This is a genomic window from Streptomyces luteolus, assembly GCF_029968015.1.
Lineage (GTDB): Bacteria > Actinomycetota > Actinomycetes > Streptomycetales > Streptomycetaceae > Streptomyces > Streptomyces luteolus.
This window is the reverse complement of record NZ_JASCIS010000003.1, coordinates 224,242-281,031: the sequence shown is the minus strand read 5'-3', so window position 1 is coordinate 281,031 and position 56,790 is coordinate 224,242. Positions and strand designations below refer to the sequence as shown.

Here is a 56,790-nt window from a genome sequence, read left to right as displayed (position 1 = left end):
CGCGCCTGCTCCAGCGCGGCGTCCGCGTCCTGTACGTCGGCGCGCTGCCGCTCAAGCGCCTGATCGGCCTCCGCGGCGGCATCCTCGGCTGCCTTACGGGCGGCCGCGAGCTGCTCCTGCTCCCGCCGTCGGCGCCGCTCGGCGAGTTCGTCCCGCACGGGCGCGGCCCCTGGAGTCGACCGTGCGGACTTCCGAGTCCGTTGCTCCCGCCGCGCGGCAGCGCCCGAAGTGCCCGAAGGGCCCGTAGCGCCGCTCGACGAGAAGTCCGAGGGCGGCGTGAGTGCGCTCTCCAGGCGACCCGCCGCCCACCGGTCCGCCGACTCCTGGTCGGCGAGCACCGCCCGCAGCGTGGATACGACGTCCTGCTGCGCCCCGTCCGACAAGGGGTGGCCGGCCTCCCGGGCGAGCGAGACGGCCTGCCGGGGCATGGCCGCGACGACGCTGTTCCGCCGGCCGGACAGCTGTTTGATCTCGTCGGCGTCCAGGGAGCGATACGCCTCGCGCAACGCCTGCCCGAGGGCCAGGAACCGCTCGCAGTCGGCCGGCTCCGAGCGCAGCAGGAGGTTGGCCGCCCAGGCCGCGAGCGTCGGACGGCGGGCGGCGCGGATCCCGCGGGCGCCCTCCGGGCGGCCGTCCGCCTTCGCCTCCGCGGCCAGCTCGCCTCTACGGGCCACGAAGTCGGGCGGCGGGGTGACATAGAGCTCGTCAAGGAGCTCCTCCACGTCCCGCTCTCCGCTCTCCGCCCGGCCTCCTCGCTTCCCCTTGCTTCGGCTGTTGCGCATGCTTCCCACACTCCGTCGAGCCGGAGCATCACGCACCTCGCGGCCCGGCCGCCGATACGGCCACGCCCACAGGCGCGGTCCGGCCGCTCCGGCACCCGGTACGACCAGACCGCCACCACCAGCGAAACGTGGGGCCTAGCTCAGCGTCTTCAGCGCGGCGGCGTCGTACGGCCTCAGGTCCTCGGACCGGTCCCCGAGGACCTTCGCCGCCCACTCAGGGTCCTGGAGCAGCGCGCGGCCCACGGCGACCAGGTCGAACTCGTCGCGCTCCAGGCGGTCGAGGAGGTTGTCGATGCCCTGGAGCGGGGCGCCCTGGCCGGCGAACGCGCGGATGAAGTCGCCGTCGAGGCCGACCGAGCCGACGGTGATGGTGGGCTTGCCGGTGAGCTTCTTCGTCCAGCCCGCCAGGTTGAGGTCCGAGTCCTCGAACTCCGGCAGCCAGTAGCGCCGGGTGGAGGCGTGGAAGGCGTCGACGCCGGCCGCGGCGAGCGGGGTCAGGATCGCCTCCAGCTCCTGCGGGGTCTCGGCGAGCCGGGCGTCGTACGCCTCCTGCTTCCACTGCGAGTAGCGGAAGAGCACCGGGAACTCGGGCGAGACGGCCGCGCGGACCGCGGCCACGATCTCGGCCGCGAACTTGGTGCGGGCCACGGCGTCGCCGCCGTAGGCGTCGGTACGGCGGTTCGTGCCCGCCCACAGGAACTGGTCGAGCAGGTAGCCGTGTGCGCCGTGCAGTTCGACGCCGTCGAAGCCGATGCGTTCGGCGTCCGCGGCGGCTGCGGCGAAGGCGCCGATCACGTCGTCCACGTCCTGCCGCGTCATCGCCTTGCCGCCGCCCTCGGTGCCGTCGACGCGGATGCCGGAGGGGCCGACGGCGGGGGCGTCGGGGTAGGGCGCGTCGCCCTGGTTGCGGACCATGCCGATGTGCCACAGCTGCGGCACGATCGTGCCGCCCGCCGCGTGCACGTCCGCCGCGACCTTCGCCCATCCCGCGAGCTGTTCCTCGCCGTGAAACCGCGGCACCCGGTCGCTCTGCCCGGCCGACTCGTGGCCGACGTACGTCCCCTCGGTGACGATCAGGCCGACACCGGCGGCGGCGCGGCGGGCGTAGTACGACCGGACGTCCTCGCCGGGGACGCCGCCCGGGGAGAACATGCGGGTCATCGGCGCCATCACGATGCGGTTCGGGACGGTCAGGCCGTTCAGCGCGAGGGGCCGGGACAGGATCTCGGCCGCGCGGGACACAGGGGACGAGGCGGTGGAGTCGGTGACGGTCACGGGTGCTCCTCGCAGGTACTTGACTACCTTGATACTTGAGAACTTCAGGTAATGGTGCCGAGAGGAGACGGTAGATACGAATACTTGAGATCGTCAAGTTTCCTGGGTAGGTTGGCTGCCATGACAGGATCCGCGCGCGTCGACACCGCCCAGCTGATGGAGCTGCTCTCGGTGTCGCTCGGCGTCTACTACGGCGACTTCACGGTCGCCGCGGCGAGCGAGAACCTCACCGCGAGCCAGGGCAAGGCGCTGACCGTGCTGCGCCGGGGCCCCGCCGCGATGCGCGCCCTGGCCACCACCCTGACCTGCGACGCCTCCAACATGACCGGAATCATCGACCGGCTGGAGAAGCGCGGCCTGGTGCGCCGCGAGCCGGCGCCGGACGACCGGCGCGTGAAGACCGTCGTCCTCACCGCCGAGGGCGAGCGGGTCACCGACGCGATCCGGGCGAAGATGCACGCCACCCAGGAGGGCCTGGGCCGCCTGGACGACCAGGAGCGGGACAGGCTGTACGCCCTCCTTGAACGGGTCTTCGCCGCCCGCACCGACGCCTGAACCCGGCCCTCTTGCACGCCGGATGCCGGATGCCGGATGCCGGATGCCGGAAGGGCTGAGGACTCGCCCTTCCGGCATCCGGCGGAGACGCACGCGGTGTTCGGTCGTATCAGGCGTCAGCCGACAGGGGTTGGCGTGCGACGTCGGGCATCTGAGCCGGGACGCGCCGCCGGGAGTACACCCGCAGGCGCAGCGTGCACCAGATGCCGATGGCGGAGATCAGCATGAGGGCGGCGGCGGGCGGCCAGTACGCGCCACCGGCGAGCGACGAGAGCCAGACGGCGGTGACCGGCGCGAAGCCCGCGAAGATCAGGTTGCAGATCTGGTACGTCAGGGAGATCCCGGTGTAGCGGACGTGCGGGGCGAACCCCTCGGCGAGGATCGCCGCCATCGGCCCGTAGAGCGCGGACATGACGAACCGCATGGCGAGCATCATCGCGTAGATCAGCAGGACGCTGCCGGTGTCCAGGGCCATGAACTGCGGTATCGAGAGCAGCACGACGCCGGCGAGGCCGCCGACGACCACCTTGTGCGCGCCGATCCTGTCGCCGAGGAGTGAGAGGAACGGGGTGACGACCAGTTCCAGGAACGCCGCGAGCGTCAGGCCGTTGAGCAGCATGGACTCCGACAGACGCTGGTCGTCGGTGCCGTACGAGAGCAGATAGCTGGTCACGACGTAGTAGCCGCCGGTCGCGGTCGCCAGCGAGAAGACACCGACCAGGACCGTCTTCCAGTCCTTGCGCAGCACTTCGGTGACGGGAAGCCTGTTGATCTTGCCCTGGCCCTGCTTCCTGTCCTGCTCGGCGTGGATCTCGTCCATGACCGGCGAGTCCTCGAGGCGGGTGCGGATCACCAGGCCGATGACCACGAGCACGGCGGAGGCGAGGAACGGCACGCGCCAGCCCCAGGAGTTGAAGGACTCCTCGCCGAAGAGGTTCATGAGGCTGAACATGCCGGTCGACAGCAAGGCGCCTACGGAGGAGCCGAGTTGGGCGAACGAGCCGAAGAAGGTGGCTCTGCCCTGGGGGGCGTTCTCGACGGCGATGAGTACGGCGCCGCCCCACTCGCCGCCGATCGCGATGCCCTGGATCAGGCGGAGCACGATCAGCAGGATCGGCGCGAGCACACCGATCTGGTCGTAGGTGGGGAGCAGGCCGATGGCGAACGAGGCGATGCCCATCATCAGCAACGTGATGACGAGGGTCTTCTTGCGGCCGACGCGGTCGCCGATGTGACCGAAGACGATGCCGCCGAGCGGGCGCAGCAGGAAGCCGATGGCGAAGGTCGCGAAGGATGCCATGGTCTTGACGGCCGTCGGCATGTCGGCGGGGAAGAAGACGTCGTTGAACACGATCGCCGCGGCCGTGGCGAAGGCGTAGAAGTCGTACCACTCGATGGATGTTCCGGACAGTGCGGCGAGGGCCGGCTTGTACGGGCTCTGCGCGGTGCGCGGGGTGGTGCGGTCCGGCATGGGGAACTCCGGCGGAAGAGTGCTGTCGGGGGCGGGCACTGCTGAGGTGGGGACGAAGGGGTGGCGTGGTGACCGGAGTTGGCGGGGCGGCGGTCAGCGGTCGGCGGTTGGCTATCAGTGCTCAGCGATCAGCGATCAGCGATCAGCGCTCAGCGGTCGGCGGCCGCCCAGGCGCGGTGGCCGCCGACCCAGGTCTCCCGCACGCGGATGCCGGTGAGCTCCTCGACCGGCACGGTGAGCGGGTCGGCGTCCAGGACGCAGAAGTCGGCGAGCATGCCCGGCGCGAGGGCGCCGACCGCGTGCTCACGGTGCAGGGCGGCCGCCGCAGCACCGGTGTGGGCGTGCAGTCCGGCCTCGACGGGCAGGCGCAGGGACGCGTCGCCGAGGACGGTGCCGAGCACGGTGCGGCGGGTCGCGGCGGCGGCGACGGCCTCCAGCGGGGCGGGCGGGGCGACCGGCGCGTCCGAGGAGAAGACGACCGGGACCCCGGCCGCGGGGCAGCGGCCCGCCGGGTTGTAGCGGTGCCCCTGCTCGCCGACGGCGGTCAGCGTGCCGTCGCCGGTGCGCAGATGGTGCTGCGGCTGCATGACCGGGACGACGCCGAGCCGCCCCATGCGGTCGATCTGCTCGTCGGTCGGCAGGCCGGAGTGCTCGATGCGGTGGCGCATGTCGTCGCGCTCCCGGTCGGCTTGTGCCTTCTCGATCGCGTCGAGCACCATGCCGATCGCGTACGGGGACTGCGCGTGCGTCGCCGTCTGCAGACCGGCGGCGTGGGCGCGGCGCACGATCTCCGCGTACTCCTCGACCGAGTGGTACAGCTGGCCGTGGTGGCAGCAGTCGGCGGCGTAGCCCTCGGGGAAGTACGCGGTCCAGCCGCCGAGGGTGCCGTCGGCGTAGAACTTCACGCCCTGGATGCGGAAGTGGTCGTCGCCGAAGCCGCGTACCGCACCGAGTTCGAGGGCGGTGTCAAGGAGCGCGGACGTCAGGTACGCGGAGACGCGCAGGCGCAGACTGCCGTCGGCGTGGGCCCGCAGGTACGTCTCCATCTCGCGCCGCGAGACCTGGGCGTCGCCGATCGTGGTGACACCGGCGGCGAGGAACACCTCCTGGGCGCGCAGCAGATGGTCGGCCATGATCGCGTCGGGCTCGGTGAGGTGGAAGTTCGGGCCGTGGTTGCCGATCTTCACGCCGGCCGGGCCGGTGAGCAGGTCGCAGGCCGCGTCCCAGAGCTGCCCGTCGGGCTCCCCGTTCGCGAAGTGACCGATGCTGCCGCCCTCGGGGGAGGGGGTGCCCGCGGTGATGCCGCAGGTGCGCAGGGTGTGGGAGTTGACGACGCCGCCGTGCCCGGAGGCGTTCATGACGTACACCTCGCGGTCGTCCGCGACCCGGTCCAGGTCGTGGCAGCTGGGGTGGCGGCCCTCGGCGAGGCGCCGGTGCTCGTACCCGAAGCCGCGGACCGGGACGCCGGCCGGCAGGTCGCGCCCGGCCTCGCGCAGCACCTCGACCATGGTGTCGATGTCGCCGACGCGCTCGGGTCGCAGGTCGACCCAGGCGAGGGCCTGCCCGTACATCACCGGGTGGCAGTGGGCGTCGATGAAACCGGGGTGGACCAGGCCGCCGTCCAGGGCGAGTTCCTCGTCGACGCGGCCGCCGAGCGCCGCACGGGCGTCGTCAGCGGTGCCGACGTGCACGACGCGGTCGCCGCGGACGGCGAGCGCCTCGGCGCGGGACGTGGTGCCCGCGACGGCGACGGCGGCACCGGTGACGAGCAGAGTGCGGTCGGGGGACGGGGTGGGGCGGGGCATGGCAGGCCTGCTTTCGACCGGGAGGATGCGGAGTGCGTCGACAGACGATTCGACTCGCTGGACCATAGATGGCGAACGACTGATTGACCAGAGGGTCCGGCCAAGAATGTTTGTAATGTCGAATCGCCAGTTTGATTACGGATCGATTGCGCAGGCCTGCGGTTCGCCCTCCGGCCGGTCGCGGATCGCACGCCGGCCGGTCGTTCAGGCCGTGCGCGGCCCCATGTCGTAGCGCTCCTTGACCAGCTCCAGGTGGAGCCAGCTCTCCACCTCGCGCACCTGGGCCAGCTCCCGCATCTCCTCCAACGTGCCGCGCACGGCGGCGAACGACTCCGCCGTGATCGTGCCGACCATCTCCGCGCGGCCCAGGCAGGTCGACAGGAACGTCACCCGCGAGAGTGCGGCCACCCGCTCCGCGACCTGCTCCGCCGCGCCGGCCACCCGCAGGCTGAACCCGCACAGGTAGCCCATCCCGAGGACCTCGGGCCGCACCAGCGCGACCACCTTCGCCACGCCGCCGTCGAGCAGTCGCAGCGTCCGCGCGCGAGTGGCGCCCGCCGAGAGGCCGACCCGCCCCGCGAGCTCGGCGAACGGCAACCGCCCGTCCTCCTCCAGCTCGGCCAGGATCCGCTCGTCCACCGCGTCCTGCGGCGCCACGGTCGGCTCCTCGGCCAGCAGGTACGGGTCCTTGACGTGCCGCGTCGCGATCAGCGGGTCCACGGTGCGTACGCCGTCCATCGCCCGGATCCGCTCGATCGTGCGCTCCAGCTCCTCGAACCCCGATGTGCGCAACTCCGTCATGATCGACCGCCGCCCGCTGGTCAAGGTCACGAACGGGGCCTGGGGGAGTGTGGCGATCGCGCGCGCGACCGGAGTGGAGGCGCCCTCGGTGTCGATGGCCAGATGCGCGGAGGCGGTCAGCCGGCGCACGGCCGGATGCGCGATCGCCACGACGCGAACGGCCCCCGACTCCTGCAGTCGCTGCACCCGCATGCGCGTCGCGGGGCGGGAGAGTCCCACGCCCTGGGCCAGTGTCTCGTAGGTCAGCCGGCCGTCGGTCTGCAGCTCGCGCACGATCGCCAGGTCGGTCTCGTCGAGATCCACAGGTGTCCCCCTCGGTGTGTGGCTGGTCGTCCCGGCCGTGGTCCGGCCGGGGTCGGTGCTCATTCTCGGCCAGGGCGCCGAGTGCCCTGACGGCGACTTCGCCGATCCGGCGGATGGCGTCCACTCAAGGCGGCGATGCTGACCGTGGCTTGCGCACGATCATCTCATCTGGCCTGGACAAATTCAGGGCTCGAAACGTAAGTTCCATGCCCGTACGGCGATCGAATCGTTCATGGAGGGTGATGTGGTGCGACCCGTGGTCGTGATGACCGACACGGAGGAACTGGACCCCGGGCCCGGCTTGCGGCTGCTGTCCGAGGCGGGCTTCGACGCGCGCGTGGCCGGCAGCCGTGACCCCGACGCCATCGTCGCGGCCGCGCGGGACGCGGACGCTCTCATCGTCGGCTACGCGCGCGTCGACGCCGCCCTGCTCGACCGGCTGCCCAAGGTGCGCATGCTCGCCACCATGTCCGCCGGCCACGACATGATCGACACCGCCGAAGCGGCCCGTCGCGGCCTGTGGGTGGCCAACCTGCCGGACTCGGCCACCGAGGACGTCGCCGTGCACGCCCTCGCCCAGGGCCTCGCGCTCATCCGCCGCCTGCCGCAGGCCGACGCGCTGGTCCGGGGCGGCGGCTGGAGCGAGGACTTCGTCGAACTCCCGCGCCGTGCGAGCGAGTTGACCCTCGGTCTGGTCGGCTTCGGCCGCATCGCCCGTACCCTCGCCCGGATCGCCGCACCCCTCTTCGGCCGCGTCCTGACCTACGACCCGCACGCCACCGAGGGGACCGCGGGCGTCGAGCACGTCGACCTGCCCACGCTGACCGCCGAGGCCGACGTCCTCTCCCTGCACACGCCCTCCACCCCGCAGACCAAGGGCATGGTGAACGGACCGTTCCTCGCTCGTATGCGCCCCGGCAGCATCCTCGTGAACGTCTCCCGAGGCGACCTCATCGACCCCGACGCCCTGCTCGCGGCCCTCGACAGCGGCCACCTCGCCGGTGCCGCCCTCGATGTCTTCCCCACCGAACCGCCCGCCGCCGACGACCGGCTGCGCAACCATCCGCGCCTGCTGCTCTCCCCGCACAGCGCCTTCCTCACGGACGCCTCACTGCGCGCCTACGCCACCGAACCCGCGCGCAACGTCATCGCCTGGTGGACCACCGGGCGCCCGCACACCCCCGTCGTGACCCCCAAAACCACGGCCACCGCATAAGGAGCCCTCGCGTGACCGAGACCCTCACCGCCCCAATCGACGCCGACGCCGCAGCCGCCGAGGAACTGCGCCTGCGCCGCGAACTCGCCGCCGTCTACCGGCTCGTCGCGCACTTCCGCATGACCGACCTGATCTTCACGCACATCTCGCAGCGGCTGCCGGGCCCGGACAACCACTTCCTGATCAACCCGTACGGGCTGCTCTTCGAGGAGATCACCGCCTCGAACCTGGTCAAGATCGACCTGGACGGCAACCCCGTCGAGCCGACGCCCCACCCGGTCAACCCGGCCGGATTCGTGATCCACAGCGCGATCCACAAGGCGCGTACCGATGCCCACTGCGTCCTGCACACCCACACCAAGGCGGGCTGCGCCGTCGCCGCGCAACAGGGTGGCCTGCTGCCCGTGAACCAGATGTCCATGGAGTTCCACAACCGGGTCGGATACCACGACTACGAGGGCGTCGCCCTGAACCTGGACGAGCAGCAGCGCCTCGTCGCCGACCTCGGGGGCCACCCCGCGCTCATCCTGCGCAACCACGGTCTGCTGACGGTCGGCGACAGCGCCAAGCAGGCGTTCCTGCGCATGTACTACCTGGAGAAGGCCTGCGAGATCCAGGTCACCGCCCAGGCCGGAGGGACCCCGCTGATCATTCCCTCGGACCAGGTGGCGGAGTACACCGCCCGGCAACTCACCGGGGAGGGCGACGCGAGCTCCGACTTCGAGGACCACGACGCGCACGACCTCGCCTGGGCGGCGCTGCTGCGTCTCGTGGAGCGGATCGCGCCCGAGTACACGGACTGAATCGCCCCGAGCTGCTCGACCGGACCGGCCGCCCGCGGGTGTCAGCCGAAGTGACCGTCAAGGGCCTCCGCCAGACGCACGACATCGCGGCGGCCCTTGCGGGACCTGCCCTGACGCATGGCCTCCAGGGCCGAGCCGTGCACCACGGGGCAGTGGTCGCCGCGGTACCCCATCTCGTCGAGCAGCTCGCGAACCTCCAGTTCGACGATGGTCTCGATATCCACGTCGTCGACCAGGTCACGCATTCCGAGGAACACGGCGATCCGCGCCACACCCGCCGCCCGCGCCGCCGCCAGGTACTCACGGGTCTCGGGCAGCGGACCGTCCTGCGCGGAGACGACAAGGAGCGATCCGCTCAACTGCCCGGCACCGACGGCGAGTCGGGACCGGAAGTCGTCGGGGTCGAGGCAGTCGTACAGCTGGTACGGGCCGCGTGCGGTGACGAACTGCCCCAGCGGCTGCGGCGGTTGGCGGTACTCCCGCGGCAGCACCTCGCTCAACGCCCGGACCAGGGTGCTCTTGCCGTGCCCCTGGGAGCCGATGACCGCCGCCCGCCTCTGCGGCCCTGTACCGCCCTTGCGGCGCCCACCCCACATGTCATCCCCTTCGACTGCCGCCAACTGCCGGGTCAGGCTACGGGCCCACCCGGCGGGGGCGGGCGGTGGGGGCAGGTCGTACCGGTGCCGTTGGTGACGCCGGCCGGGCAGTTCGGTCGAGGCGAGGTTCAACTCCGCTGCTGCGGGCGCCACTTGGCCGGTCGGACGCGAAGCTTGCCCGGATGCGGTGCGCGTTCGCGGTGAGCGCGCTGAACCGTCAGGAGAAGGTGCCTACACCTCACCGCCGAGGAAGGCCGAAACCAGCGGGCTCGCCTCGGCGCGGCATTCCTCGAAGTACGCGTGCCGGGCGCCCGGGAAGAGGTGGGTGCGTGCGTCCGGGATGCGCTCGGCGAGCAGCGGAACGTTGTCGGCGGGGGTGAGCCGGTCCTCGTCGCCGTGCAGGATCAGCGTCGGGGCTGCGATGGCGGGCAGCGCGTCCCACGCGTCGTGCCCGTTGCCGGCGAGCAGATGGCCACGGCGCGCGTGCGGCGGCATGGCCGGGTCGCCGAGGGTGCCGTAGGGGCCGCGATGGGCGGTGCGCCAGGCGGGCGAGTACATCAGGTCGATCAGCGTCTCCCGTACGGCTTCCTGGTCCGGGCGGGCCAGCGCGCGCCGCACCGAGGTGTCCCGCTCCACGGCGCGCGGGCCGCCGGGCGAGGTGCAACCGAGGACGAGCCGACGCACCCGGTGCGGATGGTCGGCGGCGAGCCACTGGGCGACCCGGCTGCCCATGGACGTGCCCGTACACATCGGCGCGCTCGATCCCGAGGGCGTCAAGCACGGCTGTCGCATCGGCGGCGAACTCCCTGGTGGAGTAGCCGACTTGGGGCTTGTCGCTGGCCCCGGTGCCCCGGGCGTCCAGGGTGATCGTGCGGTGCGTGGCGTGGAAGTCGGCGCGCACGGCGTCCCACCAGCGGTGGTGGTTCGCCTGCCCGGCGAGCAGGAGGAGCGGCTGCCCCTGGCCCTGTGTCTGGTACGCGATCACCGTGCCGTCCTGGGCGTGGGCGAAGCCGGTGTGCCGCTCAGGCGTGTCCGTCATGGGTCATCCCTCCCGTGCCGGTACGGACGGCGAACGAACAGCGGCACGCTCAACTCCTGTTCCATTCCTGCTCCATGAGTGGACATGATGCCAGTCAGTACAGAACCCTGGGAGCACCCCACCATGGGGACAGGGACGTCAAACCCGTCGTCCAGGAGCTGGACCACGGCGACACCTGTCCCGAGGACCTCATCGAGCAGATGAAGCAGCTCGGCGTCTTCGGCCTCGCCGTCCCCGAGGCGGCTACCTCCCGCGCATGGCAACCGGTGAGGTCCGCGCGACGATGGCCCTGACCGAGCCCGGCGGCGGCTCCGACCTCCAGGCGATGCGCACCGTCGCCCGCAAGGACGCCGAGGGGTACGTGATCAGCGGAGCCAAGTCGTGGATCACCAACTCCCGCCGCTCGCAGCTGATCGCGCTGCTCTGCAAGACCGACCCGGAGGCAAGCCCCGCCCACCGGGGCATCTCCGTCCTCCTCGTCGAACACGGCCCGGGCCTGACCGTCTCCCGGGTTGGAGACCGGCCGTCTCCAGGTCGCCGCCCGCGCGCTCGGCGTCGGCCGCGCCGCCCTGGAGGACTCCCTCGCCTACGCGCGGGAGCGCGAATCCTTCGGCAAGCCGATCTGAGCACCAGTCGGTCGGCAACTACCTGGCGGACATGGCGACTTCACTGACCGCAGCCCGCCAGCTCCCCCTGTACGCGGCCCACGAGGCCGAGGCGGGCCGCCGCGTGGACATGGAGTCCGGCATGGCCAAGCTGTTCGCCTCCGAGACGGCCATGCAGATCGCCCTCAACGCCGTCCGGATCCATGGGGGTTACGGCTACTCCACCGAGTTCGACGTGGAGCGCTACTTCCGGGACGCGCCGCTGATGATCGTCGGCGAGGGTACGAACGAGATCCAACGGAACGTGATCGCCGAGCAGTTGGTCAGGCGGGCAGGGCTCGACGTCTGACGAGACGTCCCGCCTCCGCACGCCTCTGGGAACCTCGGCCTCGCGCCGCTACCCTCCGCGCATGATTGCGACGGTGGTGTGGGGAACCGGCAACGTCGGACGCGCCGCGATCCGGGCCGTGGCCGCGCATCCGGGGCTCGACCTCGCGGCGGTGCTCGTGCACGACCCGGGCAAGGCGGGGCGGGACGCCGGTGAACTCGGCGACGTGGGACGGCGGCTCGGGGTCGCCGCCACCACCGACGTGGACGCGGTGCTCGCGGCCCGGCCGCGTGCCGTGGTGTACGCGGCCTCCGGCGATCTGCGCCCGGACGAGGCGCTCGCCGACGTGGTGCGGGCGGTGCGCGCCGGGGCGGTCGTCGTGACCCCGGCCCTGTACCCGCTGTACGACTGGCGCGGGGCGCCGCCCGAGTTCCGGGACCCGGTGCTCGCGGCGGTCGCCGAGGGCGGCGGCTCGCTGTTCGCCTCCGGCGTGGACCCGGGCTGGGGCAACGACGTGCTCCCGCTGCTCGTGAGCGGGCTCGGCACGACCGTCGACGCGGTGCGCTGCCAGGAGGTCTTCGACTACTCGACGTACGACCAGGAGGAGTCGGTGCGGCACCTGGTCGGCATGGGGCACCCCATGGAGTACGCGCCGCTGATGCTGGCCCCCGGCGTACCGACGATGGTGTGGGGCGGGCAGCTGCGGCTGCTCGCGCGGGCGCTCGGCGTCCGACTCGACGAGATCCGCGAGACGTCGGAGCGCCGCCCGCTGGACGCGACGGTCACGACCCGCACCATGGGCGAGTTCGCTGCCGGCACGCAGGGCGCGGTGCGGTTCGAGGTGCAGGGGCTGGTCGGCGGTGAGCCGCTGCTCGTCATCGAGCACGTCACCCGTATCCACGCCGACTGCGCGCCGGACTGGCCCACCGTGCCGGGCGGCGGGGACGGCGCGCACCGCGTGATCCTGGAGGGCCGCCCCCGGATCGAGGTGACGGTGGAGGCGAGCGACGAGGGCGAGAACCGCTCGGCGGGCGGAAACGCCACGGCGGTGGGCCGGCTCGTGAACGCCGTGGACTGGCTGGTGGAGGCCGAGCCGGGACTGTACGACGCCCTGGACGTTCCGCTGCGTCCCGCAGCCGGCCGGATCGGAAGGAAGCAGCGATGATGATCGACATCCCCGAGGTGCAGCGATGAGGATCGACATCCCCGAGGGCAAGGAACCCATCTCCTACGTCTGGGGCGAGATGGTGCCCGGCATCGGCACCGCCGCCGCGGACTTCTCGCTCGCGGTGTACGCCCACACCACGCTCGGGCTGCGCGAGTTCGAGGCCGCGCGGCTGCGGGTGGCGCAGGTGAACGGCTGCCTGTTCTGCCTCGACTGGCGCACGGACCGGAACGGCGAGAAGGTCGAGGAGGGCTTCCTCGACGCGGTCACGCAGTGGCGCACCACGGACGCCTTCGACGCCCGCACCCGGCTCGCGGCCGAGTACGCGGAGCGGTACGCGCTCGATCACCACGGCCTGGACGAGGAGTTCTGGTCCCGGATGACGGCGCACTACAGCCAGGCGGAGATCGTGGAGTTGAGCATGTGCGTCGGCTCGTGGCTGGCGTTCGGGCGGCTCAACCACGTACTCGGCATCGACGCGGTGTGCGTACTGCCGGGCCACTGAAGAGAGTTGGCGCCCGGCAGCACAAGCACGAAAGAGGACGGCCGGATCACGAAAGAGGACGGCCGGATCAGGTGCGCAGATCCGCCGCGATGATCCGCTCGATGTTGCGCTCGGCGAGCGCCGTGATCGTGACGAACGGGTTGACGGTGGCGCAGCCGGGGATCAGCGCCCCGTCGATGACGTACAGGCCCGAATGCCCGTGCAGACGGCCGTAGTGGTCGGTGGCCTTGTCGAGGACGGCGCCGCCGAGGGGGTGGTACGTGAGGTGGTCGCCCCAGATCTTGTTCGCGCCGAACAGATCGGTGCGGTAGATCGTGCCCTCCTTGGCGTTGATCTTGTCGAAGATCGTCTTCGCGGCGTCGATGGAGGTCTGCTTCCAGGACCGCTGCCAGTCGAGGTCCACGCGGTTCGCGGCGGCGTTCCAGGAGAAGTCGGCGCGGTGCGGGGTGCGGGTGATGGAGAGATAGAACGAGGCGTACGTCTCGATGCCCGTGGGCAGCGGCGCGACCTCGGCGAACGCGCCGCCCGCCGACCAGTTGTCGATGCCCGCCGTGGGCATGGCCGACTGGAGTTTCCCGGTCGCGTCCCACATGTGGTTGGCGCGGCCGCACATGACGTTGCCGTTGTCGCCCCAGCCCCTGCCGATCTCGGAGTTGAGCCGGGGCAGCGCCCCGGTGGCCCTGAGGCGGGTGAGGAGTTTGCTGGTGCCGACGCTGCCCGCGGCGAAGAACACCCGGGCCGCGGTGACGGTCTTGGTCGCGGCGACCGTGCCGGTGGTGGTGAGCCGGTCGAGGGTGACGGTGTAGCCGCCGCCGTCTGCGGGGCGGACGTCGGTGACCCGGTGCAGCGGTGAGACGGTGACACGTCCGGTGGCCTGGGCGCGGGCGAGGTAGGTCTTGCGCAGGGTCTTCTTGCCGTGGTTGTTGCCGTACAGCACCTCACCGGCGAGCGCGGACTTCGGCACGGCGCCGGTGGCCTCCTGTTTCATGTACGCCCAGTCGTAGACGTTGGGTACGAACACGAAGGGGAAACCGGAGCGCTGTGCGTGCTTGCGGCCCACGCGCGCGTACTGGTAGCAGGCGGTGGACTCCCACCAGTCGGGGTCGACCTCGGCGACGCCCAACCCGGCGTTGGCGCGCGGGTAGTAGACGCCGTACATCTCGTCCGCGTCCACGGTCGGCAGCACGGACGGGAAGTTCTCGCGGCGCGGCGTGACGGCCATGCCGCCGTTGACGAGGGAGCCGCCGCCGACGCCTCGGCCCTGGTAGACAGTGATCCCGGCGAAGTCCTCGGCGTCCAGGATGCCGGTGTGCAGGGGGACGTCCTTGTCGAGCGGGAAGCCGAGGAAGCTGCTCAGCGGCTGCTTGGTGCGGGTGCGCAGCCAGAACGAGCGGTAGTCGGGCTTGGTGGTGTTGGCGAAGACGTTGCCGTCGGGGCCCGGAGTGTCCCAGGACTGGCCCATCTCGGCCATGTGCACGTCGATCCCGGCCTCGGCGAGCCGCAGCGCGGCGACGGAACCGCCGTATCCGGTACCGACGACGAGCACCGGCACGGCGGCGCCGTCGGCGAGGCCACGGGATGCGGCGGGCCGGGGTTCGGCGGCGAGGGCCCGGCCGCCCAGCGGGCCGCCGAGCACGGCGCCGGTGCCTAAGGCCGCGGCGCCCAGAAGAGAACCTGTTCCTGTGAGGAATCTTCGTCGGGAGACTTCAGGGTCGTCCTGATGTGCCTGTGCGGGCAGGGTAGTCGCAGTCATGTGAGGTGCCTCACTTTCGCAGGGGTTGAAACGAGTTCTTACTGCTGCCCGCTGGACAAGTCACGGCACGTGAATGCGTAACTTTCCGTGATTCAGGGCGAGTTAGCGCATCATGGGCATCATGCCCGTCTTTGATCATGTCCGCGGCGCGTGCGGTCGCGTTCCGCACCGAAGCCGTGAACGGGCGAACGTGTGTGCATGATCTGGGCGTGGGGCCTCGGTGCACGGCCTGGACGTGGGGCCTCGGCGCACGGCCTGGGCGTCGGACCCCGGTGCACGGCCCGGGTGCAGGCCTCGGTGCAGGGCTCTTGGGGCGGGCGCGTGGAGTCCGCGCCTCCGTTCAGAACTCCTCGTCCCCCCACTGGGCCAGCAGGTCCTCCGGGGGACGTGCCCTCGGGCCCCGCTCCCTCGCCGTGGACCGGCTGTTCGGTCCAGATGATCTTGCCGCGGGCGGTGTAGCGGGTGCCCCAGCGCGCCGCGAACTGGGCGACCAGGAACAGACCGCGCCCGCCCTCGTCCGTGGTGGCCGCGCGGCGCAGGTGCGGGGAGGTGCTGGAGCCGTCGGAGACCTCGCAGATCAGGCTGTTGCGGTCGTGCAGGAGGCGCAGCCGGACCGGAGGGATGCCGTAGCGGATGGCGTTGGTGACCAGTTCGCTGACCACCAGCTCCGTGGTGAAGGCGGCCTCCGTCAGACCCCAGCTCTCCAGCCGCCGCGCGACCTCGGAGCGGACGCGGCTCACCTCGGCGGGGTCACTGCGCACCTCCCACTCGGCGATCTGCGACGGATCGAGGATGCGGGCGCGGGCGACGAGCAGGGCGATGTCGTCGTCGGGGTGCTGCGGCAGGAGTGCGTCGAGGACCGCCGTGCAGGTCTCCTCGGGACTCCGGTCCGTACCGGTCAACGTGGTCCGCAGTAGCTCCAGACCGGTGTCGAAGTCCCGGTCGCGGTTCTCGACGAGGCCGTCGGTGTAGAGGACGAGCCGGGCGCCGGCGGTCAGGCGGAGGTGGGAGGCCTCGCAGGGCAGGCCGCCGCCGAGGCCGAGCGGAGGAGAGACCGGGACGTCGGGGAACGTGACCGTTCCGGCCGCGTCCACAAGGGCGGGGCCCGGATGCCCGGCGCGCGCCATCGAGCAGGCCCCGGTGACCGGGTCGTAGATCGTGTACAGGCAGGTGGCGCCGGTGATGCCCGGGCTGTCTCCGTTCTCGGTGCCCTCCTCCTGGTCGATCCGGGTGACGAGTTCGTCCAGGTGGTTGAGGAGCTCTTCGGGCGGCAGGTCGAGGGCGGAGAAGTTGTGCACCGCCGTGCGGAGTCGGCCCATGGTGGCGGCCGCGTGCAGTCCGTGCCCGACGACGTCTCCGACGACCAGGGCCACCCGGGCCCCCGGCAGCGGGATCACATCGAACCAGTCGCCGCCCACGCCCGCCTGGGCGGGCAGATAGCGATGGGCCACCTCGACCGCCGACTGCTCGGGCAGCGAGCGCGGCAGCAGACTGCGCTGCAGGGCGACCGCCGTCGCGTGCTCATGGGTGTAGCGGCGGGCGTTGTCGACGGCCACCGCGGCCCGCGCCGCCAGCTCCTCCGCGAACGACACGTCCTCCTCCTCGAAGGGCTCCTGCTCGGAGCGCCAGAAGTTGGCCAGGCCGAGGAGTACGCCACGCGCGAGGAGCGGCGCGGAGATCAGCGAGTGCACTCCGGAGTCCAGGATCTGCCGGGCCCGCGCGGGGTTCTGGTCCCGCCAGCGGTCGGACGCGGCGAGATCGGCTACGAGTACGGGGTGCCCCTCCGCCATGCCCACGGCCATCGGGGTAGTGGGAAGCCACGGAATCCGCTCGCCCACCGGGAGGAACGGCGGAGCGTCGCGCAGGCCCCGGATCGCGACGCGGCGCATCACGGTGCTGGTGCCGTTCGGGTCCTCGCCGCGCAGCACCGGATCGCGGAGTTCGACGGTGACGAAGTCGGCGAACCGGGGTGTGGCCACGGCGGCGAGTTCCTCGGCGGTACGCGTCACGTCGAGGGTGGTGCCGAGCCGTACGCCCGCGTCGTAGAGCAGCCGCAGCCGCCCGCGGGCCACCTCGGCGCGGCCGGCCAGGGAGCGCAGCTCCGTGGTGTCCCGCAGGGTGGCCACGCTGCCGGCCGGGCCCCCGCTCTGGCCGACCGGACGCAGGTTGACCGCGAGCAGCCGCTCTCCGGCCAGGTGCACCTCGTCGGTGGCGGCCCGCCCGGAGGCGAGCAGTGCGGCCGCGCCCGCGTCCAGGCCGAGGTCGGCGACCGGGCGCTGCTCCGCGTCCGGCGGCAGGTCGAGCAGCCGGCGCGCCTCGTCGTTGGCGAGGAGCAGCCGACCGTCGCCGCCGATGATCAGGACGCCCTCGCGCACCGAGTGCAGAACGGCGTCGTGGTGCTCGTACATCCGGGTCATCTCGGCCGGGCCGAGGTCGTGGGTCTGCCGTCGCAGCCGTTGGCTGACGAGGACGGCCCCGCCCGCGGCCACGGCCAGGGCACCCGCGGCACCGGCCGCCAGGAGCGGGATCTGGGCACCGACCACATCCTCCACTCGTTCGACGGTGATGCCCGCCGACACCACGCCCGCCAGGGAACCGTCGGGCTGTGTGATGGGCGCGGCGGAGATCACGGTGAGGCCCGTGCTCGCCACGAAGGTGTCGGTGAACGTGCGGCCTTCGCGGGCGGCGGCGAGCGTCTCCTCGTACGGGCCGATCACGCGTTCGCCGATCAGGTCCGGGTCGGGGTGGGTGTATCGGATACCTGCCGGGTTCCACACCACGACGGCGTCGGTGCCCGATCGCTTCCTGGTCTCCTCGGCGCTCGGCTGCAGTGCGGCGGTGGGGTCGGGGGAGGCGAGCGCGGCGAGCACGCCGGGGGAGTTCGCGAACGTCTCGGCGACGGCGAGGGTCCGGTGGCGCGCCTCTTCGGTGGTGTCCCGGCGGGCCTGCAGCAGCAGGGCCGCGACCGCGGCGGCGACAAGCAGCAGCACGATCCCGAGCTGCAACAGGAACACCTGACCGGCGACGGTGCGCACATTCAGCAGGGACCGCAGACGCCGCCCCGGCGAGGAGCGGCGGAATCGTCCGCGAGCATCCATGTCTCCAGTGTTGCCGAAAGCCATGGGCGGTGATGCCGTCGCACCGGCCGCCCCACCCGTCGCACCGGCCGCCCCACCAGCCGCACCGGCCGCCCCACCCGCCGCACCGGCCGCCCCACCAGCCGCACCCGCCGCCCCACCCGCCGCACCGTGACGCCGGGCGGCGGCCCGCCGGCCGCCCTACTTCCGCGCCACGAAGTACACATTCAGGACGTCCCCCTCGACGTGCCGCTCCACGACGTCGGAGAAGCCCGCCTCGGCGAGCATCCGGCGGGCGGTCTGCCTGCCCCACACCGTGCCGAGGCCCGCACCGCCCTCGCCGAGCGAGACCGTCATGCAGTAGAAGACGGAGAACGTGTAGAGCGTGGGGCCGAGGACATGGCCGACGTTCTCCTCCAGCCTGCTGGAGGCGTCGATGTCGCCCATCAGGAACGTGCCGTCGTCCCGCAGCGCCCCCGAGACGGCGCTCAGGGTCTCGGCCGGGCGTGCCAGGTCGTGGATCACGTCGAAGGCGGTGATCAGGTCGTACGTCCCGGACATCTCGGCCGTGTCGCCGACGTCGAACCGGACGTTGTGCAGCTCCATCCGCTCGGCCTCGGCCCGCGCCGCCGCGATGCCCGTCTCCGACATGTCCAGGCCGTGGAACCGGCTCTGCGGGAAGGCCCGCGCCAGGAGGTTGACCGCGTGGCCCTGCCCGGTGCCGATGTCCAGGCAGCCGATCCCCGCCCGCAGCCGCTCGGGGAGGCCCGGGACCAGCGGGACGATCGCGTCGACGAGGGCCGCGTCGTACACCCGCGCCGTCTCCTCCGCCTGGAGCTCCTGGAAGCGCGGATACGACGTGTACGGGACGCCGCCGCCCTTCTGGAACGCTTCGAGCACCTCGTCCTCGACGATCCCGATCAGGGCGAGGTCCTGCAGGAAGGACGCCATGTTGTCGGGGCCCGCGCCCCGGGTGAGGGAGGCCGCGTGCTCGGGCGGCAGCCGGTACGTGCCGTCCCCGGGGGCGTACTCGACGATCCCGCCGACCGTCATCCCGCCGAGCCATTCGCGTACGTACCGCTCGTCGAGGCCGGTGGCGGTGGCGATCTCGGCGCTGGTGGAGGGCGGGAGCTCCGCCATCGTGTCGAAGAGCCGGGTCCGGTGGCCCAGGCTGCACAGATAGCCCAGACAGGAGTCGTTCAGGACCTGCACCATCCGGCCGGCGAACTCCTCCTGCCTGGTGAGGTCCAGCGCGTCCGTGGTCATGGCCTTCTCCTTCCCGCCGCAGGTCGGAGAGGGATCAGGGACGCCGAGCCGCAGACCGGCCAGGGGTGTCGTGGTGCACTCCATGCTACGCCGGACGCGGGTCCGCCTCCTGCCCGCGCCCGGCGGTAACTGGGCCGTCTCCGCCGGTAGTTGCGTCGGCGGCCGGTCCTCACCTTCCGGCGGCCGTCACCTCCCGTAGCCCTCGAACCGGTCACCGACCTGACCGGGGCTCAGCGCCTCGTCCCAGGTCGTCAGCTCGTCCAGATCGCCGCGCAGGCTCACCTTCGGGGCACCGACCGAGCGCATCGGCAGCGGCACGGAGGCGTCGACGGAACCGACCCGCTCACCGTCCACGTACAGCGTGGTCCGCCCTGGCTCGGCCACCCACGTCAGGTGGACCCAGCGGTCGAACGGCAGTGTGTAGTCGAAGCTGTGGTCGGCGGTACCGGAGCCGGTGGCGCGGCTGAGGCCGACCTCGCCCGTGCCGGACTGCCGGAGCTTCAGCGCGCCCGACTCCGAGCTGAGCAGCACCTGTTCGCCCTCGGTCGAGGTCGGCCGGACCCAGACCGAGGCGGTCCACGGTTCGGTGACATCGAGGCCGCCGAAGCCCACGCCGTCCCGGTCGTGGTCGAAGCGGAAGGCCTCGCCGCGCACGCCGCCGCCCACCAGGGCCGGGTTGTTGATGATGTACGTGGTGCCCGGAAGGCCGCCCGCCGTGTCCTCGGCCATGATGGTGTTGCCCGGGCTGCCCGCGTACGTCCAGCCGCTTGGGTACGAGGCCTCGTCGAACGTCCAGTGATGGCTGGGTCGTCCGTCGTCCACCCGCTGCTTCGCCGGGCGCTGCCGGACGCCGGGCGGGTCGCCGATCGCGGCCACGCGGGCCCGGAAGCCGGCGAGCGAGTCCGGCGGCGGCGAACCGTTCCAGGAGCGGTCGGCCAGGACGGCGCGCGGCCCGGCGCTGTGCTGCTCGAAGTAGCCGTCCTCGGCCCAGAAGTTGTAGTCGGCCCAGTTCATCACGCCCGAACCCAGCATGTCCGGCGCGGAGTCGGGCTTCCAGGTGCCGTACATCCACGGCTGGTCCGGGTACAGGTTGTGGTAGTTGTTCGGCGTCACGTAGAAGGGGCCGATGGCGATCTCGTCGTGACCGGGGATGACCGGCTCGCTGCCCGTCCCCTCCCAGGTGAGGAAGACGACGGAGCCGTGGACCCGCTGCTGCGGCGCGGCCATGTGCTCGGAGCCGTTGTAGACGGCGGTCCGCTTGCCGTGCCGGGCCACCACGTCGTCCAGGGTGTTGATGTAGCGGTTGAGGAGGTCTCCGAGGGTGCTGACGTCGGGGTCCTCGGCGAGGAACTCCTTGACCCGCGGGCACTCGCCGAGCTGCCCCGGCACCTCCTCGGCGCCGATGGAGAACAGCGGCGCGTCGAACCAGCCCGCGAACTCGTCCACGATCTCCTTCGTCTTCTCGACCGCCTTCTCGCTGGTCATGTCGATGATCCAGTCCGCGGTGAGATGCGAGTGCGTGTGCTCGCCGGTGCAGGGGTTCGCCCCCGCGCCGAAGCCGATGCCGAAGGCCTCGCTGATGACGGTCGCGTGCCCGGGGACCTCGAGGCCCGGCATCAGCTGGACGTGGTGGCGCGCGGCGAGCGCCTTGAGGCGTTCGATGTCGGCCCGGCTGTAGCTGTGCTCGGGGTCGGCCAGGCCCGGGAACTTCGGGCTGTACAGGCGGAAGCCCTCCGACTCGGAGAGGTGCAGGAACAAGGTGTTGAGCTTCTGGTCCCCCATGCGCCGGATCAGGTTCTCCAGGTGGTCCAACTCCCAGTACTTGCGGCCCGCGTCGAGGTGGACCATCCGTACCCGCTGCGTCGGCCGGTCCAGGCTCCGCGCGCGGGGGACGGCGCGGTGGTCCTCGCCCGCGCGGAGGGTCTGCAGCAGGGTCCGGGTGCCGTAGTACAGGCCGTGCGTGCCGGCCGCGTCGATGCGGATCACGTCGGAACTGTCGAACCGGTAGCCCTCGGCGCCGAGTCGGGCGTCATCGGTCAGCCGGAGCCGGATGTCGCCCTTCCGGGGCCGCACCGGCCGGGTGGTCACGTCCGGTGCGAGACCGCTGACCTCCCGGATCTCGTCCCGCAGTTGCTCCGCGAGCTCCCGCGTGGTCTGCCGGGCGGGCCCCGGCAGCTCCTGCCGCCCGGCGGGCAGGGCCGTACGGGACCGGGACGCCGGATCGACGACGATACGGGACCTCTCGGTCAGGCCGACCGTTCCGCCCAGGTCCTCCCACTGCGCGGGTCTGGGGACGACGGGAGGGGACCCGGACGGCGGTGCGGCGCCGTGCGCGGCCGCCGGGACGAGGAAGAGGCCGGCGAGTATCCCGAGGATCGTGGCGAGTACGGGCAGGGCGCGACGCATGGCCGCCTCCGAATCGGTGGATGGCAGGACGAGAGAGCGCGAGCCGCAGACCGTCCGTCCCCGGTGATTCACCCCACCTCTACGCGCACACGACGGGCCGCAGCGGCCCGTTCGACGGCCTACGGGCCTGGAACGTAGAGAGACATCGGATGACTGTCAACCACTCGCGGCCCTCTTCGACACCAGGCCGAGGTCCCCCAAGTCCCTCTTCCGCCATACCTGTTACGTACCTTCCCGGTGGCGCTCCAGACCGAGCAGCATCACGTCACGCAGGTCCGCACCCGCACCCCCTGACCGCGCCTCGCCGACGTTGCTGTTCTACTGGCAGGACTAGGAGAGCCCCAAGGAGCCGACCCGACCCCTCCGCCCCCGGACCTCAGGCCCGCGCGTGGGTGATCGTGGCCGCGATGGAGGCGCTCACGGTCCGCTGGGTCCTCGAACAGCCCGCCATCCCGAGGGAGTTGCTGATCGAGGAGCTGGCCGCGCTGGGGACGGACGATGTCGGCGGTACGAGGGCGGCCCGACGGCGGGCGGCGTGGCCGCGCCCGCCGCACTGACGCCCCGGTTCACCCTCCGGAGCCCCCCTCCGCCCGGCCGGCGTCCCGCGCCCGCAGTGTCGGTTTGAGCACCTTTCCGGCCGCGTTGCGGGGGAGTTCGGGGAGTGGCACGAGGTCCTTGGGGCGTTTGAAGGAGGCGAGGCGGCCGTCGAGGAACGCCGTGAGGCCATCCAGCGACAGGTCCGCGTCCGGGGCCACGGTGACGTACGCGACCGGCACCTGGCCCCAGCGCTCGTCCGGCCTGCCGATCACCGCGACCTCGCGTACGGAAGGGTGTGCGGCGATGGCGTTCTCCACCTCGGCGCAGTAGATGTTCTCGCCGCCGCTGATGATCATGTCCTTCTTGCGGTCGACGACCCAGACGAAGCCCTCCTCGTCCCGCTTCACCAGGTCACCGGAGTGGAACCAGCCCCCGGCGAACGCCTCCGCGGTCTCCCGCGGCTTCATCCAGTAGCCCTGCATCAGGGTCGGCCCGCGGTAGACGATCTCGCCGACCTCGCCCACGGCCACGTCGTTCATGTCCCCGTCCACGACGCGGTGCTGGATGCTGGGGATCGGCCGGCCCACCGACCCGAGCTTGCGCAGCGAGTCCGCCCCGCGGAGCACGCACGTGATCGGCGAGGTCTCGGTCTGGCCGAACACCGCCACGTTGAGCGCGCCCGGGAACTTCTCGCCCATCGCGCGCAGCGTCGCGTCGCTCGCCGGGGCCGCGCCCCAGCTGATGATCCGCAGCCTCAGGTCGCGCTTGTCGATGTCGGGCTGCGCGCAGATCAGATCCCACTGCTGCGGAACGTTGAACACGACGGTGGCGCCCTCGCGTTCGTACGCGTCGAGCACCGCTCGCGGGTCGAAGGCGCCGAGCGGATGGATCACCACCGTGCCGCCCACCACGAAGTTCGCCACGATCGAGCCAAGGCCCGCGATGTGGAAGAAGGGCGCGGTCAGGAAGCCGACGTCGGAGTCGTCGAAGATCTCCATCGCGCGGATGCACGTGATCGCCTGCACCTGCATGTTGCGGTGGGACAGCATCACCCCCTTCGGCTGCCCGGTCGTGCCCGAGGTGTACATGATCAGCGCGGTCGACTCCTCGCTGATGTCGGGCAGTTCCATCGGCTCGTACGCGCCCAGGAACTCCTCGTACGCGATCTCGGGCCCGTCCGGATCCCCGATGACGACGACCGTGCCGATCGACGCCGCACCCGGCACCGACCGCAGCAGCGGCAGGAGGGAGGCGTCCACGACGATCGCCGAGGGCGTGCAGTCGCTGAGGATGTAGTCGAGCTCGACGGGGGCGAGCCGGAAGCTGAGCGGTACGGCCATCGCCCCCAGGCTGTTGGCCGCGAAGACGCTCTCCACGAACCACGGATGGTTCAGCGTCAGCAGCGCCACGCGGTCACCGGCGGCGACGCCCCGGTCGGCGAGTGCGGCGGCCAGGCGCAGCGACCGCCGCGACAGCTGCGCCCAGGTCGTCGTCTCCCCGAGATAGCGGAGCGCGGGCTTGTCGGGGCGCATCGTCGCGTGGGTGGCCGCCTGGGACATCCAGTGGTGCCGGAAGGACCAGGCGGGCGCCGTATCGGTCGACATGGGGGCTCCTCGGTGTCGTAACGATCGGTGGCGTGGACGCGTGACCGCCGCCGCATTGTGCCTGTCAACGCGGGCCGCGGAGAAGTGTCGTGACGTATTTTGTTAATGAGGAATCACGTAGGGCGCAGGGTGGCCGGTGCCTGCTCCTCGTGTGATTGACTGAGCGGCATGGCTCCGTCTCCGCATCCGTTCGTTCGTCCCCGGCGCCGCCGCGCATGACCACCGAGCCGATCTCCGCAACCCGCCCACGCCCACGCCCCCGCCCACGCAACCGCAGGCAGCTCATCGTCGAGGCGGCCGGCCGGCTGTTCAGCGAGCGCGGCTACCACGCGGCGTCCATGGAGGACATCGCCGCCCGCGTGGGCATCTCCGGCGCGGCCCTGTACCGGCACTTCCCGAACAAGTACGCGCTGTTCGCCGAGTGCGCGCACGCCATGGCGGACCGTCTCGTCGCCGCGCTCGACGAACTGCCGCCCGACGCCGACCCGGCGGACGTGTTCACGGCGCTCATCCGGGTCACCGTCGCCCATCGCGCCTCGGGGGGCGTGTACCGGTGGGAGGCCCGGTACCTCGACCGCGACGACCGCAGGCAGCTCCGGGCGAAGTTCGCGCGCGTCGTGGGCCGGGCCACCGAGGCGGTACGACGTGAAGTGCTGCTGCCCGACGAGCAGTTGCGGGCCGTGGCGGCGCTCGGGGCCGTCGGGTCCATCACCATGCATCGCACCTCCATCGCTCAACGCCGCCTGGAAGAGCTGCTGTTGGCGTGTGCCCTGCGCGTGGCCGGTACGGCGCCCGCGTCGTCGGCCGGGGCGAGCGGGCGGCCGGTCGAGCTGCCGGTCCTGCCCGTGCCGCGCTCGCGGCGTGCGGAGATCCTCGCGGCCGCCGTCCCGCTGTTCGCCCGGGACGGTTTCGCCAACGTCACGAACGGCCAGATCGCTCAGGCCGTGGGGCTCGCCCCGTCCGCGCTCTACCGCCACTACCCGGGCAAGGTCGACATCCTGGCGGCGGCCTGCATGCAGGCCGCCGGGCTGCTCTCCCAGGCGGTGGACCGCAACCTGCGGGACGTGGCCGATCCCCGGGACGCCGTAGCCGCGCTCGCGGCGACCTACGTGGCGTACAGCTTCGAGCACACCGCCCTCACCAGCGTCGCCGAGGCCGAGTTCGGCGGTCTGCCCGCCGATTTGCAGCGCCCCCTCGTGCAGGCGCAGCGTGAGCATATCGCCGTCTGGGAGCAGCAGTTGAGGTCGGCCCGTCCCGAGCTCGACCCGCGCCAGGCCCGGGTCCTGGTGCACGCCGGGTTCGGCGTGGTGGTCGAGGCCGGGCGCAGCCTGCGTTGGCGGGACAGCCCCGAACACCGCGCCGCCGCAACGGCGTTGGTCGTCGGCGCACTCGGGCTCTGAGCGGCGGGGCCGGGCCTCTGAGCGGCGGCGGCCCGGCCTCTGAGCAGCGGCGCCCCGGCCTCCGAGTTCAGGAGCTCGGCCTGTTCCCCGTAGGGATCACGATCGGTGTGGTCGTGCCCGAAGAGCCGTTGTTGAGGAACGCCATGGCCATGGCGCGGACGAACTGGTCGAAGACGTAGAAGGCGCCGGGCGCCACGGGTGTCAGGCCCTCGCGGAACAGGATGAAGGCGGGCCACGCCGTGCGGATCAGGGCCGCCGAGGCGTGGTCCCGCTTCAGGCCCAGCCAGTCGCCGATCTGGTCGCTGAGGACATAGCGCACGAACTCGTTGAGGAACCCGCGCGTGACGCCCAGGTCGACCTGGGAGGGCAACCCGAGCAGATCCTCAGCCAGTTGGATGCCCTCCGTCGTCGGAGCGAGGATCGGTGTGAGCACCTGAGCCGACTGCTCCTCCGCGTCGGCCCACGTCCTCGGGATGTACTCGTCCCGCACACCGAGCAGGTGCATGGCGACCTGCCAGCTGTGCAGAAAGGCCTCCTGGTCCTCGGCCGGGAACGGCACCTTCCAGTCGAGCAGCTTCCTGCGTACGTAGGTGCCCAGGCTGTGGAACGTGACCAATATGTCGGCGTTGCTGATCGGGATGTCCTGGTCCGAGACCGCCGTCCAGTGCGGGGACTGCGGCAGCAGGTGGCGTACGGCCGCGTGCACCAGGCGCGTCTTGTTGGCCGTGACCACGAACTGGCCGGACGGCTCGAAGCCGTTCAGCTGGGCCAGGTCGTAGCCGAACGTGAACGTCTTGGCCGCGCGGTCCTTCATGTCGGCGCCGCCCGCGGACCAGTAGACGCTCCTGGCCTCGCGCGGAATCACGGTGCTCATGATCCCACTGCCGAGGCCGTAGAGCATGAAGAGGTACGTGTCCTTGCGCCGGTTGAAGTCGGCGGCCCGCGCCAGCTTCGCCGGATCCGCCCACGAGGGCAGCCGGTTGACCTTCCTCAGGTACGCGGTGAGGTCGGCCGGCAGGCCGCTGGGCAGCGGGTCGTCGTTGTCGACCCACGACTCCATCGCCGCGTTCACCGCCGGAACCCGGCCGTTCTCGATGAGGGAGACGAGGAGTCGGTCCACCTCGTCGTCCCACACGTACTCCGGATCGGTGCCCGTACCGGCTCCGGCGACCGAGCCCTTCGGTGACCACGCCCATGCGGCGGCCGGGCTCGCCGCGCCCACGAGGCCGAGCGCGGCCCCGAGCGAGATGACCCTTCTACGGCTGAGATTGCCCATTCACTTGCTCGCTTTCCTGGTAGGTCGTGCGGCTCATCACGCCTTATCAGACTCGCTGTTGGTGCCGTCAGCACGGCTCATCGGTTGTTCCAGGATGTGATTTCGGATTAACATAGCGAGGCGCGTAGCCGTCGACAAGGGCAGCGCCACGGTGTTCCGGTTCGAGTCACTCCCGTACGACCGAGGAGCCCGCATGACCACGGAGCAGGACCACGGGCAGGACCACACCCCCGCACCGCCGAGCTCTCCGGCGACGCTCTCCCGACCCGCTTGGGTGACCGACGAGTCGATCGCGCGGTGGTGTGCGTGGGTGCACCGGGACGCGGGGCGTGGCGGGCAGCCCGAGGACGCCGAGCCCGTGACGCCCGTCGCGCCCTTCGACCTGGCGCCGACCGCGGCCGTTCCGGTGTGCCTCCCGGAGGACGTCGCAGCGGCGGCCGCCGACGCCCGGGCGGCCGGGCCCGCGTGGGCGCGCACCCCGCAGCGGCGGCGCGGAGAGGTCGTACTCGCCTTTCACGACCTGCTGTTGGAGCGCCAGGAGCAGGTGCTCGACCTCATCCAGTGGGAGACGGGCAAGGCGCGCTACCACGCCTGGCAGGAGGTGGCCCAGGTCGCGACCATCGCCCGGCACTACGCGCGGCGCGCCCGGCACTATCTCGCTCCCCGCTCCGTGCGCGGCATGGTGCCGGGCCTGACGAAGGTCCAGGAGGTACGGGTGCCGAAGGGGGTCGTGGGCGTCATCTCCCCCTGGAACTACCCGCTCTACCTCGGCGTCGGCGACGCACTGCCCGCGCTGCTCGCCGGGAACGCCGTGGTCTCCAAGGCGGACGCGCAGACCTCGCTGACCCTGCTGTGGGCCCGCGCCCTGATGGCGGAGGCCGGGCTTCCGGACGATCTGTGGCGGATCGTGACCGGCCCGGGGCCCGTGGTGGGGTCCGCCCTCGTCGACGCCGTCGACTTCGTCTGCTTCACCGGCTCGACCGCCACCGGACGCGCCGTCGCGGAGCGCGCCGCGCGGCGCCTCGTCGGGGCCTCGCTCGAACTCGGCGGCAAGAACCCGCTGATCGTACGAGAGGACGCCGACGTCGCCGCCGCGGCGGCCGGCACCGTCGTTGCGGCCTTCGCCAACACCGGGCAGATGTGCATCCACATCGAGCGTGTCTATGTGCACGAGCGGGTCTACGACACCTTCCGCGACGCGCTCGTCCGGGCGACGGGCGAGCTGCGCCTCGGGCGCTCCTACGACTTCGCGGCGGACATCGGGTCGCTCACGTCGTCGGCCCGACTCGCGGCGGTCGAACGGCATGTCACCGAGGCCGTGGCCAAGGGCGCGACCGTCCTCGCGGGCGGTCGGGCCCGCCCCGACATCGGCCCGCTCTTCTACGAGCCGACCGTCCTCGAAGGCGTCACGGACGAGATGGCCGTGTGCGGCGAGGAGACCTTCGGCCCGGTGCTCTCGCTCTACAGCTACGGCACGGACAGCGAGGCGGTGGACCTGGCCAACCGGGGGACGTACGGCCTCTCGGCGTCGATCTGGTCGAAGGACACCCGCGAAGCCGCCCGGATGGCGGGCCGGATCCGCGCCGGGTCGGTCAACATCAACGACGGCGCCGCCGCCGCGGCCGGCAGCGTCGAGGCCGGGATGGGCGGCATGGGCGACAGCGGACTCGGCCGACGCCACGGGGCCGAGGGGATCCGCAAGTACACCGAGAGCCAGACCGTCGCGCGACAACGGTTCCTGCCACTCGGACCCGAGCCGGGGGAGGGTGCCGTGGCGAAGTTCGTCCGCGGTACGAACGGCCGCCTTGCCCTGCTGCGCCGGCTGCGGATCCGATGAGCGGGACGGCTGCGGGCGGCGTACGCCAACGGTGGCACGCCCTGCGCGCGGCACCCGGCAGCCCCCTCGACACCGCCGAACTCGACGGCCCCTGGGCCGACTTGGAGAGATCCCGCGATGGTGTACGACGGCACGGCCGTTCCCGACGTCCCCGAGGGACCGCTGCATCGGCACCTGCCGCTCGACGAGCTGGTCGCGCCGTACAGCCCGCCGACTTCGACCGGGCGGTCGCGGACCAGCGGGAGAGCCGCGTTATGAGACCCCGTACTGCTGCCGCCCGGTCGACCGTGACCGCCCCATCAGCCCTGTCCGCCGCCCAGATCGGAGCCCTGAGTCCAGATGACGGACGCGATATCCGCCCGGCGATCGCTCTACGACGGCGACCACGAACTCCTGCGCGAGACGGTGCGGGCGTTCATCGACAAGCACGCCGCACCGCACGCCGAGCGGTGGCGGGCTGAGGGCAAGGTCGACCGGGAACTCTTCCAGGAGGCCGCCAGGGCGGGAATCCTCGGCTTCAACATCCCCGAGGAGTACGGCGGCGCCGGGGTCACCGACTTCCGCTTCAACGCCGTCATCGGCGAGGAGTTCTCCCGCCACCCCGCATCCGACGGGCTCGCGGGCGTGGGCCTCTCCAACGACATCGTCGTGCCCTACTTCACGGACCTGACCGACGACGAGCAGAAGGCCCGCTGGCTGCCGGGCATCGCCGCGGGCGAACTCGTCGTCGCGGTCGCGATGACCGAGCCCGGCACCGGCAGCGACCTGGCCGGCATCACCACCACCGCGGTCCGCGAGGGCGACTCGTACGTGGTCAACGGCAGCAAGGTCTTCATCTCCAACGGCCAGAACGCCGACCTGATCGTCACCGCCGTCCGCACAGGCCCGGACCGCCACGGCGGGCTCAGCCTGATCGTCGTCGAAGCCGACCGGCCGGGCTTCGCGCGCGGCCGCAACCTGGAGAAGATCGGCCTGCACGCCCAGGACACCAGCGAGTTGTTCTTCCAGGACGTGCGCGTACCGGCCGCCAACCGGCTCGGCGAGGAGGGCTCCGGCTTCCAGGCACTGATGCGCAACCTTCCCCAGGAGCGCATCTCGATCGCGGCCAACGCGGTGGCGTCCATCGAGGCCGTACTGGAACGGACCGTGGAGTACGTCAAGGAGCGCAAGGCGTTCGGCCGGACGGTCGGCTCCTTCCAGAACACCCGCTTCCAACTGGCCGACATGGTCACCACGGCACGCGTGGGCCGCACCTACATCGACGACCTGCTGGCCCGGCACTCCCGCGGCGAGTTGAGCGCGGCCGACGCGGCGGCGGCGAAGTTCTGGGCCACGGAACAGTACGTGGACATCGTGGGCCGCTGCCTCCAACTGCACGGCGCCTACGGCTACATGCTCGAATACCGCATCGCCCACGACTACCTCGACTCACGCATCACCACGATCTACGGCGGCACGACGGAGATCATGAAGGAGATCGTGGCGCGGGACCTGGGGTTGTAGAGCGTGCCGCCCCGGTCGGCCAACCCCGCTCCGGACAGCCGCTCACGCCGTATCACCGGTCCGGTGCCGAGGGGGATACGGCGGCCCGCCGTGGGCGGCTGCCTCGCGTTCCTCGTTCTGGCGTCAACTGGACGCTCGTACATCGACAGTTGGTGGGACACGCGTGGCGCGAGTGCCTGCGGAGGCCGGGCAGCTGGCTGCTCGCCCTCGGGATGCGGGCGACCGTGCTCCTGATGCCCCACCTGCTCAAGGCCGAGGTGGTCGAGGCCATCTTCACGGACCGGACGACCGGGCTCTTCGTCGGCGTCTCGTTCGGATCGCTGCTCGCGGTGGGTGGTGGGGCCCGCCACGGGCTTGGCCGACAAGGGGCGGTTTGGGTACTTATGGTGGCCTGATGATGTTTGTACCTTGGTGGGCCGTGCTCTCGTCCGCGTGCGCGCCCTTCCTGCTGGTCGGCGGCTGGTCGATCGCGGCGGAACTGCACGGGCCCGGCTATGACCCGGTCACGGAGACCATCAGCGTCATGGCGGCCTACGGGGCGTCCGGGCGTTGGGTGCTGACCGGAGTGCTGTTCGTCCTCGGCCTCTGCCACCTCGTGACCGCCTGGGGGCTGCGCCCGGCAGCACTCGCCGGGAGGGCGGCGCTGGCCTGCGGCGGTGTGGCGGTGATCGGGATGGGCCTCTCCCCGGTGCCGGAGAGCGGGGGATCGGAGGTGCACGGCTGGGTCGCCGCGGTCGGCTTCGCGCTCATGGCGCTGTGGCCGGTCCTGGCGTCCGACCGCGACGGAGCCGCCCCGTGGGGACTGCGGCCCGCACTGTCCCTCGCCGTGTGTCTGCTGATGGGGTTGGGCGCGGCATGGTTCCTGATCGAACTGCATCGCCAGGGCGGTGCCGCCGGTGTCGCGGAACGCGTCCTGACCACCGCTCAGACGGCCTGGCCCTTCGTCGTGGTCGCGTCCTGCAGGGGTCGTGCGGCCCTGCGGACGGACGAGCTGGACGAGCGGGACGGGAGAGGCGGGAGAGGCGGGACAGGCGGGCCCGACGGGACGGACGAGGCGGGGGAGAGGGACGCGATGGACGATACGTACCGGACGGACTGGCCGTGAATCGCGGCTGGGGGAAGTAAGTCCCCCGGCTGTGAATCGCGGCCGGGGGGGGGAGACCGCCCTACTCCTCGCCACCCCGCCCCGGCGCCTCCCCGCCGCCCGTATCGGGACGTCCGTGACGCTGTACGACCACGCCGCGTACGCGGCGGCCGAGGGCCGTGGCCGCGGCCGTGAGGAAGACGAAGGTGTAGAGGATCTGCAGGATCGTCACGACGCGGGCGGACTGGCCCGTGGCGGTGATGTCGCCGTAGCCGATGGTGGCCAGGGTGACGAGCGTGAAGTACAGGGCGTCCACGCGGGTGCCGAGACCGTTGAACTCGCCGGGCTGCGCGGCCAGTACGTAGTAGCAGCCCGCGAAGACGAGCACGGACAGGCACATCAGCAGCGGGATGACGATGAGGGGGCGGGTGCCGGGCCGGTCGGTCAGGACGTCGTTCGTCTGACGGAGCAGCAGCAGCGCGACGATCGCCAGGGCCACGGTGAGCAACGTCCAGCTGAGGAAGGGGCGTTGAGGGCCGAGGCGGTCCAGGGGGAGCTGGAAGTAGGCGGTCGTCATGACCACCACCGCCGCGACCGCCGCGGCCCCGAGCCACCGTCCGTCCGTACGGACGCGGTGGGCGAGGCGCGCGGAGAGACGGTCGCCGCCCGAGGCCCGGCCGGTCATCCGCGGACCTGCTCGGCCGGGGTTCCGGCCGTCGGCTCCGCGGGGGCCGGGCGGCCGTGCAGCAGTTGCGCGGTGATGACACCGGCGACGGCCGCGATCACGATCAGCGGCATCTGGTTGTGCGCGTCACCGCCGAGCAGCAGCACCGTCAGGACCGAACTGCTCAGCGGCAGGCCCGTCACGACGGCGGTGGCGGTGGCCATGCCGAGCGCGAGGCCGGGCGTCGTACCGAGGCCGGGAAGCCCGGAGCAGGCGATGCCGAGGACCGCACCGATCAGGAGGCCCGGAAAGATCGGTCCGCCGCGCATGCTCCCCAGGCAGACGCTCCAGGTGAGGCCCTTGAAGAGGGCGAGTGCCAGCAGTGCCACGACCGACAACTCGTGCGGCGCCGCCGCGAGGTTGCCGAGCATCGCCTGCCCGGACAGCGCGGCCTCCGCCGGCGACCGTCCGGTGACCAGCGCGTACGCGGTGAGCAGGGCGCCCGCGGCGATCCCGCACAAGACGGTCCGTACGGCCGTGTGCTCGGCGGTCCACCGCTCCGTCCGGCGGCCGAGACCGCGCAGCGACGCCACGGCCGCGGCGATCAGCACGGCGGCGGGCACGCCCCACAGGAAGTCAGCCGCGTCCGGCGTCGCGTCCGGCGGCACCTCGGGCAGCGACAGGGCGCCGATGGACAGGCCCGTCCAGCTCCCGAAACCGGTGAACACGAGCGCCCCGGTGGCGCTGGCGATCAGGCACGGCAGCAGTAGCGCGACGAGCCGGGCCCCGCCGATGCCCGCCCCCTCGACGACCAGAATGGCCGCGACGACCGGCCCGCCGAAGATGCTGGAGATCGCCGCCGTCGAGCCCGCCGTGGCGAGGAGCACGCGGCCCTGGGCGTCGGGTTCGGCCGACCTCGGGAAGGCGCGCAGCCCGAGCAGCGCGAGTCCGCCGCCGATCGCCATGAGCGGTGCCTCGGGTCCGAGCACCACGCCGAGCGGAAGGGTGGCGAGCGCGGCCAGGACCACTCCCGGCAGCGCGTCGGGCCCCAGCACCGGACCGCCCAGGCCGTGCACCGGCACATGACCGCCGCGCCCCCTCATCCGCGTCACGATCGGCGCGAGGATCAGCCCGGCGAGCAGCAGCGTGGGCAACGGCCACCACCAGGGCGCGAGTTCATGGCCAAGCGCCTCGGGCAGGTGCTTCCACACGGCGTGCTGAAGGGCGTGCTGCGAGGTCAGGAAGGCGAAACAGGCGAGAGCGACGGGCACGCCGAGCAGCGCGCACAGCAGCAGGAGCCGCAGGTAGCCCCGGCTGAGCAGCATGGCCCGCAGTCTCACGTCGTCGTCCCGCGCGCCCGCGGCGGACCCCGCCCCCTGGCCGGGCCGCCCGCTCGTACCCCTCGTACCCCTCGTACCGCCCGTGCTCGTACCGCTCGTACCGTCCGAGCGCTCGGCGCCGCTCGCGGCGTTCGCGCCCTGCGGATCGTTCTCCGGTGACGACGAACCTCCGCGCGTGGCGCTGTTCATACCGCTCCCCTCCGGGACGCCCGTCCGAGGGGCCGGGCGTCGGCCGGGGCTCGGCACCTGGGTACCTGGACCTCCGAGCCTCGGCCGGGCCCCGCCGCAACGCCATCCGCACGTGGCCGTTCGGGTGGCTCACGGCGGCGGCGGAAATTCGGAGGAGATCGCGGAGCCGATACGGAAGAATGTGCGGACCGATGACTTTTTCCAGGCCCGCCGGTCTCCACCGGTGTCATTTCCCCTGTCCGCATTCGTGTCCAAGCCCAAGTCCAAGTCCAAGCCCAAGTCCACGTCCAAGTCGGCGGCCTCAGCTGTCAGGCGACTGCGACCAGAAGCCCGGCGAGGTGCCGCCATGTCAACCGTGATCCAGGAACAACCGGCCGTGAAGGCGGGTGGCACACCGACCGTGGTGCGGCTGCTCGTCCTGGCCACGTTCGTGGTGATCCTCAACGAGACCATCATGATCAACGCGATCCCGCGGCTGATGGACTCGCTGCACATCACCGAGCAGTCCGCGCAGTGGGTGTCCACCGCGTTCATGCTCTCCATGGCCGCCGTGATCCCGGTCACCGGCTGGTTCCTGCAGCGGGTCACGACCCGTCAGGCGTACGCGATAGCCATGGGCGTGTTCCTCGCGGGCACCGCCCTGTCGGCCGTCGCGCCCTCCTTCGAGGTGCTGCTCCTCGGCCGGATCGTGCAGGCCGCGGGCACGGCCGTGATGATGCCGCTCCTGATGACCACGATGATGATCGTCGTGCCGGAGCGGGACCGAGGCCGGGTGATGGGCAACGTCACCCTGGCCATGTCCGTGGCGCCCGCGCTCGGGCCCGCCGTCTCCGGCCTGATCCTGCAGGTCGGCTCCTGGCGGCTGCTCTTCGTGGTCGTCCTGCCGATCGCGGCGGTGGTGACGTTCCTCGGCCTCCGCAAGCTGGAGAACATCGACGAGCCGAAGGTCAGCTCCATCGACTGGCTCAGCGTCGGCGTCGCCGCGCTCGGCTTCGGCGGACTCGTGTACGGACTGAGCATGTTCGGCGAGGGCCACGGCAAGGTCGCGGCGGGCATCGCCGTCGTCGCCGCCGGGGCCGCGGCCATCGCGCTCTTCGTGTTCCGCCAGCTCCGCCTCCAGCGCACCGGCACCCCGCTGATGGACCTGCGCACCCTCGGAAACCGCACGTTCACGCTGTCCCTGGTCCTGTTGTCCATCGGCTTCCTCGCGATGCTCGGCGCGATGATCCTGCTGCCGCTCTACCTGCAGAACCTGCGCGGGCTCAGCCCGTTGGAGACCGGCCTGCTCGTCATGCCCGGCGGACTCGTCATGGGCCTGCTCGGCCCGACCATCGGCAGGGCCTTCGACCGCTTCGGCAGCCGGCCGCTCATCGTGCCCGGCTCCCTCGCCATGGTGCTCGCCCTCGGCGCGCTGACCCAGGTCTCGGCGACGATGCCGTACTGGGTCGTCCTCGGCCTGCACGCCCTGCTCATGGTCGGTCTGGCGGCGACGTTCACGCCGTGCTTCACGCTCGGCATGGGCGGACTGCCCTCGCACCTGTACTCCCACGGCAGCTCCATCCTCGGCACGCTGCAGCAGGTCGCCGCGGCGTTCGGCACGGCCCTCGTGGTGACCGTGATGTCCTCCCGTACGAGCCAACTCGTCGCGGACGGCACAGCGCCCGCGGCCGCCCAGGTGAGCGGGATGAAGCTGGCCTTCGCCGTGGTGGCCGCGCTCGCCGCGGTGACCGTCGTGGTCGCGGTGAGGCTGCCGAACCGGGTCACGCACGACGCCTCCGCGGCTCAGTAGCCGGGCGCTGCGGGCGTCGTGTCCGGCGCTGTGTCCTCGGGAGGGCTCTCGGGCTCGGGCTCTTCCGGGGACGGGCTCGGCGACTCGGGCTCCGGGCTGTTCGGGGGCGCGGACGTCTCCGGCGACTCGTCGCTCGGCGGGGAGGGGGCCGACGTGCCGGGTGACGGGGACTGGCCGGTCGGGGGAGTGGTCGGCGTGTCCGTGTCGCCGCTCCCGTCGCCCTTGTCCCGCTTGAACCATTCGCCCGTTTCCGGGTCGACGAGCACGAAGACGTTCACCACCGTGGTCGCCTCCCGTACGACCACCACCTTCGACGGCTGGTACGCGGGCCAGCGCTCGCCCGTCTCCTTCGGCGTCGTCTTGACGGCCACCGGCGGCAGCAGCGGATTGCCGCAGGCGCAACGCACCCGCGGCACTCCACGGTCATCGACCAGGACGGCCGTGCCCGCCTGCAGGATCGCCTGATAGCCGGTGGCCTTGCCGTCCTTGAAGCCGTGGTTGGTGACCCGGGTGTCCGCCCGCAGCTGCACGGGCGTCAACGACCGCAGATAGTCGGGGAGTTCGTTCGCCTCGACGCCCTCCACGTCCGCGAACGCGCTCGCCTTGGCCGTCTCCTTCTGCAGGAACTCGATCTGCTGCTCGACGTCGCAGCTCGCCGTGGAGCGGCTGCCGCCGTACAGCGCCGGAGTGGAACCCGAGATGGTCGCTCTGCCGCCCGTGTCCTCGGTCTCCGTGGGCGTCGCGGTCGGCGAGGCGGACTTGGCCGTACCCCTGGCCGTCGACTCGGTGAAGGGTGCCTCGCCCTGCGAGGCGGCGGGTTCGAGGAAGATCTCTCCCGAGGCGGTCCCACCGCCACCGCCACCGTCCCCGCCGTCCGGACGCGTGAGGAGGACGACCAGCGCCACGGCCGCGACGATCACTCCGGTGACCAGCGCGACCCGGGGCGCACGACGCCACCAGGGCTTGCCCCCACCCTCACCGCCGCCCCGGTCCTCCGCACCACCGCCGTCACCGCCGTCACCTCCACCGGACTCTCCGCCTCCGGACCCACCGGACCCTCCGGAGCCGTCTCCGGACCCGCGGCCCGACCAAGGAGTGGAGCTCACCTGCGTCGGCTCGTGCCCGGGACCGGAGGGCGCACCCGCGGGCGGCTCCGCGGCCGGACCCGGCGAGGGCCCCGAGGACGGCCCGGAGAGGGGACCCGACGGCGGGCCGGTCGGGCTGCTGTCGGGCGGGGGCTGCGATGTCACGGGGTCACCTGGTTCCACGTGGGTCGGGCGCCTTGCGCCACGTAGGCGTGCCGTTCGGCCTGTCCCGCGTACGGGGGTCACCGTCCGGCGATCCGAACGGGGAACGCTGCCCGACAATTCATGCCTCATGCCATTTTGTGCCGGTCCCGGCCTCCGCCCGCAAGCGGGGCGGCGCCCCCGTACGTACGGTGGTGAAGGCGGCTGGTCGAGGGCGTGGGAGGGGGCCCGGAGCGAGGAGGCGGCGTGAGCCGGACACGAGAGGCGCTCGCCGCGGCGGGCGCGGGCATCGTGGCCATGATCGTGGTCGCCGCGCTCGGACTGTGGGCGGCGGGCGCGGCGGATCTGCCCGGCGGCGCCTTCCCCCGGGTCGTCGCGGCCGTGGTCGTCATCGCCGCCGGCGGCTCCGTCGAACTCTCCGGCAACACCGGTGACCTCGCGCAGGCGGACGCCGCGATCGACGTCACGCCGCTGTCGGTGACACTCACCGGAGCCCTGGTCATGGCCGCGGTCTTCCTGCTGCCGCTGCGCCGCCGGGCGGTGGCCACCCCAGGCGAACTGCTCGACCGCGTCGCCCGCACGGCCGGGTGCTGGCTGGTCCTCCTGCTCGTCCTCGCCCTCGTCGCGCGCCAGGACTTCCGGATCCCGGCCGGCGACGGCATCGCCGAGGACATCGGAGGGGGGCTGGGCGACGGCCCCACCGTCGGATTCCGCGCCGACGTGCCCGCGACGCTCGGCGTCGGACTCGTCTGGGTGCTCGCCGTCCTCGCACTCGCGTTCATCGTGTCCCGCAAGGCACCCCTGCCCTCCCGACTGCTGCCCTTCCAGCGTTCGGTACGGCCGCCCGCCTTCGCGATGCTCCTGGTGCTCCTCGCGTACGTGGCGATCGGCCTCGCCGTCGGCGTGATCGTGCTCCTCACGCGCGGCCACCCGGCCGAGACCCTCGCCGTGCTGCTGCTCGGGCTGCCCAACCTGGTCTGGATGGCGCTCGGCACCGGAACCGGCGGCGCCTGGGAGGGACATGTCGACCGGCCCATCGGGCTCCCCATGCCGGGCGTCCTCGACGAGGTGCTGCGCACCCGCGAGGGCCGGCGGACCCTGGACCTGCACACCATGGCGGAGTACGACGGGCGCGCCTGGCTCCTCGTGGCGGTGGCGGCCGTGGTGCTGCTCGCCGCCGCCTTCACCGCGGCGGTACGGTCCCCGGCCCGGCTCCCGGCCTGGCGGCACGCACTGGAACTGGCCGTGGCCCTCGCCCTCACCCTCCTCGTCGTGGGCCTCCTCACCGGAATCTCCGCCCGCTTCGGCCTCTCCATGATGGGCATCGGCGACCTCGGCGGCGGCCTGGGCGGCGAGGTGTCCCTCACGGCCGACCTCCTCCGCCTGGTGCTGGCGGGAGCGGTCTGGGGCCTGGCGACCGGCTTCCTCGCCAGCCTGCTGGCCCGGCGGTTCCGCCACCCCGGAGATGTCCGCGACGCCCGGACGGGGGAGGGGAAGGGGCCCGGGCCTGGACCCGAGCCCGGGTCACGTCGCCGGTAGCGGTTGTACGCGCAGGGGGCCTGTCAGCGGTGGCGGGGCTGGACACAGGAGTCCCGGTTGTACGCAGGAGTCCCGCCAGCGGCAGCGGTTGTACGCCGGAATCCCGTCAGCGGCGGCAGCTGGACGCGGGGGCGGCGCCGAAGGCTGGGGGAGTGCGCCCGGATCTCCCTCGTACTGGACGTACTTGGGTGATGCGGGCGTGCGGCGAGTGGGGGTCCCCCGGCCGGAGGCTGGGGGAGCGTGCCAGGCATCGCGGGCCCGCGAAGATCCGCCGGACAGGCCTAGTCGCGACGTCCGGGAAACATCGGTCTGGCCCAGCTCGGCGGCGGTGGCGGGGCAGCCGGGCCGGGGAGGCCGGGGTGGCTGGGCGGGGCCGCGGGGGTGACCACCACCTGGGTCGGCGCGTACCCGTGCGGGCCCGCCTCTGGTTCCGTCGGCGGCGGCGTCCGCCCGGCCGCGCGGAGCGCCGTGACGAAGGCGAGGCAGGTGTCGTAGCGGTCGGCGGGGGCCTTGGCCAGGGCTCGGGTGAGGACCGCGTCGACGCCGTGCGGGAGGTCCGGCCGCAGGTCGGTGAGGGGCGGGGCCGGGTCGTACTGGTGGGCCCAGAGCAGCGCCATGTCCTCGTCGCGCTGGAACGGCGGCCCACCCGTCAGCATCTCGAAGACCACGCAGCCCAGGCTGTACACATCGCAGCGGCCGTCCACCGGGCGCCCGGAGATCTGCTCGGGCGCCACATAGTCCAGGGTGCCCACGAACTGCCCGACACTGGTGAACCCCGTGAGCGACAGGGACTTCTTCGTCAGTCCGAAGTCGGTCAGATACACATGCTCGGGGTGGTCGCTGTCGGTGCCCTCGGTGACGAGGATGTTGCCCGGCTTGACGTCCCGGTGCACCAGATCGTGCGCATGGGCGGCGTCCAGGGCGGAGGCCACCTGGAGGGCGATCCGGCACGCGGTGTCCAGCGGCAGCGTTCCCTCGTGGTCGAGCAGCGCCCGCAGGTCCTGGCCCCTGACGAGCCGCATCGCGATGAACAGGACCTCCTCCGCCTCACCCGCCTCGAAGACCGGCACGATGTGCGGATGGTCGATCGACGCCGCCACGCGTGACTCGTGCGCGAAGCGCTTCCTGAACGTGTCGTTCCGGGCCAGCTCGGGCGCGAGGACCTTCACCGCGACGGTACGTCCGAGCCGCAGGTCGAGGGCCCGGTAGACCACGGCCATGCCGCCGCGGCCGATCTCGTCCTCGAGCCGGTACCCGGCGATGGTGCGCCCGCGCATTCCGGTGCCGGCGGCGGCGTCCGAGGTGTCGGCGGCGTCGGCGGTGTCGGCGCCGTCGGAGGTGCCGGAGGAGTCGGCGGCGTCGGCGGCGGTCGGACCTGCCGGTTCGGGGGCGGGCGGCCGCTGCGGCGGCGGGGCTTCGTCGGGGTCCACGTTCAGGACTCCCCGCCCGGCCGCACGTCAGGCTCCCCGCGCTCCCGGTCCGGCTCCTTGCCGCGCTCTCCGCGAGGCTCCCCGGCCGGACCCTCGTCGTCCGCGCCGCTGCTCCCCGCGGGCGGGTGTTCCACCGCGTACGTCTCCACGGACGTCCCGTCGCAGTAGCACCACCGCTCGTGCCGCGCGTCGTACAGCCAGACCGCGTTGCCGTCCACGACCGCCCCCACCCGCACGCCCCGGGTCTGCTCCGCGAAGGACTCGCCGTCGAGCCGCCCCGCGCACAACTCCTCGGTCAACTGCCTGAAGCGGCCCAGGTCCTTCTCGACCGCGCTCAGGAGCGGCCGGGGGTCCGCGGTCCTCGCGGGCGGCTGCCCCGCGACCGGCGGACCCTGCGGAACGGGCAGAAGCAGCCGCCCGTCCACCCAGGCCGACCAGCCGTTGGAGCACAGGGCACGCGCCCAGTCGCCGCGCCGCTCGACGACCTGGACGGGCAGCAGCGGGTCGAGCGGCACTGTCGGCCGGGCGGCGTCCGGCGCCGACCAGGTCGGCATCCCGTCCGGCGGGACGACATGGCTGGGGAGGAAGTCGGGGACGGTCACAGGCGGCTCCTCGGCGCTCCGGACGGGACGGCCGGTCCGTACGCGACGGCCGTTCGGTCACAGCTCGGCCGGTCCGTACGGGACGGCCTACTTGCGCATGATCTCGGGCTCACGCCTCCGCAGCAGCTTGGCGACGAGAACGGCGAGGACGAGCGAGAGCACGACCATCATCCCCATGTCGAGCAGCCAGACCGACGCCACGTGCCGGAACAGCGGATCGGCGGTGACATCCGTCGGCACGATCCGGTGCAGATCGACGGTCCCCGCCATGGCGCCGAGCGCCCACCGCGACGGCACCAGCCACGCCAACTGCTCAAGCCCCGGCACACCCTGAAGTTTCAGCAGCGCACCGCAGAACACGACCTGCACGATCGCGAGGAGGACGAGCAACGGCATCGTGGCCTCCTCCTTCCGCACCAGCGCGGACACGAACAGGCCGAGCATCATCGCGGTGAACGCCAACAGCGCGACGGCCAGGGTGATTTCCACCAGCGGAGGCATCAACACCCCTCTGCCGTCCGGTGCGTTGAGGTCCACACCGACCAGCGCCACCATTGTCAGGACCACGGCCTGCACCACCGTGATCGCGCCGAGCACCAGCACCTTGGACATCACATACGCCGAGCGGGACAGGCCGACGGCTCTCTCCCGCTGATAGATCACCCGCTCCTTGACCAGCTCGCGTACGGCGTTGGCGGCGCCCGTGAGGACCGCGCCGACATTCAGGATCAACAGCGCGTTGAGCGCCGAGTCCTGCGTGAGCCCGCCGCCGGCCAGGGCCCGCGCCATCGCCCCCATCACGAACGGCAGCGCGATCATGATCACCAGGAAGGTCCGGTCGGCGCTCAGGTTCGCCGCGTACCGCCGGACCAGCGTGCCCAGCTGCGCGCCCCAGCTCTGCGCCTTGGGCGCTGCCACCGGCCCGTGTGGCGACTCGGGTGCGCGGCGGGGCTGTCGGGACTCCGCCGCGACGAAGCGCCCGTGCTGCGTCGAACCGCGGAACTGCCCCGCCCAGTCGCGGTCCCGCTCGTTCTCGAAGCTCTCGAAGGCTTCCGGCCACTCGGCGAAGCCGAAGTACGCCAGGGCTTCCTCGGGCGGCCCGTAGTACGCGATCGTCCCGCCGGGGGCGAGCACGAGCAGCCGGTCGCAGACATCCAGGCTGAGCACGCTGTGCGTGACGACGATGACCGTACGGCCGTCGTCGGCGAGCCCGCGCAGCATGTGCATCACCGAGCGGTCCATGCCCGGGTCGAGCCCGGAGGTCGGCTCGTCGAGGAAGAGCAGCGACGGCTTCGTGAGCAGTTCGAGGGCCACGCTCACGCGTTTGCGCTGGCCGCCGGAGAGGGAGTGGATCGACTGGTCCACCCGCTGTTCCAGGCCCAGTTCGCGGATGACCTCGTCGACCCGGGCCTCCCGTTCGGCCTTCGCGGTGTCCTCGGGGAAGCGCAGCTGGGCGGCGTAGCGCAGTGCCCGGCGCACGGTCAGCTGCGCGTGCAGGATGTCGTCCTGCGGTACGAGCCCGATGCGGTGCCGCAGTTCGGCGTAGTCCCGGTACAGGTCACGGCCGTCGTACAGGACCGTGCCCGCGTCGGCGGGCCTGAGGCCGGTCAACGCGTTGAGCAGCGTGGACTTGCCCGCGCCGCTCGGCCCGACCACCGCGAGCAGCGTCTTCTCACCCACGGGGAACGACACGTCGCCGAGCAGCGTCCTCCGCCCGTTGTCGACCCGCACCGCCAGGTCCTGCACGTCGAGCGACACCTCACCGGTGTCGACGAATTCCTGCAGCTCGTCGCCCACCAGCACGAACGCGGAGTGCCCGACGCCGATGACGTCCCCGGGGATCACCGGGGCGCGGCTCACCGGCTGGCCGTTGAGGTACGTGCCGTTGTGGCTGCCGACGTCGACGATCTCGTAGCCCTCCGGCCCCGTCCGCAGCTCCGCGTGCCGGCGCGAGACGAGCAGGTCCGGGACGATCAGGTCGTTGTCGGGCGCCCGGCCGATCCGGGTGGTGCGTGCCGGGGGCAGCGGACGCACGGCGCTCGGCTGCCGGAAGGTGTGGGTGTCGCCGGGCTGCGAGACGACGGTGAGGGCGGAGGGCCGGGCCCGGGGCGCCGCTGCCGCCGGTCGGGGTGCGTCGGCGAGCACCGCGCACGGTCCGTCGGCCGGACTGCCGAACCTGATCACGGTCCCCGGCCCCACGTCCGACTGCCGCACCCGGCGCCCGTCCGTGTACGTGCCGTTGGTGCTGTGCTCGTCCTCCACCACCCAGTGCCCCGCCGAGGTCCGCAGCACCGCGTGGTGCCAGGAGACCCTGGCGTCGTCCAGGACCAGCTCGCTCGTGGGGTCCCGCCCCACGTGATACGTCCGGAGCGGACTCAGCACCTGGGTGTGACCCTCGGACTCGACGACGAGCTCAGGCGCCGTAGGAGCATCCGGCCGCTCTCCCATATCTGGATTTTACGGCCGTGTCCCTGGGGGCGCCTGTCCCGGCGGGCCTGCCCGGTGCCGGACTGCGGCTCGTCCTCGGGTGTCAGCGGCCCGCCCCAACCCCCTCGCGCACCGCACCGATCAGCCCCGCCACCTCGACGTGGCCGTTCGCGCCCGCCTCTCCCAGGGGGCCCGGCAGGGCGGAGTACGCGGTGCGGCGGCCGTTGCCCGGCAGGGTCAGGCGCAGTCGGTCCACCGCCGCGCCACGCTGGGCCGACGCCACCTTCCCCAGCGTCGACCCGCACGCGCCGCACACCGGGTGCAGCCGGGCGCGCGCCCCGGGCGTGGGGGAGAGGCGGGCCGTCATCGACGCCGGGCCGTGCAGCGGGTTGAGGGTGCACAGCGTTGTGCCGGGTACGGAGCCGGCGTCGGACCGGGCCGCGTCGAGTGCCGCGCGGCCCGCACGTATCAGCGCGAGCCCGGTGGCCAGGTCGACGGCGCCCGCGCGGCTGCCGAGCAGCAGAGCCGCCGCGTCCAGGCAGTCCTGGGCCCGGGCCTGTGCCTCGTGGCCGTCGCGTGCCCCGGATCCGGCCAAGTCCTCGCGCAGAGAACCGAGTTCGCGCTCCGCCGTGCTGCGCAGCCAGCTCGTACCGGGGCGCGCGTCGTCGGTCGAGACGTGCGGGGCGGGCATGGCGCGGGACCGGTCGCGGGCGGCGGGCCGCGAGGGCTCCGGCCGCCCTTCCCCGCGCCGCGCCCGACGCACGAGCCACACCACCCCGGCCACCGCCGCGGGCACCCCGGCGCCACCGGCGATCCCGGCGAGGAAGAGGCCGGACAGGCCGATCGGCCCGGTGGGGTCGGTGAGCAGCGGGGGCAGCGCGTCCTCCGCCACCGGGTCCGTGGGCGGCTCGTCGAACGCGTACGGCTCGCCGGGCGGGCCCGCGGGCGTCTGCTCGATGTGCCGGGCCAGCTTGAGCAGACGGGTGTGGAGCTGCGGGTCCGCGTCCACGTCCTCCGGTCCGAGCGTCACCGAACTGTCGAGCTCGGACAGCTCGAACTCGTCCAGTCTCGCGCCGTAGTTGACGACGGAGAGGTAGATGTCGTCGAAAGTACCCACGGACGCGGTGACGTAGACGCCGTCCTTGCCGAGCGCACGGTGCAGCCGCTCGGCGAACCGGTCGGCGTCGCCCTCCGACTCGTCGGCGTGGTCCATCGGCAGGACCACCACGTACACGGGAACGTCCAGGGAGTCCAACCTGCGCTCCACCGACCGCAGTTGGGCGGGAGTGAGGGGCGGGGGCAGCTCAGCGTCCTGGTACACGGAGTGTTGGCGCAGCCCGGCGGCGAACCGCTCGGCGCGCAGCTCCATGTCCCGTCCGGTGGGGTCGGGGTCGCCGGTGGAGCTGGTCTCGGGCATGAGCCCCTGCGCGCCCAGCGGCACGCCCACGGCGAGCACGGCGGCGAGGGCGGCCGGGACGATCAGGCGGCGGCGGGAGCCGCGGCGCCGGGCGAGCGGAACGCCGATGAGCAGGACGACGACCGGGACAAGTCCGGTCAGCACGCCCGTGGTCGTGGACTGCCCGGCGCGCCCTTCGGGCGAGGTGTAGAGGGAGCTCGGGGATCCGCCGCTGCCGCTTCCGTCGCCGTCGTTGAGGAGTCCGTCGACGAAAGCCGTGAAGAAGTCGAGCGCCGTGGCGTCCGACGGCAGCCAGGAGTCGGCGGAGTCGAGGGACTCCTGGACGGGCAGGTCGCGCACGCCGTACGACTCCACGGAGACGTCGAGCCAACTCCCTCCGCCGTCGGCGTTCAGAAGGACGTAGAGCCCTTTGCGGCCGAGCTTCTCCCGGACCGCGGGGAGGAGTTCGTCCCCGTCCTCGGCCGCCGAGAACGGCAGCACCAGCACGTACGTCGGCACGCCGGTCCGCTGTGCCTGCTCCTGGAAGGCGGGCCAAGCGGAGCGGGGCATCACGCGCGGAGCCTGGTCCGTGATGTAGACCGGCGAGGCACGCAGATGCTTGGCGAAGTACGCCGCGCGGGCCTCGAGACCGGCCCGATCCGCCGCGGCTCGCGGGGACTTGGACGCGGTGCCCGCCGCGGCCGCGCCCCCGGCCGGTACGAGCACCAAGGCCAGAGCCAGGGCCGTCACCAGCACGAACAGGCCCCCCGCCCCCCGGGTCCTGCCCGCCCCAACTCCTCGGCTCCGCACGGTCGTCGTCCCCCTCGTCCCCTGGTCCGTGTGTCATGGGAACTCTAGTGCGGGGCACTGACAACACGGCCGACGGGTGCGGAGCGGGCCCCTCCGCTCAGCACCGTCGACGCCGACTCGCTACGCCCCGGCCTCGGGCCGGGGCGTAGCAGGAGAGGATCGTCGTCTCTCGTCGGAATCACCGGGTGACCGGAACGCATCAGCTGATACCCGGCGACCTCTACACATAAAGGAAATATAAGAGCAGAATGTCCATAGGCGGCGCACACCGCACACCGCGTCAGACGCGGTCCGGCCTGTGAGTCAAAGGAGACGAGCCATGGCCAATGTGCAGCCCACCAGAGGTGACATAGCAGCCCACCCCGATGTCCCCGAAATGCGGGATCGGTACGACCGCATGCTCGGTGGTCGCGACGTGGCGCTCGTGGACGGGCCGGTGTTCCTGCTCGGCCTGTACTGCGCCGTGTCCCCCTGGATACTCCACTACACGATCAGTCAGCCCTCGCTGGTCACCCACAACCTGATCGTCGGCATCGCCATCGCCCTGCTGGCCCTCGGGTTCACCCGGGCACCGGACCGCATGTACGGCCTGAGCTGGGCCTTCTGCGCGATGGGCGCCTGGATGATCATCGCGCCGTGGATCGTCGGCGAGAGCCCGGACGCGGGTGTCGTCCTGAACAACATCATCATCGGTGCGGTGGCCGTGGTCCTCGGTCTGCTGTGCGCCGGTACGGCATCGAGGAGCGTCCCCAAGCGGTAGCGCAGGACGGCCCCGAGCCGTGACAGAACCACCGGAAAGGAAACCTGGCCACCACCGGAAAGGCCGGGCCACCACCGGAAAGGAAGCCGGGCCGGTCCGTACGAACGGACCGGCCCTTTCATGCCCGCTGCTCGCCCACCGCGCCCCCGAACCGGAGCGGCTCGGCACCCTTCAGCGCCCGCATGGCGACGGCCCCGGCCAACGGCCCCGGGGCCAGGAGCAGCAGCGCGTAACGCCAGCCGAAGGCATCGGCCAGGAGCGGGGTGAGCTGGATGCTGACGACGGTGAGGGCGAACCCGATGGCCGTCTGGGCGGTGAGGGCGGTGCCGACGTAGCGCGGGTCGACGGCCTCGCTGAGGGACGTGGAGAACACCCCGGAGTCGGCGATCACAGCGGCACCCCACACCGCGCAGAACGCGAAGAGGAGCTCGGGCGAGGCGTCCACGATCAGCGGCGACAGGAGGCAGCAGAGCCCGCTGACGAGCAGGGCGGCCATGGCGGCGGACGGTCGGCCGAACCGGTCCGCGCCCCAGCCGCCGAGCAGACACCCGACGACTCCGCCGATCCCCATGGTCAGGAACACCGCCGTCCCCACCGACCCAGGGAGCCGCCCCGCCCCGGCCGTCGCGGAGAGGTAGGCCGGGATCCAGGTCCACAGCGCGTACAGCTCCCACATGTGCCCGAAATAGCCGAGGTTGGCCAGCCGGGGGCGGCGCTCGGTGAACATGGTCAGGGCGTAGCGGGGGTTTCCGGCGGGCGCGGCCGGGGCGGCGTGCGGGCCGACGCGGAGGAAGGCGGAGGCCACGACGGACGCGAGCGCCCCGGCGGCCGCAGCGGCCAGCAGGACGCCTCGCCAGGGCAGGCTTCCGAGGCCCGCGATGAGGTGGGGGAGCGTCGAGCCGAGGGTGAGGGCGCCGATCAGGACGCCCATGTTCCGGCCGCGTTCGGCCCGTCCGGACCAGGAGGCCATCAGCTTCATGCCCACCGGATAGACCGCGGCCAGACACATGCCGGTCAGGAAGCGCAGCGGGAACGCGGTCGCCGCCTGGTCGACCGTCACCGCGAGCAGCACGGTGCACGCGGATGCGAGCGCCGAGCCGATCGCGAGGAGCCGCTGCGGGGGGAGCCGGTCGGCGAGGGTGAGCGCGGCGGACGTGAGCGCGCCGGTCACGAACCCGAGCTGGACGGAGGCGGTCAGCCACACGGCACCCGTGGAGCCGAGCCCCCACTCGGTCCGCAGACTCGGCACCACGGCCGACATGGAGAACCAGACGGCGAGCCCGAGGACTTGTACGGCGGCGATCACGGCGCGTTGCGCGACGGCGTTCACGGTCCCCCTCGGTCGTCGTGTGCGGTGTCGTCGCGGCCGTTGCAGACGCGCTCCGGGCCCATCATCCGACATCGGCGGCGCAGGTCCTCCGCCGGGGCGCCGGGTGTACGTGCCGACCGCCCGCCCCTTGCGCGGCCGCCCCACCGGCAGTCCAATGCTGAAGATGACAAGCAACGGTGGGCACGATGCGACAGGCGCCGAGGCCGAGCCGGCCAGGGCCGGTGCAAACCCCCTGGAAGCGCTCTCCCTCGACGAACTGCGCCGGCGCCGCAGCATGAAGTGGCGGGCCCATCCGCAGGACGTCCTGCCGCTGTGGGTCGCGGAGATGGACGTCCCCCTCGCCCGGCCGGTCGCCGACGCGCTGTACGAGGCCATCGCCGCCGGGGACACCGGATACCCCGCCGGAACCGAGTTCGCCGAGTCCCTCGCCGGTTTCGCCGCGCGCCGCTGGAAGTGGGACGGCGTGGCGGTCGACCGCACGGCGATGATCCCCGACGTCATGATGGGCGCGGTCCAGGTGCTGCGCCTGATCACGGACCCCGGCGACCCCGTCGTCGTCAACTCCCCGGTGTACGCGCCGTTCTACGCCTTCATCACGCACGACGACCGCCGCATCGTCGAGGCACCGCTGGGCCCCGACCTCCGCATCGACCCGGCCGTCCTGGAGGAGACGTTCCGACGCCTCAGGGAAGGAAACGCCCGAGGCAGGATCGCGTACCTCCTCAGCAACCCCCACAACCCGACCGGCACGGTGCATACGTACGAGGAGCTCGCGGCCGTCGCCGAGATCGCTCGGCGGTACGGGGTCCGGGTCGTCGCCGACGAGATCCACGCACCGCTCGTCCTGCCGGGCGCCGCGTTCACGCCCTACCTGAGCCTGCCCGGCGCCGAGGACGCCTTCTCGCTCATGTCGGCGACCAAGGGCTGGAACCTCGCGGGCATCAAGGCGGCGCTCGCCCTCGCCGGGCCCGAGGCCGCCGCCGATCTGCGCCGGATGCCCGAGGAGGTCCACCACGGCGCCAGCTACCTCGGCGTCATCGCCCACACCGCGGCCTACCGCCACGGAGACGAGTGGCTCGACGCCCTCCTCGCGGGCCTCGACGCGAACCGGTCCCACCTCGGCCGACTGATCGCCGACCATCTGCCGGGCGTCGGTTACGCCAGGCCGGAGGGCACGTACCTGGCCTGGCTCGACTGCCGCGCTCTCGGCCTCGCACCGGAAGAGGAGGCCGCCGACCTCGCGATCGTCACGGACCTGGCGGGACCCGCCAAGTTCTTCCTGGAGCACGCCAGGGTGGCGCTCTCCTCCGGCCACATCTTCGGCACGGGCGGAGCGGGCCACGTACGCCTGAACTTCGCGACGTCACAGCACGTCCTCACCGAGGCGATCACCCGCATGGGCACCGCGGCCGCCCGCCACGGGCGCTAGACCTCGGCCCCCTCCCGCTGCGAGGGAGGGGGCCGAGGCCCGTCAGTCTGCTCGGATCACATCTTGGGCATGAGGACCGAGTCGACGATGTAGACGGTCGCGTTGGCGGTCGGCACGTTGCCGCAGACGACGTTCGCGGAGTCGTTGACCTTGTACGACTCACCCGAACCGGACGTCGTCAGCTTGCTCTTCGCCAGTGTGTCGAAGGATCCCTTCTCCAGCTGCTGAGGCGTGAGCTTCTTGCCCACCACGTGGTAGGTCAGGATCTTGGTGAGCTGCTCCTTGTCGTTGAGGACCTTGTCCAGGTCGGCCTTCGGGATCTTGGCGAACGCGTCGTTGGTCGGCGCGAACACCGTGATGTCCTTCGCGTTGTTGAGTGTGTCGACGAGTCCGGCCTTCTTCACGGCACTGACCAGCGTGGACAGCGCCGGGTTGTTCGAGGCGGCCGTGGCGACGGGGTCCTTGGCCATGCCGGAGAAGCTCCCCGCGCCTTCCTTCGGGACCGTGGCACAGGCCGGGCCGAACGGCTCGTCGGCCGGGGCGGCGCTCGACGTCTGCTGCTCGGGCTTCGTGGTGCCCGCGGCCCGGTCGCTGGTGTCGCCGCCGTCGGAACAGGCGGACAGGGCCAGTGGCAGGGCCATCGCGGCGGCGGCCGCGAGGGCGACGCGGCGCATGCGGAGTGTGCTGCTCATGATCTCTCCTCGGTCGGAACTTGGGCTTCGTAGGTGTTCGGAACTTGGGCTTCGCAGGTGTGCGGAACTTGGGCTTCGCAGGTGTGCGGAACGGGTGGTACCGGCGCGTCAGTTCACGTCGACCACCACCGAGTGCCGTCCGGTCGCGCCGTCGGGGACGGTGCCGGTGCGCCGGTCGGTCTGCGTGTAGCCGGTGCGGTCGGTGGCGCGGACCTGCAGGGTGTGGCCCCCGCGCGTGGCGGGCCAGCGCCAGCTCCACTGGCGCCAGGTGTCGAGCGGCCCTTCGGCCGCCAGGTCCGCCTCCTCCCAGGGGCCGTCGTCGACCCGCACCTCGACCCGCTCGATCCCCTTGTGCTGGGCCCACGCGATCCCCGCGACGACTACCTGACCGGGCTTCAGACGGGCGAAGGGCCGAGGCGTGTCGATCCGGGACTGCGTCTTGATCGGCGCCTCACGCGCCCAGTCCCGCTTCACCCAGTACGTGTCGTAGGCGTCGAAGGTGGTCAGCTCGATGTCCTGGATCCACTTGCAGGCGGAGACGTATCCGAACAGGCCGGGCACGAGCATGCGGACCGGGAAGCCGTGCTTGAACGGCAGGGGTTCGCCGTTCATCCCGACGGCGAGCATCGCGTCCCGGCCGTCCATGATGGTCTCCACCGGGGTGCCGAGCGTCATGCCGTCGACCGAGCGCGCCACGAGCTGGTCCGCCTGCCCACCGCGGGACGGCGGCTTCACCCCGGCCTCCGCCAGCAGCTCGTCCAGACGTACGCCGAGCCAGCGGGCGGAGCTGACGTAAGGGCCGCCGACCTCGTTGGAGACGCAGGTCAGCGTGATGTCCCGTTCGATCAGGTCCCGGCCGACGAGGTCGCGGAAGTCGAGGTCGAGCGGATTGGTCACGCCCTTGCCGTGGATGCGCAGCCGCCAGCTGTCGGCGTCCACGCGCGGCACCACCAGGGCGGTGTCGACGCGGTAGAAGCGCCCCTTGGGCGTAGTGAACGGAGTCAGGCCGGGCAGCTTGAGGTCCACACCGCGGGGGAGTGCCGGTGCCGGTGAGGCCGGGCGGGGGAGGCGCAGAGCCGCCCTGGACGCCTCGGCGCTCGCGGCCGAGGAGGCGTTGAGGCGGCGCCCCAAGTAGCCGAGGCCCGTGGCGGCCGCCGTGACCCCGGCCGTCGCGAGCAGAAAGCCCCGGCGGCCCGGGCCGCCGGCACCGGCACCGCCGTCGTGCGCGGACGCCGGGGAGCCGAGAGGCCCGGAGAGGATGTACAGGACTCCGGCGCCCACGACGGCCCCGCACAGGGACGGCACGGCGTCGAGCACGGACACCGAGTCCGGCCGACCCGTCGCCGCCACGGCCCCGACGACACCGAGGACCAGCACCCCGAGCGAGGCGCCACGGCGGTACCGCAACGCCAGTACGCCGAGGAACGCGGCGAACAGCGCGAGCACCGCGAGGATGCCGAGCTGCAGCACCAGCTTGTCGGCGGTGCCGAACTGGCGGATCGCCCAGTCCTTCACGGCGGTCGGGGTGCGGTCGACGACCGCACCGCCCACCGAGGTGAGCGGACTCGCCTCCGGCCGGACGGCCACCGACACGAGCTCCGCCACCGCGAGGGCCGCGTAGCCGCTCACCAGACCGGTGAGTACGCCTCGTGCGGCGCTGATTGCCCTGCCTCGTCGTGTGCTCACACCCCTGATTCGAGGCGGCCGACCCCATGGATTGGTCTGTCACCCGATCGAGTCGGTTCCCGTGAACTCGTACGGCCCACCGGAGGGCCACCGGACGGCCCGCGGACCGCGAGCTGAGGAGCACCCGTTCAGCGACAGACCCGGTGGCGCACCACCGGGTCTGTCGCGGCTCGTCACGCAGCACGGGTCGTCGTACCGCCGCAGCTGCCCTAGGCGGGCAGGGGCATCAGACCCAGGGGCGAGGTGGTGGGCCGGGGCGAGCCGCCTGCGGGCTCGACGGTGATGCCCATGCCGGAGGCCTTCCCGACAGGGCCGTCCATCAGTGTCGCGCTCCGGTCGTCCGTGCCGGTCCGCACGAGTCCCGCGGAGCGCATCTCTCCGCCGTCGTCGAACCAGAGTTGGTACACCTTGCCCTCCGGGAGGTCCGGCAGCCCGGCGGCGAGGAAGGCCGCGCGGTCCTGCGCGCGGGAGACCACCACCGTGCCGGTGGCGCCGTCGCCGAGCTTCGCGGTGGCGCTCTCCGCGTCCGGCGCCGCGAGCACCGCGGTCAGGTCCGCGGCCTGCTGCCGCGCCTCCCGCGCCTGCTCCCTGGCGTCCTCCGCCGACTGGTGCTGCCACACCGCGACCCCGCCGAGCGCCGCTGCGGCGGCCAGACAGGCGGCGAGAGCGAGCCGCGGCAGCGAACGCGTCCACGACCGCCGCGACCTGCCGCGCCCGGGTACCTGCGGGGGCGCCTGCCGGACGGTGGTGATCCGGCGCAGTACCTGGTCCTTTAGGGCGGCCGGGGGAGTCGCGGCCACGGCGAGACCGAGCCGCGCGGCGGTCGCGGACAGCTCCCGCACTTCCTGCTGACAGGCCTCGCAGACGGCCAAGTGCCCCTCGAACGCGGCACGTTCGGCGGGCTCCAGCGCGTGCAGCACGTACGCGCCGGTCGCGGTGTGCAGATCGGCGGCGGTCATACGCTCACCCCCAGGCAGTCACGCAGCCGGATCAGGCCGTCCCGCAGGCGGGTCTTGACCGTACCGAGCGGAAGGGTCAGAAGTTCGGCGGCCTCGCGAGAGGTCAGGCCCCGGTAGTAGGCGAGGGTCACGGCCTCCCGCTGCAGCTTGGTGAGCGCGCCCAGGCAGCGTCGGACACGCTGCTGTTCGAGGCGCGTCTCGACCTGCTCGGTCACCTCGTCGTACTCCGGGACCCGGTCGAGCAGCGCGGCCTTCTGCTCTCGTTCGACGCGGGCCTGCACGGAGCGGATCCGGTCCACCGCCCGCCGGTGCGCGAGGGTCAGCACCCAGTTCATGGCGCTGCCCCGGTCCGGACGGAAGCGGGCCGCCGTCCGCCAGACCTCGACGAGGACCTCCTGCATGACTTCCTCCGACTGCGCCGGATCACGCAGCAGGCTGCGGACCAGTCCGAGGACCGGACCGCTCACCCGGTCGTAGAGGCCGGCGAAGGACTCCTGGTCCCCGCGCGCCACCTCTGTGAGCAGCGCGTCCAACTCGGGCCCCGCGCGCCCGCGCGAGGCCGACGGGACTTCTTCCGGCTGACTCATACGACGCCCTCGTCCACCACGTGTCCGGCCTCCCTCGAATGGTGGCCGCCCCGGTGCGGGACGGCCCACGTATCACCGTTGCACGGGTCATTCGGAACACGGCGGACCAGGGATTGGTCCGATCACCACGCACGCGTGGCCCGACCCGTCAGTGGCAGCAGTCCAGCACCTGCGGCGCCCAGTCGCGCGCGAGGACGTCCACCAGGCCCAGGTCGGTGATCTTCACCGTCGGGGAGACGGCCAGGGTGAGGGTCGAGACGCTTATGAACGGATTGCGGTGCCGCCGGCCCCACGCGCCCAGTTCGTCGCGCACGTGCCGCGAGGTCTCCGCGACCTGCCGCGCCGGAGCGGTCGGCATCGCGCCGCCGACCGCGAGCGGCAGCAGCGCACCGCCGCCGCGCCGTGACCGCGCCGCCGCGGGCCACGGCCACCCGGCCTCGTCGGCCAGCGGCCCCGCACTCCTCGGGCGCGCACCTGTCACAGGTTGCCCGCAAGCTGCCGCTGGTGACGCTCAACCGCCGGGTACGAGGCGTCAGTTCGGTCGTCATCGACACTCCCTCCGGGGTGGCCGCGCCGGTCAGCCACCTAGCCGGACTCGGCCACCGCCGCATCGCCTGTCTCGGCGGGCCGGACGGCTCCTGGCTGGACCCGCGCCGCCTGCGCGGGCTGCAGGAGGCCGTGCCGGAGTGCGAGGTGGTCGCGCTCGGCGCCTACCCGCCGGAATTCGAGGCCGGTGTCCATACGGTCGACGCGGTCCTCGACACCGACTGCACCGCCTCATCGCGTACAGCAGCACCCCGCTCATCGGCCTGCTGCACCGGCTCACCCTGCTCGGCAGGACCGCCCCGCGCGATGTGAGCCTCGCCTGCGCCGACGACCTGTCCGCGTCCGGTCTCGCGATGCCCGACGTCACGGCCCTGCACGTCCCGGCCGCCGAAGCGGGCCGCCGCGCCGTGCAGCGGCTCCTGGAGTGCGTCGCCTCGGGGCCCGCGGGTGCCACGCATCAGCGGCTGCCGGTGGAGCTCCTCGCGCGGGCGTCGACGGGCAGGCCCGCGGCCTGACCGGGGGAGGGGTTCGCGGCAGCAGCGTCAGGCGGCGGCGCGGTCCCGGCACTCCTCGACGATCTCCTGGTCGAGAGCGGCACGCACCAGGGCCGAGGCCAGCTCGGCATGCGTCGCGCCTTCCCGCTTCGCCAGCCGCCGGAGATCGGCTACTCCCTTCGGCAGCCCGAGCCGCTCGGCACCCTGCAGCGCCTTCGCGTCCACGATCGGCCCGAACTCCGGCCATACGTCCTGGACTTCACGGAGGAAGATGTCCGCGCCCACCGGGCCGACGCCCGGCAACTCCCGCAGGAATCCCCGCAAGGAGTCCGCGTCACCGTCCGCCTCTTCCCGCATTTTCCGCAGGTCCCCGCCCCAGCGGTCGAGCAGAAGACGGCCGCCGTCGCCCAGTTGGGTCGCCGTGCGTTCGTCGTAGCGACGGTAACCACCGCGCCCGAGGGCGTCGACGCGCTGCTGCCAGGTGGATTCCGTCATCCGTTTCGCGTCGCGCAGGCCCGCGTCGTACAACGCCTTCGATGTCGCGACCGCGACCGAGGCGCGGATACGGGCGCTCAGGAGGTGCGCGAGAACGAGGGTGCGGTAGAGCGGCTGGGGTGTGTCCCGCAGGCGAATGCCGGCCTCGGCCGCATATGTCTGCCCGTGTTCGCGCAGCAGTTCCCGCATCACTTTCCGGCTCTTGTCGTCGCTCATGATGACCGCCACTCCCTCCACTGGCTCATGGGGACGGGTGCCCAGGCCGCGCCCGTTTCATCTTCGGAGTACGGAGAACCCGGACACCATGGCTGAGGACCGAAACCTGGGCGCCTACCGCGGCAAACGCGATTTCGGCCGCACCGCCGAGCCGAAGGGCGGATCGGCTGCGTCAGCCGACGAGGACCGGCATCGCTTCGTCGTGCAGATCCATGACGCCTCCACTATGCACTTCGATTTCCGGCTCCAGGTCGGCGACGTACTGAAATCCTGGTCCGTGCCGAAAGGCCCCTCCACCGATCCGCACGACAAACGCCTGGCGATGCCGACCGAGGACCATCCGCTGGAGTACGAGGAATTCGAGGGCGTGATTCCGCAGGGCGAGTACGGCGGCGGCACGGTCATTGTCTGGGACAGCGGAACCTATCGCCCGATGAGCCATGACAAGAAGGGCCGCCCGGTGCCGTTCGATGAATCCCTGGACCGGGGACACGCCACTTTCTGGCTGAACGGCTCGAAATTGCACGGCGGTTACGCGCTGACCCGGTTCAGGGGAGGGGACGAAGGTGAGGGCGAACGCGAGGCATGGCTCTTGGTGAAGGCCGACGACAAGCGCGCCCGTGCCGGTCGCGGCACCCCCGACCCCCGTCGCGCCCGCTCCGTGCACAGCGGCCGCACCCTCCACCAGGTGGCCGAGCAGTCCGGGGCGGAGCCGCACTGACCGGCCTCCTGGACAGGACGGGAGGACGGGAGGGCGGGAGGACGGGAGGACGGAGGGCGGGGGACGGAGGGTCAGACGCTCTGTCGGCTGAACACCTCCAGGAGCGCCGCACCGAACGCGGGCAGGTCGTCCGGTTTCCTGCTGGTGACCAGGGCGTTCGACCCGTGGTCGCAGATCCGGACCTCCTCGTCGACCCACGTGCCGCCCGCGTTGCGGATGTCGGTGCGCAGGCTCGGCCACGAGGTGAGGACCCGGCCGGAGACGACGTCCGCCTCGACCAGCATCCACGGCGCGTGGCAGATCGCCCCGACCGGCAGGCCCAGGTCGAAGAAGTCCCGTACGAAGGAGACGGCCCGGCCGTCCAGGCGCAGCGCGTCCGGGTTGGCCACACCGCCCGGCAGGACGAGGCCGTCGAAGGCGCCGGCGGAGGTCTCGCCGACCACCTCGTCCACCGGGAACGTGTCCGCCTTGTCGAGATGACGGAAGGCCTGGATCCTGCCCTGCTCGGTGGAGACGAGGACGGGGGTGCCGTCGGCTTCGGACACCGCCCTCCAGGGTTTGGTGAGTTCGATCTGCTCGACGCCCTCAGGCGCCGCCAGAAACGCGATACGCATGACTGCTCGATCTCCTCTCGGGCTTCCCACCCGTCCGCCGGACCGGCGGACGGACGGATCGCCCGGCTCACGAAGGCGCACGGCGGCGCACCGCCGCCAGGAACGGGCGCTCCGAGTACCCGAGCACCAGGCCCCGACACGTGCGCCTGCCCGGACATCCGGAGGAGGCAGCACGCGGGGGCAGCACGCGGGGGCAGGACGGAGCGGCGGCACGGCTCGGGCGGTGTTCGCCGCGCGGATCACGTTCGGCCTGGTCAGCAGACCCGTAGCGCCGCGGCAGGCACGGCAAGCAGGATCTCGGACCGTACGAGCCGCTGCGCGCGGTGCCGGTCGAGGTGATCCGCGACGATCTCGTGCGCGCGCTCGCGCTCGCGCCCCACGAGTCGGCGGGAGACAGTCGGACCGCGATTCGGACCGCGATTCGGGCCGCCGCTCGGGCCGCCGCTCGGGCCGCGATTCGGGCCGCCGCTCGGGCCGTGATTCGGACCGCCGCCAGGGTCGCCGCTCGGGCCGCGATTCGGACCGCCGCCCAAGGCCCTGAGAAGGCGTCCGCCGCCTGAGACCCACGTCTCACCAGGGAGGACGTATCTCGCCATGGGGACCCTCCGTGCTGCGCGTTCAACATTCTGTTTAGGATCTGCGGGTCCCGCACAGTACCGCCCCCGGAGCACGCATGACCTCCCCGCCGTCCGCCGCACCCAGGCCGAGCCTCCCGCATCTGCTGCGGGTCACCGTCTTCGCGATCGGTGCGCTCATGCTGCTCGTGACGGTGGGCGTGGTGCTCCACCAGCCGCTGCTGATCCCGCCGTTGGCGGCCAGCGCGGCCCTCGTGCACGGTGCCCCCGGACTGCCCCTCGCCCAGCCGCGCAATCTCGTCGGCGGGCATCTGATGTCCGCCGTGATCGGCTTCGCGACCCTCGCGGTGGCCGGGAGCAGCGCGTGGGCGGCGGCCGTGGCGGCGGGCCTCTCGCTGGGGGCGATGATGCTGACCCACCTGTCCCACTCCCCGGCGACGGCCACCTCGGTGATCGTCGTGCTGCAGGCCCCGCACCCGCTCCCGTTCCTGTCGCTCCTCGCGCTCGGCGCCTGCCTCCTCGTCGCCATCGGCCTGCTGCCCGGACGGATAGGCGCCCACCCGGTCCGGTATCCGGTCAGCTGGTGACGCGTACCCCCGCGACCCCCGCGACCCCCGCGACCCCCGCGACCCTCCGATCGGTCCGAACGGACAGGTCGCGTGCCGCAGCGTTTCACCATCCGGGCAGGAAGATGTGAGGATACGGCCATGAGTAACGTGTTCTTCGACATCACCATCGACGACCAGCCCGCCGGGCGGATCGTCTTCAAGCTGTACGACGACGTGGTCCCCAAGACCGCCCAGAACTTCCGTGAGCTGGCCACCGGCGAGCACGGCTTCGGCTACGAGGGCTCCGGCTTCCACCGGGTCATCCCCGCCTTCATGCTGCAGGGCGGAGACTTCACCAAGGGCGACGGCACCGGCGGCAAGAGCATCTACGGCGAGAAGTTCGCCGACGAGAACTTCCAGCTGAAGCACACCAAGCCGGGCCTGCTCTCCATGGCCAACGCCGGGCCGAACACCAACGGTTCGCAGTTCTTCATCACGACGATCGTCACCGACTGGCTGGACGGCAAGCACGTCGTCTTCGGCGAGGTCGTCGAGGGCATGGACGTCGTCAAGGCCGTCGAGGCGAAGGGCTCGCGCAGCGGTGCCACCAGCGCGAAGGTCGTCATCGCCAAGTCCGGTGTCGTCGACGCCTGATCCCGGCCCCACGCCGGTGCCCGCTCCCGCGGCGCACCACTGAATTCCGAGCACCCGGT

The 56,790-nt window shown here is 72.2% G+C and carries 48 protein-coding genes and 2 pseudogenes (1 of these 50 only partly in view); 21 read left to right on the top strand and 29 right to left on the bottom strand.

Annotation, left to right across the window (positions count from 1 at the left end; translation table 11 throughout):
* Positions 1 to 782 carry the 5' portion of a hypothetical protein gene (locus tag QIT00_RS04485; protein WP_282533735.1) on the bottom strand. The gene continues 196 nt to the left of window position 1, outside the view, so the window shows 782 of its 978 coding nt (coding positions 1–782); the start codon lies at positions 780 to 782; its stop codon lies beyond the left edge, outside the window.
* Positions 783 to 917: 135 nt separating this feature from the next.
* Positions 918 to 2,057: an NADH:flavin oxidoreductase gene (locus QIT00_RS04480; protein WP_282533734.1), complete on the bottom strand. Its 1,140-nt coding sequence runs from the start codon at positions 2,055 to 2,057 to the stop codon at positions 918 to 920.
* Positions 2,058 to 2,177: 120 nt separating this feature from the next.
* On the opposite strand from QIT00_RS04480, the gene QIT00_RS04475 reads away from it, so the two are divergent.
* Positions 2,178 to 2,612, top strand: coding sequence for a MarR family winged helix-turn-helix transcriptional regulator (locus QIT00_RS04475; protein WP_282533733.1), 435 nt, complete (start codon positions 2,178 to 2,180; stop codon positions 2,610 to 2,612).
* Between the two features lie 109 nt (positions 2,613 to 2,721).
* Here the strand turns inward: QIT00_RS04475 and QIT00_RS04470 are convergent, their stop codons facing one another.
* The 3 genes from QIT00_RS04470 to QIT00_RS04460 form a co-directional block, all read right to left on the bottom strand.
* Positions 2,722 to 4,083 (bottom strand): MFS transporter, encoded by a 1,362-nt coding sequence (locus tag QIT00_RS04470; RefSeq protein ID WP_282533732.1) that lies wholly within the window; start codon positions 4,081 to 4,083, stop codon positions 2,722 to 2,724.
* 149 nt (positions 4,084 to 4,232) lie between these two features.
* On the bottom strand, positions 4,233 to 5,888 hold the full coding sequence (locus tag QIT00_RS04465; protein ID WP_282533731.1) for an amidohydrolase: 1,656 nt from the start codon (positions 5,886 to 5,888) through the stop codon (positions 4,233 to 4,235).
* Between the two features lie 204 nt (positions 5,889 to 6,092).
* The gene (locus QIT00_RS04460; RefSeq protein WP_282533730.1) at positions 6,093 to 6,992 is read right to left on the bottom strand and encodes an Lrp/AsnC family transcriptional regulator; all 900 of its coding nucleotides are present in this window, start codon (positions 6,990 to 6,992) and stop codon (positions 6,093 to 6,095) included.
* Between the two features lie 244 nt (positions 6,993 to 7,236).
* Here QIT00_RS04460 and QIT00_RS04455 point away from each other — a divergent pair, with 244 nt between their 5' ends.
* Both QIT00_RS04455 and QIT00_RS04450 read left to right on the top strand, forming a co-directional pair.
* Positions 7,237 to 8,208, top strand: coding sequence for a C-terminal binding protein (locus QIT00_RS04455; protein ID WP_282533729.1), 972 nt, complete (start codon positions 7,237 to 7,239; stop codon positions 8,206 to 8,208).
* Between the two features lie 11 nt (positions 8,209 to 8,219).
* Positions 8,220 to 9,011 (top strand): class II aldolase/adducin family protein, encoded by a 792-nt coding sequence (locus QIT00_RS04450; RefSeq protein ID WP_282533728.1) that lies wholly within the window; start codon positions 8,220 to 8,222, stop codon positions 9,009 to 9,011.
* A gap of 41 nt (positions 9,012 to 9,052) precedes the next feature.
* Here the strand turns inward: QIT00_RS04450 and QIT00_RS04445 are convergent, their stop codons facing one another.
* Together QIT00_RS04445 and QIT00_RS04440 are read right to left on the bottom strand one after the other, a co-directional pair.
* Positions 9,053 to 9,760, bottom strand: coding sequence for a GTP-binding protein (locus tag QIT00_RS04445; RefSeq protein ID WP_282533727.1), 708 nt, complete (start codon positions 9,758 to 9,760; stop codon positions 9,053 to 9,055).
* Between the two features lie 78 nt (positions 9,761 to 9,838).
* Positions 9,839 to 10,646: pseudogene (locus tag QIT00_RS04440) on the bottom strand (alpha/beta fold hydrolase).
* Between the two features lie 74 nt (positions 10,647 to 10,720).
* On the opposite strand from QIT00_RS04440, the pseudogene QIT00_RS04435 reads away from it, so the two are divergent.
* The 3 genes and pseudogenes from QIT00_RS04435 to QIT00_RS04425 all read left to right on the top strand — a co-directional run bounded on the left by QIT00_RS04435 (position 10,721) and on the right by QIT00_RS04425 (position 13,249).
* Positions 10,721 to 11,600, top strand: a pseudogene (locus tag QIT00_RS04435) (acyl-CoA dehydrogenase family protein).
* Positions 11,601 to 11,661: 61 nt separating this feature from the next.
* Positions 11,662 to 12,744 (top strand): NAD(P)H-dependent amine dehydrogenase family protein, encoded by a 1,083-nt coding sequence (locus tag QIT00_RS04430; protein ID WP_282533726.1) that lies wholly within the window; start codon positions 11,662 to 11,664, stop codon positions 12,742 to 12,744.
* A 25-nt stretch (positions 12,745 to 12,769) separates the two neighbouring features.
* Positions 12,770 to 13,249: a carboxymuconolactone decarboxylase family protein gene (locus tag QIT00_RS04425; protein WP_282533725.1), complete on the top strand. Its 480-nt coding sequence runs from the start codon at positions 12,770 to 12,772 to the stop codon at positions 13,247 to 13,249.
* 67 nt (positions 13,250 to 13,316) lie between these two features.
* Here QIT00_RS04425 and QIT00_RS04420 read toward each other — a convergent pair whose 3' ends face one another.
* The 4 genes from QIT00_RS04420 to QIT00_RS04405 all read right to left on the bottom strand — a co-directional run bounded on the left by QIT00_RS04420 (position 13,317) and on the right by QIT00_RS04405 (position 21,751).
* Positions 13,317 to 15,002: a GMC oxidoreductase gene (locus tag QIT00_RS04420; protein WP_282533724.1), complete on the bottom strand. Its 1,686-nt coding sequence runs from the start codon at positions 15,000 to 15,002 to the stop codon at positions 13,317 to 13,319.
* Positions 15,003 to 15,121: 119 nt separating this feature from the next.
* Positions 15,122 to 18,100: a SpoIIE family protein phosphatase gene (locus QIT00_RS04415; RefSeq protein WP_282533723.1), complete on the bottom strand. Its 2,979-nt coding sequence runs from the start codon at positions 18,098 to 18,100 to the stop codon at positions 15,122 to 15,124.
* A gap of 180 nt (positions 18,101 to 18,280) precedes the next feature.
* On the bottom strand, positions 18,281 to 19,345 hold the full coding sequence (locus QIT00_RS04410; RefSeq protein WP_282533722.1) for a class I SAM-dependent methyltransferase: 1,065 nt from the start codon (positions 19,343 to 19,345) through the stop codon (positions 18,281 to 18,283).
* Between the two features lie 186 nt (positions 19,346 to 19,531).
* The gene (locus QIT00_RS04405) at positions 19,532 to 21,751 is read right to left on the bottom strand and encodes a family 20 glycosylhydrolase (protein WP_282533721.1); all 2,220 of its coding nucleotides are present in this window, start codon (positions 21,749 to 21,751) and stop codon (positions 19,532 to 19,534) included.
* Positions 21,752 to 22,158: 407 nt separating this feature from the next.
* On the opposite strand from QIT00_RS04405, the gene QIT00_RS04400 reads away from it, so the two are divergent.
* Positions 22,159 to 22,308, top strand: coding sequence for a hypothetical protein (locus QIT00_RS04400; RefSeq protein ID WP_282533720.1), 150 nt, complete (start codon positions 22,159 to 22,161; stop codon positions 22,306 to 22,308).
* A 9-nt stretch (positions 22,309 to 22,317) separates the two neighbouring features.
* Here the strand turns inward: QIT00_RS04400 and QIT00_RS04395 are convergent, their stop codons facing one another.
* On the bottom strand, positions 22,318 to 23,892 hold the full coding sequence (locus QIT00_RS04395) for a long-chain-fatty-acid--CoA ligase (RefSeq protein ID WP_282533719.1): 1,575 nt from the start codon (positions 23,890 to 23,892) through the stop codon (positions 22,318 to 22,320).
* A gap of 215 nt (positions 23,893 to 24,107) precedes the next feature.
* Between QIT00_RS04395 and QIT00_RS04390 the strand changes: the two genes are divergently transcribed.
* Positions 24,108 to 25,292 (top strand): TetR/AcrR family transcriptional regulator, encoded by a 1,185-nt coding sequence (locus QIT00_RS04390; protein ID WP_282533718.1) that lies wholly within the window; start codon positions 24,108 to 24,110, stop codon positions 25,290 to 25,292.
* Positions 25,293 to 25,359: 67 nt separating this feature from the next.
* Here QIT00_RS04390 and QIT00_RS04385 read toward each other — a convergent pair whose 3' ends face one another.
* Positions 25,360 to 26,568, bottom strand: coding sequence for an oxygenase MpaB family protein (locus tag QIT00_RS04385; RefSeq protein WP_282533717.1), 1,209 nt, complete (start codon positions 26,566 to 26,568; stop codon positions 25,360 to 25,362).
* A 193-nt stretch (positions 26,569 to 26,761) separates the two neighbouring features.
* Here QIT00_RS04385 and QIT00_RS04380 point away from each other — a divergent pair, with 193 nt between their 5' ends.
* From QIT00_RS04380 to QIT00_RS04365, 4 genes are all read left to right on the top strand, one after another.
* Positions 26,762 to 28,405, top strand: a complete 1,644-nt coding sequence (locus QIT00_RS04380; RefSeq protein ID WP_282533716.1) for a succinic semialdehyde dehydrogenase — start codon at positions 26,762 to 26,764, stop codon at positions 28,403 to 28,405.
* A gap of 339 nt (positions 28,406 to 28,744) precedes the next feature.
* Positions 28,745 to 29,908, top strand: a complete 1,164-nt coding sequence (locus tag QIT00_RS04375) for an acyl-CoA dehydrogenase family protein (RefSeq protein ID WP_282533715.1) — start codon at positions 28,745 to 28,747, stop codon at positions 29,906 to 29,908.
* Between the two features lie 152 nt (positions 29,909 to 30,060).
* Positions 30,061 to 30,303, top strand: coding sequence for a hypothetical protein (locus QIT00_RS04370; protein WP_282533714.1), 243 nt, complete (start codon positions 30,061 to 30,063; stop codon positions 30,301 to 30,303).
* Positions 30,303 to 31,013, top strand: coding sequence for a DUF998 domain-containing protein (locus QIT00_RS04365; protein ID WP_282533713.1), 711 nt, complete (start codon positions 30,303 to 30,305; stop codon positions 31,011 to 31,013). Before QIT00_RS04370 ends, QIT00_RS04365 begins: the two co-directional genes overlap by 1 nt.
* 61 nt (positions 31,014 to 31,074) lie before the next feature.
* Here QIT00_RS04365 and QIT00_RS04360 read toward each other — a convergent pair whose 3' ends face one another.
* Positions 31,075 to 31,569 (bottom strand): potassium channel family protein, encoded by a 495-nt coding sequence (locus QIT00_RS04360; RefSeq protein WP_282533757.1) that lies wholly within the window; start codon positions 31,567 to 31,569, stop codon positions 31,075 to 31,077.
* A gap of 104 nt (positions 31,570 to 31,673) precedes the next feature.
* Positions 31,674 to 33,185: a chloride channel protein gene (locus tag QIT00_RS04355; RefSeq protein WP_408909719.1), complete on the bottom strand. Its 1,512-nt coding sequence runs from the start codon at positions 33,183 to 33,185 to the stop codon at positions 31,674 to 31,676.
* Positions 33,186 to 33,531: 346 nt separating this feature from the next.
* On the opposite strand from QIT00_RS04355, the gene QIT00_RS04350 reads away from it, so the two are divergent.
* Positions 33,532 to 34,974 carry an MDR family MFS transporter gene (locus QIT00_RS04350; RefSeq protein WP_282533712.1) on the top strand — a complete coding sequence of 481 codons (1,443 nt, stop codon included), beginning with the start codon at positions 33,532 to 33,534 and terminating at the stop codon, positions 34,972 to 34,974.
* Here the strand turns inward: QIT00_RS04350 and QIT00_RS04345 are convergent.
* The gene (locus QIT00_RS04345) at positions 34,968 to 36,080 is read right to left on the bottom strand and encodes a DUF6777 domain-containing protein (RefSeq protein ID WP_282533711.1); all 1,113 of its coding nucleotides are present in this window, start codon (positions 36,078 to 36,080) and stop codon (positions 34,968 to 34,970) included. The two genes, QIT00_RS04350 and QIT00_RS04345, sit on opposite strands and share 7 nt — an antisense overlap.
* Before the next feature lie 387 nt (positions 36,081 to 36,467).
* Between QIT00_RS04345 and QIT00_RS04340 the strand changes: the two genes are divergently transcribed.
* Positions 36,468 to 37,760: a streptophobe family protein gene (locus tag QIT00_RS04340; RefSeq protein ID WP_282533710.1), complete on the top strand. Its 1,293-nt coding sequence runs from the start codon at positions 36,468 to 36,470 to the stop codon at positions 37,758 to 37,760.
* 281 nt (positions 37,761 to 38,041) lie between these two features.
* On the opposite strand, the gene QIT00_RS04335 is transcribed toward QIT00_RS04340, so the two are convergent.
* The 4 genes from QIT00_RS04335 to QIT00_RS04320 form a co-directional block, all read right to left on the bottom strand.
* Complete coding sequence (locus QIT00_RS04335) at positions 38,042 to 39,037, bottom strand: serine/threonine-protein kinase (RefSeq protein WP_282533755.1); 996 nt, start codon at positions 39,035 to 39,037, stop codon at positions 38,042 to 38,044.
* A 155-nt stretch (positions 39,038 to 39,192) separates the two neighbouring features.
* The gene (locus QIT00_RS04330; RefSeq protein ID WP_282533709.1) at positions 39,193 to 39,792 is read right to left on the bottom strand and encodes a hypothetical protein; all 600 of its coding nucleotides are present in this window, start codon (positions 39,790 to 39,792) and stop codon (positions 39,193 to 39,195) included.
* A gap of 87 nt (positions 39,793 to 39,879) precedes the next feature.
* Positions 39,880 to 42,240, bottom strand: coding sequence for an ABC transporter ATP-binding protein/permease (locus QIT00_RS04325; protein WP_282533708.1), 2,361 nt, complete (start codon positions 42,238 to 42,240; stop codon positions 39,880 to 39,882).
* Between the two features lie 82 nt (positions 42,241 to 42,322).
* The gene (locus QIT00_RS04320) at positions 42,323 to 44,371 is read right to left on the bottom strand and encodes a hypothetical protein (RefSeq protein ID WP_282533707.1); all 2,049 of its coding nucleotides are present in this window, start codon (positions 44,369 to 44,371) and stop codon (positions 42,323 to 42,325) included.
* 373 nt (positions 44,372 to 44,744) lie between these two features.
* On the opposite strand from QIT00_RS04320, the gene QIT00_RS04315 reads away from it, so the two are divergent.
* Positions 44,745 to 45,185 (top strand): SPW repeat protein, encoded by a 441-nt coding sequence (locus tag QIT00_RS04315; protein ID WP_282533706.1) that lies wholly within the window; start codon positions 44,745 to 44,747, stop codon positions 45,183 to 45,185.
* A gap of 118 nt (positions 45,186 to 45,303) precedes the next feature.
* On the opposite strand, the gene QIT00_RS04310 is transcribed toward QIT00_RS04315, so the two are convergent.
* On the bottom strand, positions 45,304 to 46,515 hold the full coding sequence (locus tag QIT00_RS04310; protein WP_282533705.1) for an MFS transporter: 1,212 nt from the start codon (positions 46,513 to 46,515) through the stop codon (positions 45,304 to 45,306).
* A 154-nt stretch (positions 46,516 to 46,669) separates the two neighbouring features.
* Between QIT00_RS04310 and QIT00_RS04305 the strand changes: the two genes are divergently transcribed.
* Positions 46,670 to 47,944, top strand: coding sequence for a MalY/PatB family protein (locus tag QIT00_RS04305; RefSeq protein WP_282533704.1), 1,275 nt, complete (start codon positions 46,670 to 46,672; stop codon positions 47,942 to 47,944).
* A gap of 56 nt (positions 47,945 to 48,000) precedes the next feature.
* Here the strand turns inward: QIT00_RS04305 and QIT00_RS04300 are convergent, their stop codons facing one another.
* The 5 genes from QIT00_RS04300 to QIT00_RS04280 all read right to left on the bottom strand — a co-directional run bounded on the left by QIT00_RS04300 (position 48,001) and on the right by QIT00_RS04280 (position 52,349).
* Positions 48,001 to 48,636, bottom strand: a complete 636-nt coding sequence (locus tag QIT00_RS04300; protein WP_282533703.1) for a fasciclin domain-containing protein — start codon at positions 48,634 to 48,636, stop codon at positions 48,001 to 48,003.
* 108 nt (positions 48,637 to 48,744) lie between these two features.
* Entirely contained in the window at positions 48,745 to 50,322 is a 1,578-nt protein-coding gene (locus tag QIT00_RS04295; RefSeq protein ID WP_282533702.1) for a molybdopterin-dependent oxidoreductase, read from the bottom strand.
* Between the two features lie 209 nt (positions 50,323 to 50,531).
* The gene (locus QIT00_RS04290) at positions 50,532 to 51,281 is read right to left on the bottom strand and encodes an anti-sigma factor (protein WP_282533701.1); all 750 of its coding nucleotides are present in this window, start codon (positions 51,279 to 51,281) and stop codon (positions 50,532 to 50,534) included.
* Positions 51,278 to 51,868 carry a sigma-70 family RNA polymerase sigma factor gene (locus tag QIT00_RS04285; protein ID WP_282533700.1) on the bottom strand — a complete coding sequence of 197 codons (591 nt, stop codon included), beginning with the start codon at positions 51,866 to 51,868 and terminating at the stop codon, positions 51,278 to 51,280. The genes QIT00_RS04290 and QIT00_RS04285 overlap by 4 nt, the downstream gene beginning before the upstream one ends.
* Positions 51,869 to 52,016: 148 nt before the next feature.
* A complete protein-coding gene (locus QIT00_RS04280; protein WP_282533699.1) occupies positions 52,017 to 52,349 on the bottom strand; it encodes an adenine deaminase C-terminal domain-containing protein in 333 nt (110 codons plus the stop codon).
* A 23-nt stretch (positions 52,350 to 52,372) separates the two neighbouring features.
* Between QIT00_RS04280 and QIT00_RS04275 the strand changes: the two genes are divergently transcribed.
* Positions 52,373 to 52,726 (top strand): type 1 periplasmic-binding domain-containing protein, encoded by a 354-nt coding sequence (locus QIT00_RS04275; RefSeq protein ID WP_282533759.1) that lies wholly within the window; start codon positions 52,373 to 52,375, stop codon positions 52,724 to 52,726.
* On the top strand, positions 52,636 to 52,929 hold the full coding sequence (locus tag QIT00_RS04270) for a substrate-binding domain-containing protein (RefSeq protein WP_282533754.1): 294 nt from the start codon (positions 52,636 to 52,638) through the stop codon (positions 52,927 to 52,929). The genes QIT00_RS04275 and QIT00_RS04270 overlap by 91 nt, the downstream gene beginning before the upstream one ends.
* A 27-nt stretch (positions 52,930 to 52,956) precedes the next feature.
* On the opposite strand, the gene QIT00_RS04265 is transcribed toward QIT00_RS04270, so the two are convergent.
* Complete coding sequence (locus tag QIT00_RS04265; RefSeq protein WP_282533698.1) at positions 52,957 to 53,619, bottom strand: endonuclease; 663 nt, start codon at positions 53,617 to 53,619, stop codon at positions 52,957 to 52,959.
* Between the two features lie 88 nt (positions 53,620 to 53,707).
* On the opposite strand from QIT00_RS04265, the gene QIT00_RS04260 reads away from it, so the two are divergent.
* Positions 53,708 to 54,340, top strand: coding sequence for a DNA polymerase ligase N-terminal domain-containing protein (locus tag QIT00_RS04260; protein ID WP_282533697.1), 633 nt, complete (start codon positions 53,708 to 53,710; stop codon positions 54,338 to 54,340).
* A 71-nt stretch (positions 54,341 to 54,411) separates the two neighbouring features.
* Here QIT00_RS04260 and QIT00_RS04255 read toward each other — a convergent pair whose 3' ends face one another.
* Positions 54,412 to 54,954: a type 1 glutamine amidotransferase domain-containing protein gene (locus QIT00_RS04255; RefSeq protein ID WP_282533696.1), complete on the bottom strand. Its 543-nt coding sequence runs from the start codon at positions 54,952 to 54,954 to the stop codon at positions 54,412 to 54,414.
* A gap of 254 nt (positions 54,955 to 55,208) precedes the next feature.
* Entirely contained in the window at positions 55,209 to 55,334 is a 126-nt protein-coding gene (locus tag QIT00_RS04250) for a hypothetical protein (RefSeq protein WP_282533695.1), read from the bottom strand.
* Between the two features lie 293 nt (positions 55,335 to 55,627).
* On the opposite strand from QIT00_RS04250, the gene QIT00_RS04245 reads away from it, so the two are divergent.
* Together QIT00_RS04245 and QIT00_RS04240 are read left to right on the top strand one after the other, a co-directional pair.
* Entirely contained in the window at positions 55,628 to 56,116 is a 489-nt protein-coding gene (locus tag QIT00_RS04245) for an HPP family protein (RefSeq protein ID WP_282533694.1), read from the top strand.
* A gap of 120 nt (positions 56,117 to 56,236) precedes the next feature.
* Positions 56,237 to 56,731 carry a peptidylprolyl isomerase gene (locus tag QIT00_RS04240; RefSeq protein ID WP_282533693.1) on the top strand — a complete coding sequence of 165 codons (495 nt, stop codon included), beginning with the start codon at positions 56,237 to 56,239 and terminating at the stop codon, positions 56,729 to 56,731.
* Positions 56,732 to 56,790 lie beyond the last annotated feature (59 nt).

Bases quoted from the DNA above. Each gene is read 5' to 3' on its own strand.
- QIT00_RS04475 (WP_282533733.1), top strand. From the start codon at position 2,178: ATGACAGGATCCGCGCGCGTCGACACCGCCCAGCTGATGGAGCTGCTC.
- QIT00_RS04470 (WP_282533732.1), bottom strand. From the start codon at position 4,083: ATGCCGGACCGCACCACCCCGCGCACCGCGCAGAGCCCGTACAAGCCG.
- QIT00_RS04465 (WP_282533731.1), bottom strand. From the start codon at position 5,888: ATGCCCCGCCCCACCCCGTCCCCCGACCGCACTCTGCTCGTCACCGGT.
- QIT00_RS04430 (WP_282533726.1), top strand. From the start codon at position 11,662: ATGATTGCGACGGTGGTGTGGGGAACCGGCAACGTCGGACGCGCCGCG.
- QIT00_RS04425 (WP_282533725.1), top strand. From the start codon at position 12,770: ATGAGGATCGACATCCCCGAGGGCAAGGAACCCATCTCCTACGTCTGG.
- QIT00_RS04420 (WP_282533724.1), bottom strand. From the start codon at position 15,002: ATGACTGCGACTACCCTGCCCGCACAGGCACATCAGGACGACCCTGAA.
- QIT00_RS04415 (WP_282533723.1), bottom strand. From the start codon at position 18,100: ATGGATGCTCGCGGACGATTCCGCCGCTCCTCGCCGGGGCGGCGTCTG.
- QIT00_RS04410 (WP_282533722.1), bottom strand. From the start codon at position 19,345: ATGACCACGGACGCGCTGGACCTCACCAGGCAGGAGGAGTTCGCCGGC.
- QIT00_RS04405 (WP_282533721.1), bottom strand. From the start codon at position 21,751: ATGCGTCGCGCCCTGCCCGTACTCGCCACGATCCTCGGGATACTCGCC.
- QIT00_RS04400 (WP_282533720.1), top strand. From the start codon at position 22,159: ATGGAGGCGCTCACGGTCCGCTGGGTCCTCGAACAGCCCGCCATCCCG.
- QIT00_RS04395 (WP_282533719.1), bottom strand. From the start codon at position 23,892: ATGTCGACCGATACGGCGCCCGCCTGGTCCTTCCGGCACCACTGGATG.
- QIT00_RS04390 (WP_282533718.1), top strand. From the start codon at position 24,108: ATGACCACCGAGCCGATCTCCGCAACCCGCCCACGCCCACGCCCCCGC.
- QIT00_RS04385 (WP_282533717.1), bottom strand. From the start codon at position 26,568: ATGGGCAATCTCAGCCGTAGAAGGGTCATCTCGCTCGGGGCCGCGCTC.
- QIT00_RS04380 (WP_282533716.1), top strand. From the start codon at position 26,762: ATGACCACGGAGCAGGACCACGGGCAGGACCACACCCCCGCACCGCCG.
- QIT00_RS04375 (WP_282533715.1), top strand. From the start codon at position 28,745: ATGACGGACGCGATATCCGCCCGGCGATCGCTCTACGACGGCGACCAC.
- QIT00_RS04365 (WP_282533713.1), top strand. From the start codon at position 30,303: ATGATGTTTGTACCTTGGTGGGCCGTGCTCTCGTCCGCGTGCGCGCCC.
- QIT00_RS04360 (WP_282533757.1), bottom strand. From the start codon at position 31,569: ATGACGACCGCCTACTTCCAGCTCCCCCTGGACCGCCTCGGCCCTCAA.
- QIT00_RS04355 (WP_408909719.1), bottom strand. From the start codon at position 33,185: ATGAACAGCGCCACGCGCGGAGGTTCGTCGTCACCGGAGAACGATCCG.
- QIT00_RS04350 (WP_282533712.1), top strand. From the start codon at position 33,532: ATGTCAACCGTGATCCAGGAACAACCGGCCGTGAAGGCGGGTGGCACA.
- QIT00_RS04335 (WP_282533755.1), bottom strand. From the start codon at position 39,037: ATGCGCGGGCGCACCATCGCCGGGTACCGGCTCGAGGACGAGATCGGC.
- QIT00_RS04325 (WP_282533708.1), bottom strand. From the start codon at position 42,240: ATGGGAGAGCGGCCGGATGCTCCTACGGCGCCTGAGCTCGTCGTCGAG.
- QIT00_RS04315 (WP_282533706.1), top strand. From the start codon at position 44,745: ATGGCCAATGTGCAGCCCACCAGAGGTGACATAGCAGCCCACCCCGAT.
- QIT00_RS04305 (WP_282533704.1), top strand. From the start codon at position 46,670: ATGCTGAAGATGACAAGCAACGGTGGGCACGATGCGACAGGCGCCGAG.
- QIT00_RS04300 (WP_282533703.1), bottom strand. From the start codon at position 48,636: ATGAGCAGCACACTCCGCATGCGCCGCGTCGCCCTCGCGGCCGCCGCC.
- QIT00_RS04290 (WP_282533701.1), bottom strand. From the start codon at position 51,281: ATGACCGCCGCCGATCTGCACACCGCGACCGGCGCGTACGTGCTGCAC.
- QIT00_RS04285 (WP_282533700.1), bottom strand. From the start codon at position 51,868: ATGAGTCAGCCGGAAGAAGTCCCGTCGGCCTCGCGCGGGCGCGCGGGG.
- QIT00_RS04265 (WP_282533698.1), bottom strand. From the start codon at position 53,619: ATGAGCGACGACAAGAGCCGGAAAGTGATGCGGGAACTGCTGCGCGAA.
- QIT00_RS04260 (WP_282533697.1), top strand. From the start codon at position 53,708: ATGGCTGAGGACCGAAACCTGGGCGCCTACCGCGGCAAACGCGATTTC.
- QIT00_RS04255 (WP_282533696.1), bottom strand. From the start codon at position 54,954: ATGCGTATCGCGTTTCTGGCGGCGCCTGAGGGCGTCGAGCAGATCGAA.
- QIT00_RS04245 (WP_282533694.1), top strand. From the start codon at position 55,628: ATGACCTCCCCGCCGTCCGCCGCACCCAGGCCGAGCCTCCCGCATCTG.
- QIT00_RS04240 (WP_282533693.1), top strand. From the start codon at position 56,237: ATGAGTAACGTGTTCTTCGACATCACCATCGACGACCAGCCCGCCGGG.